Below are 50,267 nucleotides of genomic sequence, written 5' to 3' on the forward strand. Positions count from 1 at the left end.
ATCGCCCTATTCAGACTCGCTTTCGCTGCGGCTCCACCTTCTCGGCTTAACCTTGCTTGCAAACGTAACTCGCCGGTTCATTCTACAAAAGGCACGCCATCACCCATAAAGAGGGCTCTGACTTCTTGTAAGCACACGGTTTCAGGTTCTTTTTCACTCCCCTTCCGGGGTGCTTTTCACCTTTCCCTCACGGTACTGCTTCACTATCGGTCACTAGGGAGTATTTAGCCTTACCAGATGGTCCTGGCAGATTCATACGGGGTTTCACGTGCCCCGCACTACTCGGGATCCGTCTCGGAGGGATTAGACTTTCGGTTACAGGGCTTTTACCTCTTCTAGCGGGCCTTTCCAGACCTCTTCGCCTAACCTAATCCTTTGTAACTCCATGTGAGACGTCCCACAACCCCGAAGAGCAAGCTCTTCGGTTTAGGCTAATCCGCGTTCGCTCGCCGCTACTAACGGAATCACTTTTGTTTTCTCTTCCTCAGGGTACTTAGATGTTTCAGTTCCCCTGGTCTGCCTCTTCATTGCCTATGAATTCAGCAATGAGTGACTAGGTATTACCCTAGCCGGGTTTCCCCATTCGGACACCCCCGGATCGATGCTTGCTTACAGCTCCCCGAGGCAGTTTCGTTGTTCGCCACGTCCTTCTTCGGCTCCTAGCGCCTAGGCATCCTCCGTGTGCTCTTAGTAGCTTAACCAACTACTAGTTTCACTTGTTTTGACACAAGTTCAGCTAAAAGGATTGTTCTAAAACGCAAATTTCGTTTCGTTTATCCAGTTTTCAAGGATCAANAGAACTCCGATACGATCAGGGTGGTATCCCAACGGCGCCTCCACCGAAGCTGGCGCTCCGGCTTCCTAGGCTCCCACCTATCCTGTACAAATCGTATCAAAGTCCAATATCAAGCTGCAGTAAAGCTCCATGGGGTCTTTCCGTCTTGTCGCGGGTAACCTGCATCTTCACAGGTATTAAAATTTCACCGGATCTCTCGTTGAGACAGCGCCCAAGTCGTTACGCCATTCGTGCGGGTCAGAATTTACCTGACAAGGAATTTCGCTACCTTAGGACCGTTATAGTTACGGCCGCCGTTTACTGGGGCTTCGGTTCATAGCTTCGGGGTAAACCCCTAACCACTCCCCTTAACCTTCCAGCACCGGGCAGGCGTCAGCCCGTATACTTCGCCTTGCGGCTTCGCACAGACCTGTGTTTTTGCTAAACAGTCGCTTGGGCCTTTTCACTGCGGCCCCCTCGAGCTATTCACTCTACCGGGGCACCCCTTCTCCCGAAGTTACGGGGTCATTTTGCCGAGTTCCTTAACGAGAGTTCTTCCGCGCGCCTTAGAATTCTCTTCTCGCCTACCTGTGTCGGTTTGCGGTACGGGCACCTTCTCCTGACTAGAGGCTTTTCTTGGCAGTGTGAGATCATGACCTTCGGTACTGTAAATTTTCCCTCCCCATCACAGCCTAGCCTTACGATGTGCGGATTTGCCTACACACCAGCCTCACTGCTTGGACGAGCATCCATCAGCTCGCGTCACTACCCTACTGCGTCACCCCATCGCTCATAACGGATTACGGTGGTACAGGAATTTAAACCTGTNTCCACCAACTAGCTAATGCGCCGCAGGCCCATCCGTAAGTGACAGATTGCTCCGCCTTTCCCAAATCCCCCATGCGAGGAATTTGCGTATCCGGTATTAGCTACCGTTTCCGGTAGTTATCCCAGTCTTACGGGCAGGTTGCCTACGTGTTACTCACCCGTCCGCCGCTAACCAACAGGTTCCGAAGAACCTATTAGTCCGCTCGACTTGCATGTATTAGGCACGCCGCCAGCGTTCGTCCTGAGCCAGGATCAAACTCTCCAATAAAGTTGTTACTTATTGAATAAGCTGATAGCTCATTTTGAATCTGACGAGATCGGATCGAATTTCAAGGCCGGAGTGAACCGGTTTGAAATTCATCCTTAAATCTCAGTTTATTACTCACTCGTTGTTCAGTTTTCAAAGATCAACTTCGTTCTTTCGTTCGTCGCTGCGTTTCAGCGGCGACTTTTATAATATATCACAGCCGGCTAGGTTTTTGCAAGAGGTGATTTAAACTTTTTTCTTGCCAATGTCATCCATCCTGCCGTTCTGCGGCTTGTCCTCAAAACAAGGACGAAAGCTAATTTACCACAAGGATAGCCCCGCCGTCAACTCCCCGTTCAGTCTATTCTCTGGCTTGCGGGAAGCGTGCACGACGGGCATATTTCGATAATTCCTTGGAAGGGGCAAATCGGGCGTACATACGGAAGATCGTTTTGTACCGATTGGAGATCGCATGACGGATATCCTGATCCAACCGCGTGTCGCTCATGTCCAGCAGCATTTCATCCAACTCTTTTCGCAGCACGTAGTCAAGTTCCTTGCATTCCTTATCGCTAAACAGCATTCCCAGCATGCGCAACACTCCTTATCAGCAAATGGTATAAGGTATCGGTCTCCTCTTCAAAGACGCTTTAATGTTATGCTCACTTTTTGGGAAATTTATGAATGCCTGTGAAAATAGTTGAGCGTATTAATTCCATTGCGAGGCTGAACCTTAGGCCCCTCCAACCAAATAAAAGGTAAGCGTGCTCTCAATAACTGCAGCCAGCAACAGCATTCCAACGACCCAGATCGCTCCGCGGCCGACGGAAACCAGGAAGCCCTTCCAGTCGACGGTGCGCTCGGAAGCCTCCCGGGATCCGGCCTCTCCCAAGCTTTTTAATATCAAGTATCCGAATTGCATCCCGAATCCCGCCGCGATCAGGATCGCCGGGATTTCGACGATGCCGTGGGGAAGCAAGCCGCGAACAATCAGGTCCGCCACATTTGCGCCCCCGCTGCTCGCTGACGTCACTACAAAGCCCAATGCCAACCCATTCATTAGCAAGAAGAACGCAGGCAGAATCCCGAAAATAGCCCCCAGTAAAATCGCCCCAATACTTTTTACCGCATTATTGAAGAAAATAAACAGAAAAAAATTCAACTCCGGATGATCCGACTGCGCCAAATTCCGGCTAACCTCGCCGAGTCGTTTAATATCCGGCATCACCAAACGAGTTAACGTATCGGCGTTAACCGCCCCAAGGACCAGTCCTACCGCAAAGATCAGGACCGAGAGCAGCATCGCCTTTCTATATTTGCGCAAATCCCCTAAAAATCTCCGAAACGAGAACATAACCAGGTCTCCTTATGAATTGTGATCGACGCAAAGCGTCATAAAGCTATGGAACAAGCATACATTGGTACAAGCGGATCAGTTCAAGATCATTTCAATCTGATGACGAGAGGGGCTTACAAGTTCATGAACAACTTCTTCTATGTCCTTAACGGGAAGAAAATCAAACGCTTTTTCTTTGTATTTGCCGCGGCCCTTTTTGCTGCCGGCGTCATTTACGTGGAACAGGGGCAGGTCACGGTGTTTTCCGAGGAAAGCGCTCCGTCGGCCATTTATAGCGTGTCCACGAACAAGAAAGTCATAGCCCTCACCTTCGATATCAGTTGGGGCGATACGCGGGCCGAGCCGATTCTCAAGGTATTGAAGGAGAAGAATGTGCAAAAGGCCACCTTCTTCCTGTCTTCCCCCTGGAGCAAGACCCATCCGGACATCGTCAAGGCGATTCAGCAGCAAGGTTATGAAATCGGAAGCCATGGCCATAAGCACACGAATTACAGCGGCCTGAGCGACGAGGAGATCTCCCGGCAAATCTCTACCGCACACACGATCCTGACCGAAGTAACGGGCCAAGCCCCCAAACTGCTGCGGCTTCCCAACGGCGACTTTGATAAGCGCGTCCTTAAAATTGCCGCAAATCAAGGCTACAAGGTCATTCAGTGGGATACCGATTCCCAGGATTGGATGAATAAAGGCGTACAGACCATCGTCGACCGCGTCGTAAAGAAAGCCCACCCGGGCGACATTGTTCTTCTGCATGCCAGCGATTCGGTAAAACAAACGCACGAAGCGCTGCCGATTATCATCGATGAGCTGCGCAAACAAGGGTACGAATTCGTAACCGTAACGGACCTGCTGCAGGAAGCCAGCGTCCAAGGCAACGAAGTCCGCGATCAAGCCTGGCTGCAAGAGCAGTTGGAATTCGCCACCGGCTTGTGATCGTAGCAAAAAAGCCCAGTTTAGGCTGGGCTTTTTTGAGTTTCTGAATTCCCCGAATTCAGGACTCGCTGCAGGATTAAAATCTGGTAGGCATTGCAAGCGATCAGCGGAGCAACAATCCAGGCGGTTGCGGAATTCACGCCAATCTTCAACACGCCGACAGTTTCCACAATCGTTACGGCAATCATAAAGAACAGCGTCGGGATCCAGGCGGTTGCATTTGTCAGCTTTGCCTTATAAAAGGCCGTACCGACGGCCACAATAAGCACAATGAAACCTAAGACGAGGTCGGAAACCCCGTTCTTCTCCCCGCCCACAAAAATTCGGAAGAACATCAGCTCCAGCAGCGCCAAAGCAGTTAAAACCAACTGCACGTATTGCCAGGTTCTTTTGGAGAAAACACCGTTCCCCATATAATTGATCATCAAATATGCAAAAAAGCCCATTTGGGAATACACGCTGACCATGATGCCGACCCCCAGCAATATTCCGACATTCACCAAAATATCCGTCACGCCTTTATATTGCAGCGTATCGGTCCATTGCAGGAGTAAACCAACGATCAGCGAACCCGCCGCCCCCACGGCCAAGGTTGTCCCAAATAAGTAAAGCCATTTTTTTAAATTCAAGCCCCTTCCACCTCCACTAACGAAATATTTTACCAACGATCCCGGTAAAAAACCATTGTTTTTAAGCTTTTCATTGGGATATTTCCGTTTTTAAGCTGCATACTAACTTCAGCAATGATGATAAGGAGGAAGGGAACCATGAAATGGCGGGGCACCCGTTGGATTCTATGCTTCTTATGTACATTTACTCTTCCGATAGCGGCTTGCGGCTCGGAACAAAGCTCCTCCTCTTCTTCCCAGGGTGGGGGATATAAGGAAACGAAATCCATGGTCATCGATATTCTGAAGACCGACGATGGCAAGAAGGCCATCTACGAAGCGTTAAGCACTCCCCCAAGCAGCAGCAGCGAAAGCGGCGGCGGCAGCGAAGGCGGCTCCGAATCGGGCTCGGATTCCGGTTCCGGATCGGGCGGTTCCGGCGGAAGCGGGGGCAGCAGCGGCGGTGGTGGAACGTTCGGGGTGAAAATGATTCTTCCATCCCAGACGTCCAACGAAGTACGCATGGCGGTCAAAGAAACGATTACCTCACCGGAATATAAGAAGGAAATCGAGAAGATCATGACGGATCCGCAGTTTGCCGGAGATTTTGCCAAAGCGGTAAACTCGCAAAGCAGGGAGCTCCATATGCAGCTGATCAAGGACCCCACGTATCAAAAGTCGATCAGCGATATCTTGAAGTCTCCGGAAGTCATGAAAATGTTCCTCGATTTAACCAAAACACCGGACTACCGCAAGCAGTCCATGACGGTGATGCAGGAAGCGATGCAAAGTCCATTGTTCAAGATGGAAGTGCTTGAGCTGCTGAAAACCGTTGTTCAAGAACAACTGCAGCCGAGGGTGGAAAAGGAACCGAAGCAAGGCGGTGACGGCGGTAGTGAAGAAGGCGGCGATGAAGGCGGTCAAAGCAAAGAAAGCGGTGGCGGAGGAGGCAGCGGTGGCGGCTCCTAACCGTTAACTGCGTGAGGTCAAAAAAAAAGACTGGCCCCGAAAGGGTCAGTCTTTTTCACATTTGAGCACGATCCGTTGGGCCAATTCCCCATACAGTTGGCCTACGGCTGTATCGGCTTTATACACGGATGGGGAAAAATCCGGTTCGGACGGATGGTTATCCGGCGCTCCCAGCGGGATTTGCGCCAGCAGATCGGTGTGCAAGGACTCCGCCAACCGCGCCCCTCCACCTCGGCCGAAGATATAATCCTTCTCACCGCATTTGGAGCATTCATAGTAGGCCATATTTTCGACCACGCCCAGCACTTCATGCTCGGTACGCAGCGCCATGGTGCCGGCCCGTGCGGCAACGAAAGCCGCAGTCGCATGCGGTGTAGTGACGATAATTTCCTGGCTCTGCGGAATCATCTGGTGCACATCCAGCGCGATATCCCCCGTGCCGGGTGGAAAATCGAGCAGCAGATAATCCAGCTCCCCCCACCGAACATCGCTGAAAAACTGCCGAAGCATCTTCCCCAACATCGGCCCACGCCAGATGACCGGGTTGTTGTCCTGGATAAAGAAGCCCATCGACATCACTTTGACGCCAAATCGTTCAACGGGCAATATCTCGCCATTCTCGACGATGGGCGCTTCTTCAATCCCCATCATGTCGGGAACGCTAAAGCCGTAGATGTCGGCATCAATCAAGCCGACTTTCTTGCCCTGACGCGCCAAGGCCACCGCCAGGTTGACCGTAACGGTCGATTTGCCGACCCCGCCTTTGCCGCTGGCCACGGCGATAAAATGAACGCCCGCTCCCGGATCAAGGATCGGCAGTTGTTCCAGTCCGGCTCCATGCCCCTTCAGCTCTTCCCTTGGACTGGTGGATGGATTTGCACCTTGGCGCACCGAACTAAATGCCGCCTCCCTTTCCTGCTCCGAGGCTTCCCGGAAGCGAAGGTGGACATCCTCCACGCCGGCCTCGGATAAACGGAAGCGGATTTCCCGCTCAGCTTCGGCCTGCGCCTCGCTGCCTTTCTCAAAGCCGACCACCGTTAACGATACGCGTTCTTCCTTGATCATGATGTCGCGAATCCACTGCAATTCCACCAGGCTAAGCCCCGTGGTGGGTTCCGCGACGGGGCGTAAAGCCGCCTGAAGCTGCTCTTTCGTAATCACTGACAGCACCTCGACTTCATCAGATAGTTGAATCTATTATATCATTACCTGACATCGTCTGCCGGGGTTTGTACCTTCTCGCCGGAATAATATCGCAGAATCCCTTGGTAGATCGAGGCGGCTACTTTCCGCTGGTACGATTCGCTGCCGAGCAATTCCGCTTCCCCTGGATTGGATAGAAAACCCACCTCCACCAGGACGGAAGGAATATTCACCGCTTCAAGCAAATACACTTTCTTGTCCGAACGGTTAGCGACCCGGTCGGTGTTCTCCAAATTCCGCCGAAGCTCTTCCTGAACGAGAGCAGCCAGATTCGCGCTATCCTCGTGATTGGGGTAATAGAAGGTTTGCGCCCCCCGCCAGCGCGGCGAAGGAATGCTGTTCATGTGGATGCTCACAAGCAAATCAGCCTGCTGTTCCTGGATAAAGCGAACGCGGGTTTTCAGATCCTCCGTCTTCCGCTTGCTGTAGCTCTTGGTACCCGCCTCCGCCAGGTCCCGGTCCTCTTCGCGTGTCATGACAACAACCGCACCTGCCTGTTGCAGATAGTCGCGCAGGTACAAGGAGACGGCCAGATTAATGTCCTTCTCGATCAGCCCCTGCTTGCTGCTCGCTCCGCCATCCGGCCCCCCGTGCCCGGCATCCAGTGCGATGATCTGCCCTGCCAGCGGAAGGCTCCAGTAGTTCCATGCTCTCTTTGTCGGCACCTCATAGAAGGCCATCCCGAGGATCAGGGCGGCAAGGCCGACGCCGATCAGCGCTATTTTAATGTGGGTCAGAGAAATCCATAACGTCACCTTGTCTCGATCGCGCATAAAAAAGCCACCTTTCTCCCTTCATGACATTACTCATGATATGGGACAAGGTGGACGAATATGACTCCAGAAGTGCAGTCAGTTATGGACTTGCTGCTTCATCCCTTCAATCAGGACCTCAGCCACTTCCGGCCGGGTGAATTCCGGCGGCGGACACACCCCGTCGCGCAGCAATCCGCGAACTTTCGTGCCGGACAAGGTTAAATGATCTTCCTTCGGATGCGGACAGGTCTTGCTCGAAGCCATATTCCCGCATTTGGTGCAGAAGAAGCTGTGTTCAAAGAACAGCGGCGAGATCCCCAGCTCCTCGGCAGTGAAATTCGAGAAAATTTCCTGTGCCTCGTACGTGCCGTAGTAATCGCCAACGCCCGCGTGGTCGCGCCCGACGATGAAATGGGTACATCCGTAATTTTTGCGTACCATCGCATGAAAAATCGCCTCACGCGGACCGGCATATCGCATAGCTGCGGGGAATACCCCCAGAAACGTGCGGTCTTCAGGATAATAGTTGGCCAGCAGAGTCAAATAACTCTTCATCCGAACATCCGCCGGAACGTCGTCCGATTTGGTCTCGCCTACCAGGGGATTCAGGAACAAAGCATCTACGATTTCCATGGCACTCTTCTGGATATATTCATGCGCCCGGTGAACCGGATTACGGGTCTGAAAACCAACCACCGTCTTCCAGCCCTTCTCGGCAAAAATGCGCCGCGTCTCCGACGGATCGAAGTAAAACTCCCTAAAGCGCGCAGGCTCGGGGCGATTCAGCACCTGGACCGCACCTCCCACATAATAAGGCGAACGCTCCAGCAGCTTCTTAACTCCAGGGTGTTCCGGATCATCGGTTTTAAACACCTTCCGGGCTTCCTCTGCCTGATCGACGGCATAAACGCTGCCAATCTCCAACAGGCCGTATACGACGCCATCCTGTTCGCCTACTAGCGCGACCTGCTCTCCAACCTCCAGGCTTTCCGCCTGCTCGCGGGCAACGGAGAGGGTAATCGGAATGCTCCAGACGGTCCCGTCCGCCAGTCGCATCCGCTCGAGGACCGATCGATAATCGTCTTCGTTCATAAAGCCGGTTAACGGCGAAAATGCTCCCACTCCAATCAAATCAAGGTCCGAAATCGTCCAGCTGTTGATCGAAATGGCCGGCAGTCCCTTTGCCGTTTCCAGGAGATGTTCCCGCTGTTCCCCCGTAACCAGACGGTTAATAAGACTTCCGCCATGCGGTAATATTGTCGTCACCCGTATCTCCCCCAATTCTGAAATCTTCTTCTTAGCCGCGATTTATTTATGCAGGCCGCACTCCGTCTTATCCGTACCGGACCAGCGCCCTGCACGAGGGTCCTCACCGGGCATAACCGGACGGGTACAATGTTCGCAGCCGATGCTTGGATAATTGCGGTCATGCAAAGGATTATAAATGAGCTCATGTTCGCGGATGTAGTTCCACACGTCTTCCGAAGTCCAATTGGCAATCGGATTGAACTTGACCAGGCCAAATTTAGCATCGTATTCGATTTTCTTCGCATTGGCCCGGGTTGGCGCCTGATCGCGGCGAATCCCGGTGATCCAGGCGTCGTAGCGGCCCAGAACCCGCGTCAGCGGCTCAACCTTACGAATGTTGCAGCAGGCGTTCGGATCCGATTTCCACAGCTCCTCGCCATGTTGCTCAGCCTGCTCTTCCGGAGTCAGCTTAGGGGACACCCGGACAAATTCCAGCCCATATTTGGCAGCAATGGCATCCCGGGTCTCATAGGTTTCTTGAAAATGAAAATCCGTGTCCAAGTAAAAAATATCGGTGGATGGGCTGACCTGCTGCAGCATATCGACCAGGACGACATCCTCAGCCCCAAAGCTGCAGGCAAAGGTGATATTCGGAAACGTCTCTACCGCCCAGGCGATAATCTCCTGGGGAGTGGACGCCTCAAATTCCTCGGCCTTAGCTGCAATCAACTGCTCTTTTTCCATTAAGTTCACTTTCCTCGGACCTCCCGCATTAGGATAAACAGGGTAAATCAATTATTATTCCAACTAATCTGATTTGAATTATATTTTTAAGTATATGTTATTCCCCTTAGAAGTCAATACAAAAAAAACCAAAATGAAAAAAAGACCTGGCCCCTCCAAAGAGAAGCCAGGTCACTCGTTATCTTATGGGTCGTCCAACCCGATTATTCTTTGATTTTGATCGCCTTAGCCTCGGTGTCGCCCACCTCAGCCATGTCGTCCAATGCGTATTCGACAAGCGCCTTAAAGTTGTTGGAAGAAGTCGTCGCTCCGGAGATGACGTCTACGTCGCCGATCAATTGCTTGTCAACGAGCTGCTTCTCCAGTTCCTCGGTATATTTCGCCGGATACGTCCCCGATTTTGGTTCCATGGCAGCTTTGTATCCTTCGTCTTCCGTTTTCAGCTTGCCTTCCTCGTTCACATAGTCAAAATTGGCGGCAGCGATCTTGTGATCCTTGATAGTCAGCTCCAACTGCGGTTTCCAGCCATGATCATCAAACGCTTCGGCTTCGACCTTATAAGTGCCGTCCTCGTACAGGTTAACGATCGCGTCGCTGGTATCGCCGGTTTTCGCATGCTCCAACGCGGCTGCAGCCAACTCGTTAAAATTTCTGGAGGAGTGGGTTGCGCCCGCAACGGCATCCACCTTTGCCGCATCCTGTACTTCGACGAGTTTGCTGCCGAGTTGGTCGAAGGCCTCGCGAGGCGTCATTTGGTTGAACTCTTTGAACGCGTTGGTGTAATTCTCGTCATTGGTGCGCAAATCCCCGTTTTCGTTCGTATAATCGTAATAGGCCTTTTCGATTTTACCGTCTTTCACCGTCACTTCTACGTAAGCGATCCAGTTCCTGACGTCCTTGCGATCATAAATGCCTTTGTACGTGCCGTCCTTAAACGTCCCCTCCGTTGCCGAATTGTCGGTCGTTGCCGCCGCGTCGTTCAAGCTCCCATCGACGGCTCCCGTAGTGTTGGCGGCTTCCTTGTCATTGCCGCCGCATGCGGTCAGGGCCAGCGCCAGAATAAGGGCAGCCCCCACGATCTTCAAGTTCTTCAAAATCACACCCCCACTTTTCATTGTTGTAGCTTCGGAAAAATCGTATCATGCGGCGGCTCAAATGTATGTGAAATATTGCACTTAGTGTGCGACATAGTTTACATTACCAAAAAAAGCCCTCCTCCGCAAAGCGGAAAAGGGCTTTCGTTGAACGTACAGATTAACGTTTCGAGAACTGAGGAGCACGGCGAGCTGCTTTAAGGCCGTATTTCTTCCGTTCTTTCATCCGTGGGTCACGAGTCAAGAATCCTGCTTTCTTCAATGCAGGACGGAATTCCGGATCTGCCTTGAGCAAAGCGCGGGAGATCCCGTGACGGATTGCACCGGCTTGACCGGAGATACCGCCGCCATGAGCAATGACGATCACGTCGTAATTCCCGAGCGTTTCTGTCAAAGTCAGCGGTTGTTTTACGATCAGCTTCAGCGTTTCCAAACCAAAATATTCGTTGATGTCGCGTTTATTGATGACAATGCGTCCTTCACCCGGTACAAGGCGAACACGAGCTACCGAATGTTTACGACGACCTGTCCCATAGTATTGTACTTGTGCCATGAAACTGTCCTCCCTTTTAATTATCCGCGAAGTTCGTAAACTTCAGGTTTTTGTGCCGCATGTGGATGCTCTGTGCCAGCGTAAGCTTTCAGTCTCAGCTTCATTTTCTCGCCTTGGCGAGTTTTAGGCAGCATGCCGTGAACGGCGGACTCGATTACACGTTCAGGTTTCGTTCTCAGCAAATCCTTGGCAACCGTCACTTTCAAACCGCCTGGATGCAGGGAATGACGATAGTATTTTTTGTTATCCATTTTTTTGCCGGTCAGGGCAATTTTCTCCGCATTGATGACGATGACGAAATCACCGCTGTCAACGTGTGGAGTAAATTGGGGTTTGTGTTTACCGCGGATAAGAGCAGCAGCTTCGCTAGCCAAACGGCCCAGCGTTTTGCCTTCGGCATCGATGATGTGCCATTTGCGCTCTACTTCGCCTGGCTTCGCCATATAAGTGGTACGCATGTAAAGATCCTCCTTCAAGTTCGTCCGAAATGGTTCATCCTGCTGAAAACGATCTTGCTCTTCGGGTCGCTAGACCTCTCCAGCAGATTTATCTTCGATCGTTTCATTCTTGTCTAAGCAAGCTTAAAGTCTTGTTTGAGCGGTCTTCTCGATTGGGGGCTGTGGGATAGCCATCAAGAAAACACAACTTTTATTTTACAGGAACCACATTTAATACGCAAGCTTTTTTTCAGAAAGATAATCTAAGATCATCCCGAAAGATCCGGGAATATCGTTAATCAAACAGATCCCCAAAAATGTCCAACGCCGACTTCTTTTTCTTCGGTTTGTAATGTCCCTGCTGCGGGTATCTGGGGTCATAACCCGGCTTCGGAGGGTATCCGGATGGTGTCTTGGCTTGCTTGTATGGATCCCCGTTCCGCCGATCCTCATATCGATCCTCACGGCGTTCGTACCATTCGTTAAACGCCGGCCGAATTTCCCGGATTTCGCTCATCAGTTTCTCCAACTCGCCCCGGTCGAGCCAGACCCCTTTGCAATCCGGACAAACATCGATCAGCACGCCGTCTTTCTCTACCTCACGCATACGCACATCGTTACATACTGGACATTTCAAGGCAAAGTCCTCCTTTATTAGCTCCATATATCTTACTTTTTAAATAAGTTACGGATTGCCGTCCCCAAGGTTTCAGTTTTGCCTTTTATTCCAGCCTCTCATCGTACTCCACACTCCAAAGCATGAGCCCCTTACTCTCAGCCGTTGGGCCTGCCGCCTTCCGGTCCTTCGCCTCCAGAATCGCCTTCATCGCAGCCGGCGCTCGCTTGCCTTCGCCAATCTCCAGAAGTGTTCCAACGATGATTCTGACCATGTGCTGCAAGAATCCATTGCCGGTGATGTAGAAATGGAGAATCCCTTGGCCCGAGGTACCCGGAAGTTTCGCTGATGAATCCACAACGATCCGGGCATCATAAATAGTACGAACGTGGCTCGCCTTCGTGGAGTGACGTGAAGCAAATGAAGTGTAATCATGAGTCCCAAGCAAATGCGGCAGACTCTCCTGCATCGCTTCAACGTTTAACTTCCCTGGATGATGGAACTGATAATTCCGTTGAAACACATCGGGGATGCGGTTGGCATTGATCGTATAGCGATAAGTTTTCCGTTTGGCCGAACGTCGGGAATGGAAATCGAGCGGGACCTCCTGGGCGGTTAACACGCGGATATCGGAAGGGAGCCGTCCGTTCAGCGCCATACACCAGCGTTCTACAGGAATTTGCGAAGCGGTGTGGAAATGGAACGGCTGCTGCCGGGCATGCACCCCGGCATCGGTTCGCCCGGAGCCATGAATCTTGATGATTTCACCAGTCAACTGGCGAATGGCTTCCTCGATATGATCCTGAACCGTGTTCCCACCCGGCTGGGTTTGAAAGCCGAAATAGTTCGTTCCGTCGTAACTGACGGTCATCAGCAAGTTGCGCATCGGTCCCTTCCTTTCTCGTCGCCGGATTCCAATAAAAAAACTCTCCGAAAGCTTAGCCATAAGGCGAGCCGACAGAGAGTTTTACACGCTAGACAGGGAGAATCTCCCGAATTATGCGCGGTCTACCAGTTCCAGATAAACCATAGGAGCAGCGTCGCCGCGGCGAGGTCCCAGCTTCAGGATACGAGTGTATCCGCCTGGACGGCTGGAATAACGTGTTGCCAATTCGTTGAACAGCTTTTGGATTGCATCCTGCTCGCCGTCGATCGATTCGCGGCGAACGTAAGCTGCCACTTGACGACGGGCGTGCAGGTCACCGCGTTTTGCCTTGGTGATCAGCTTCTCGGCGATCGAGCGAACTTCTTTCGCCTTCGCTTCCGTCGTTTGGATGCGTTCGTATAAGAACAGGTCGGTTACCAGGTCGCGGAACAAAGCTTTACGCGCGCTGGAATCGCGGCCCAACTTTTGATATGCCATGAGTTTTCCCTCCTTCGCTAGAACGATTCAAGTGAACTTATTCTTCAGTGCGCAATCCCAAACCCAGCTCCTCGAGCTTCTCTTGAACTTCCTCCAAAGATTTACGACCCAGGTTCCGCACCTTCATCATATCTTCTTCGGTTTTCGTCGTCAGCTCTTGTACCGTATTGATTCCGGCACGCTTGAGGCAGTTATAGGAACGAACGGAGAGATCAAGCTCTTCAATCGTCATTTCAAGCACTTTTTCTTTCTTGTCTTCTTCCTTCTCGACCATGATTTCCGCGTCTTTCGCTTCGTCCGTAAGTCCTACGAACAAGAAGAGATGCTCGGTCAAAATCTTGGCGCCGAGGCTCACCGCTTCTTCAGGTCTGATACTGCCATCGGTCCACACTTCAAGCGTAAGCTTGTCGTAGTTGGTCACTTGGCCAACCCGGGTATTCTCTACCACGTAGTTGACCCGAGTAATCGGGGTATAGATCGAATCGACGGGAATGACACCGATCGGTTGATCATCTCGTTTATTTCGATCTGCCTGAACGTAACCACGACCGCGGCCTGCGTAGATGCGCATATGGAGTCTCGAACCCGGTTCAAGCGTAGCAATATGCAAGTCCGGATTCAAAATTTCCACGTCGCTGTCCGCACGGATATCTCCTGCCGTAATCACTCCCTCGCCTTCCGCATCGATTTCGAGGATTTTCTCCTCATCCGAATGAATTTTCAGCGAGAGAGCTTTCAGGTTCAGGATAATCTCCGTAACGTCTTCCATAACGCCCGGTACGGTCGCGAATTCATGCAGAACTCCATCGATTTGGACCGAGGTTACCGCAGCACCCGGCAGAGAAGAGAGCAAAATCCGGCGAAGCGAGTTGCCCAGTGTGGTGCCATACCCACGTTCAAGTGGTTCTACTACAAATTTCCCATAGGTGCCTTCATCGTTAACTTCTACGGTCTCGATTTTTGGCTTTTCGATTTCTATCACGAAAGTACCCCTCCTTCAAAACGTCGTTCCTTTGAAACTGCCTGATGTGCTGAAGTGTGTAACGTAGTATGCCTAAACAACCATTGTTCCCAATTGACGCTGTTGTTATACCACGGCTTCAGCGCGGCTTCATTAAACGCGGCGGCGTTTTGGAGGACGGCAGCCGTTATGAGGAATTGGAGTCACGTCTTTGATCATGTTGACTTCAAGGCCTGCCGCTTGCAAGGAGCGGATAGCGGCCTCACGGCCAGCACCAGGGCCTTTAACCATAACCTCAACGCTCTTCATGCCATGTTCCATCGCAGCTTTAGCAGCAGATTCTGCAGCCATTTGCGCGGCAAACGGAGTCGACTTACGGGATCCTTTGAATCCAAGACCGCCGGAGCTGGCCCAAGAGATCGCATTACCGTGCGGATCCGTAATGGTTACAATCGTATTATTGAAGGTGGAGCGGATATGAGCCACGCCAGATTCAATATTTTTCCGGTCACGACGTTTCGTACGTACGACTTTTTTTGGTTTAGCCATTGTCTGTTATCCCCCCTTCTTATTTCTTCTTGTTCGCTACTGTACGACGAGGACCCTTACGAGTACGGGCATTCGTTTTCGTACGTTGTCCGCGAACCGGCAAGCCGCGACGATGACGCACTCCGCGGTAGCAGCCAATCTCGATCAAACGTTTAATATTTAAGGAAATTTCACGACGCAGGTCGCCTTCCACCTTGACCGTCTTGTCGATCGTTTCGCGTAGTTTGCTAACCTCATCTTCCGTCAAATCACGAACACGAGTGTCCGGATTGATGCCTGTTGTGCTCAGGATTTTCTGGGAAGTCGTTTTACCGATTCCGAAAATGTAAGTTAAGGCGATCTCAACGCGTTTATCACGTGGCAAATCCACACCAGCAATACGTGCCATTTTACGCTACACCCCCTTCAATTAACCTTGTTTTTGTTTGTGTTTCGGATTTTCGCAAATCACCATGACATTGCCTTTGCGACGAATGACTTTGCATTTTTCGCAAATCGGCTTTACAGAAGGTCTTACCTTCATGCTGATTACCTCCTAAAAGTTTTACAGAAGTAAAACTGGGATCGAAAGCATACGTAAAGTTTTGCGAAGCAAAACTCGAACCGCAGGCATTCTAATCATAAACTACTCTCTGAAACAACTCAACCTGAATATTGTACCACAACTTTACCTTAATGGGTATAGTCTATTTGCGGTAGGTAATCCGGCCTTTCGTCAAATCATACGGCGAAAGCTGAACAACCACTTTGTCCCCTGTCAAAATGCGGATAAAGTGCATCCGCAGCTTACCGGAAACGTGAGCGAGAATTTGATGCCCATTCTCCAGCTCCACTTTGAATGTAGCATTCGGCAATGGTTCAATAACCACGCCTTCGACTTCAATGACATCTTCTTTAGCCACAGTCAGTCTCCTTTCTCTTCAGCCATAGAATCGGCGGAGTTCTGATAAACAAGAACCGCATGCCGCAGTTTCCCGTTCGTCACCCGTCCGCTTTCCTGCAAACTATGAACAACCTCGCTGCTGACTATGGGCAGTAGCTCAAGATGCTGGGCATTTTTACGTTTGGGTGCATCAAACTTTCGTTTGTTTCCATCCGCGATCCAGACGAATCTGTCGTCCGGAATCCCGACAATCACATAAATCGCCCCGGCATCTCTGCCTTTGAGAACTTTCACCAACTGACCGACTTGCGGCTCCGAGCGTTCTTTCACGTTCATCACCTACGCATTCAGCTTCGTGAAAATTTCCATTCCGTCCGGCGTTACAGCTACCGTATGCTCGAAATGAGCGCACAGTGAACCATCTACCGTGACCACTGTCCAGTTGTCTTCCAGCGTCTTAACATATCGCTTCCCCATGTTCACCATCGGTTCGATCGCCAGGACCATCCCGGGCTTCAGCCGGGGTCCCCGGTCTGGCAAACCATAATTCGGAATTTGCGGTTCTTCGTGCAAGCTCGCGCCAATGCCGTGACCGACATATTCCCGAACGACGGAAAAACCGGCAGCTTCGATAAATTGCTGAATTGCATGCGAGATCGTGAACAATCGAACATCCGGTTTAACGAGCTCAAGGCCCGCGTACAGAGATCCTTCGGTGACTTCCAAGAGCTTCTTGGCTTCGTCCGAAATCTTGCCCACCGGATAAGTCCACGCCGAGTCCCCATGGAAACCACGATACTCCGCGCCGATATCCAAAGTGATGATATCGCCTTCGTTCAATTTGCGTTTGCCGGGAAATCCGTGTACCAATTCTTCGTTGACCGAAGCGCAAATACTATAAGGAAAACCGTTGTAACCTTTAAAGGACGGCACGGCGCCCTGACTGCGAATGTATTTATCGGCGAGTTGATCGAGTTCCCCCGTCGTAATTCCAGGCTCAATCGATTGCGCCATGAGCCTGTGCGTTTCCGCTACGATCCGCCCAGCTTCTCGCATAAAGCCTAGTTCCGTTTCGGATTTACAAATGATCATTACACCTAACCTCGCAGTAGTGACACGATTTCTTTCGAAACCGCATCGATTTCCTGTTCACCATCTACCTGACGCAACAGGCCTTTATCTTCGTAGAACTTCAGAAGCGGTGCGGTTTTGTTGATATATTCGTCCAAACGAGTGCCCACGCTCTCCTCGTTATCATCCGAGCGTTGGTACAGCTCGCCGCCGCATTTATCACAAACACCTTCCTGAGCCGGAGGATTAAAGATCACATGATAAGTGGCGCCGCAGGATTTGCAAATCCGGCGTCCGGTCAGCCGCGCCAGCAGCTTGTTCCGGTCCACTTTCAGGTTGATGACGTGGTCCAGCTTGCGACCCAGACCTTCAAGCAGCTCTTCCAGCGATTCCGCTTGCGAAAGGGTTCTTGGAAAACCGTCCAATAAAAAACCTTTTTCGCAATCGGGCTGCTGCAAGCGTTCGCGAACGATCCCCACTGTCACATCATCAGGCACGAGCAGTCCCTGATCCATATATTCCTTCGCTTTCATCCCCACAGGTGTTCCCTGTTTGATTGCCAGGCGAAATGCGTCGCCAGTAGAGATATGAGGAATACCGAATTCGTTAACGATTGTCTCGGCTTGTGTTCCTTTTCCTGCTCCGGGAGGCCCCATGAATAGTAGGTTCATGTCTCTCACTCCCTCCAAGACTTCTCTACAACAAGAAATAGCGCAGTTAGGTGCCAGGCAAGGGCGCTTGCACGACCCTGTTCCTGGTACCTACCGACTATTTATTAATGAAACCTTTATAGTGACGTTTGATCAATTGGCCTTCGATGGTCTTCATCGTATCCAGCGCAACGCCGATCACGATCAGAATCGAAGTACCGCCGATCAGAACCGAACTTGGCAGTCCCGCCAAAGCTCCCAAGCCCATAGGGAGAATGGAAATGGCAGCCAAGAAAATAGCACCGGTCATCGTCAGACGGGTCAACACCCGAGTGAGATAGGTTTCCGTCGTTTTACCCGGACGGATCCCAGGAATATACCCACCGTTTTTCTTCATGTTCTCCGCCATCTGTTGCGGGTTCATCTGTACGAACGTATAGAAGAACGTGAAGCCGATGATCATGATTACATAAAGCACCATCCCGAGCGGACGGTTGGTGGACAAGTTGCTGCTGATCCATTGCGCCCAAGTGTGCGTCGACCAGAAGCTGGCGATGACCACCGGGAACTGCAGCAAGGAAACGGCGAAAATGACCGGGATGACGCCGGCAGCGTTGATTTTGAGCGGAATATGGGTATTCTGCCCGCCATACATTTTATTGCCGACGACGCGTTTCGCGTATTGTACCGGAATTTTCCGAATCGCTTGTTGGACGTAAATGACGCCGATCACGATCAATACGCATACGAGGACAATCGCAATGGACTTCACCACGTTGATAAACGCTGCACCTTCAACAATAAACTCGGATTGAGCTATCGTTGTGATATGCGATGGAATGGTAGCGATGATCCCCGCAAAGATAATCAGCGAGATCCCGTTGCCGATCCCTCTTTCGGTAATCTGCTCACCTAACCACATCAGGAACGATGTACCGGCCGTTAACACGATCGCAATGACCAGATAGTCACCAAACGTTGCGTTTGGTACCATCTCCGTACCATACAACCGGTTAAAACCAATCGATGTGGCAAAAGCCTGAATCACGGCCAAAATGACGGTTCCGTAACGGGTCACCTGTGCCATTTTCTTCTTGCCGTGTTCCCCTTGCTTGGCCCATTCCGCGAATTTCGGAATGACGTCCATGGACAAGAGTTGTACGATGATGGAAGCCGTGATATAAGGCATGATCCCGAGGGCGAAGATGGAGAAGTTCTTCAGGGCGCCGCCCGAGAAGGTGTTCAAGAACCCTAACAAGTCGCTTCCAGCCGTGTTCGTCGCCTCGAAGACGTCTTTATTAACGCCCGGAACCGGAACGAAGGAACCGATCCGGTAAATGAGGAAGATGAACAACGTGAACAAAATGCGGTTGCGAAGGTCTTGAACATGCCATATGTTCTTAATGGTTTTAAACATTAGATCACCTCGGTTTTACCGCCGGCAGCCTCGATTTTCTCTACCGCAGATTGGGAGAACTTATTCGCTTTAACTGTCAGCTTGACAGTAATTTCACCGTTGCCGAGAATCTTGATGCCGCTCTTCGCGTCTTTCACGATTCCTTGTTCAAACAACAGCTCAGGAGTTACTTCCGTATCCGCCGCAAAGTTGTTCAAATCTTCGATGTTCACAATCGCATACTCTTTCCGCGTCGGATTGATGAACCCGCGTTTCGGCAAGCGACGATACAGCGGGTTTTGACCGCCTTCGAAGCCCGGACGCACACCACCGCCGGAACGAGCGTTTTGACCTTTATGACCGCGAGTAGACGTTTTACCCATACCGCTACCTGTACCGCGGCCAACGCGCTTGCGTTCTTGGCGGGAGCCAGGAGCTGGAGAAAGCTCATGTAACTTCATCGTTCGTTGCACCTCCTTATTTATTGTTGGCACTTATATTTATTGAAATCCATTAGCCTTCGATTTCTTGAACCGATACCAAGTGGCTCACTTGATTAACCATGCCGCGAATGGCCGGGTTGTCGTTGTGAACAACGGATTGGTTGATTTTGCGAAGACCCAATGTTTTCACGGTAGTACGTTGGTTCTCCGGACGACCGATCAAACTACGCACGAGGGTAATTTGCAGTTTAGCCATGAGATTCCCTCCTTAACCGAGAAGTTCTTCGACGGTTTTACCGCGCAATTTCGCAACATCTTCAGCGCGTTTCAGACGGGACAAGCCCTCCAAAGTCGCGTTGACCATGTTGATGGAATTCGAAGAACCCAAAGATTTAGTCAAAATGTCGCCTACGCCTGCCAGTTCGAGAACCGCACGAACCGGACCGCCAGCGATAACCCCGGTACCTTCAGATGCCGGTTTCAGCAGAACGCGGCCAGCTCCGAAGTGCCCGATTACTTGGTGAGGGATCGTAGTGCCTACAAGCGGAACATGCACAAGGTTTTTCTTCGCATCTTCGATGCCTTTGCGGATGGCATCAGGCACTTCGCCTGCTTTACCGATCCCGGCGCCAACCCAGCCTTTGCCGTCGCCGACAACTACAAGCGCGCTGAAGCTAAAACGACGTCCGCCTTTAACTACTTTAGCTACGCGGTTAATGTTTACAACTCTTTCTGTCAGTTCTAAAGTGTTCGGATCTACACGCAAGTCGTTAACCTCCTTTTAGTAATTATTTTTTAGAATTCCAGGCCTGCTTCGCGAGCTGCGTCAGCCAGCGCCTGAATCCGTCCATGGTACAAGTATCCTCCGCGGTCAAATACAACGTTCTTGACCCCTTTTTCTTGACCGCGTTTTGCGATCAATTCGCCGACTTTGCGAGCGGATTCCACGTTGCCGCCATTGCCGATCGAACCGCTCAGTTCTTTATCGACGGTCGATGCGCTGGCCAGCGTTACCCCTGCCACGTCGTCGATCAGTTGAGCGTAGATATGTTTGGAAGAACGGTATACGTTCAGTCTTGGACGAGCTGCCGTTCCTTGGACTTTTTTACGTACACGCAGATGTCTTTTCAGACGTGCTTTGTTCTTATCACCTTTTGTAATCATGACTTCCCTTTCACTCCCTTCGGTTTACCACTATCGGACATTTCACTTCAAGACGCCAGAAGGCGAGGCACGTTAAGAAGAAGCTTATTTCTTCTTACCGGCTTTACCTTCCTTACGAATGATGCGTTCGCCTTCATACTTGATCCCTTTGCCTTTGTACGGCTCAGGTTCGCGGACGGAACGAATTTTAGCGGCGTATTCGCCTACGCGCTCTTTATTGATCCCTTTAACGATGATCTTCGTATTCGTAGGCACTTCAAATTCGATGCCCGCTTCCGGAGTGATTTCCACCGGGTGGGAGTAACCCACGTTCAGAACCAGTTTGTTGCCGGTCAAGCTTGCGCGGTAACCGACACCAACCAGCTCGAGCGATTTGGAGAAGCCTTCCGTTACCCCGCTGACCATGTTGCTCACAACGGAGCGGGTCGTGCCATGCAGGGAACGATGTAATTTATTGTCAGAAGGACGTTCAACGGAGATCACGTTGCCTTCAACCGATACTTTGATGTCCTTGTGAAGCTCGCGAGTCAAAGTGCCTTTCGGCCCTTTTACCGTAATGACGCTATTATCAAGTGTGACATCCACACCACTTGGTACTGTAATTGGTTTGCGACCAATACGAGACATTTATTGCACCTCCTTGTTATAAGACGTAAATTACCAAACGTAGCAGACAACTTCGCCGCCGGCTTTGGACTGGCGCGCTTCTTTGTCCGTCATGACACCTTTGGAAGTGGAGATAATCGCGATACCCAAGCCGCCGAGGACACGAGGAACTTCATTGCTTTTCGTGTACACGCGAAGGCCTGGTTTACTGATTCTCTTAAGTCCAGAGATGACGCGTTCGTTGTTCGGGCCGTATTTCAGGAAAATACGGATGATCCCTTGTTTGTTATCCTCGATATATTCAGCGTCACGGATGAAACCTTCACGCTTCAGGATCTCAGCGATTTGTTTCTTGATCGTGGACGCAGGCAGTTCAACCGTCTCGTGACGCACCGTATTGGCGTTACGAATACGAGTAAGCATATCTGCAATTGGATCAGACATAGTCATTAGTGTAAACCTCCTTCCCGTTGTTGATGGATTACCAGCTTGCTTTTTTCACGCCAGGAATCTGGCCTTTATAAGCTAATTCACGGAAGCAAATTCTGCAAATTTTGTACTTTTGCAATACCGAATGTGGGCGACCACAACGTTCACAACGGGTATAAGCCCGCACTTTGAATTTAGGTGTACGTTGTTGTTTAACTTTCATTGAAGTTTTAGCCACTTAGCCTGACACCTCCTAAATAGTTTCGGAGAAAATGGACCTGTTACTTAGCAAACGGCATGCCGAGTTGCGTCAAGAGCTCGCGGGATTCTTCGTCAGTTTTCGCCGTTGTGACGATGACGATATCCATACCGCGCACTTTATCCACTTGATCGTATTCGATCTCAGGGAAAATCAGCTGCTCTTTCAGGCCCAGCGTATAGTTGCCGCGACCGTCGAATGCTTTCGTCGATACGCCGTGGAAGTCACGGACACGCGGAAGCGTTACATTAAACAGTTTGTCGAGAAAATGATACATGCGGTCACCGCGAAGCGTTACTTTCACGCCGATCGGCATGTTCTCACGCAGTTTAAATCCGGCGATGGATTTCTTCGCACGGGTGATTACCGGCTTTTGGCCTGCGATCAGCTGCATGTCGTTCACTGCGGAATCAAGCACTTTGGAGTTCGCTACGGCGTCACCAACACCCATGTTGATAACAACCTTCTCGATTTTCGGCACTTGCATTACCGTTGTATAGTTGAATTTTTGAACCAAAGCAGGTGTTACTTCGTTCAAAAAGCGTTCTTTCAATCTTGCTGCCATGAATCATGGACCTCCTTTCTTAACGTTACTGGATTAGTCGATTACTTCTCCGGATCTCTTCGCTACGCGAACTTTCTTGCCGTTGTCCAATACTTTGTAACCGATACGGGTTACTTTTCCGCTCTTCGGATCAACGTGCATGACGTTCGAAACGTGAATCGGAGCTTCTTTCTCGATGATGCCGCCTTGTGGGTTCAGCTGATTTGGTTTTTGATGTTTCTTCACCATGTTCACGCCTTCCACAAGCACGCGGTTTTCGCGAGGATAAGCGGCGATGACGCGGCCTTTTTTGCCTTTGTCTTTACCGGAAATCACGATCACCGTGTCGTCCTTCTTGACGTGCAGCTTATTGTTATGAGATTCAAGAATCTTCTTCAGTCTAGGCACTTGGTTTACACCTCCTGTTAAATCGGGCTCCCCATTGGCTTACGGGGTGTTCTTAGATAACTTCCGGAGCCAAGGAAACGATCTTCATAAAGTCTTTGTCGCGAAGTTCACGAGCAACTGGTCCGAAGATACGCGTTCCGCGCGGGCTCTTATCTTCTTTAACAACAACCGCTGCGTTCTCGTCAAATGCAATGTAGGAACCGTCTTTCCGACGAACCGAACGTTTCGTACGAACGACAACCGCTCTGACTACATCCCCTTTTTTGACAACGCCGCCTGGTGTTGCTTGTTTGACGGAGCAAACGATCAAATCTCCGATTTGTGCCGTACGACGACCCGTACCGCCCAAAACACGGATACACATCAGTTCCTTCGCGCCGGAGTTGTCAGCAACCTGCAAACGTGTAAATGGTTGAATCATGGATATTTCCTCCTTTCGGTCTAAGCTACCGTGCTATTAAATGATAACCGCTTCTTCAACGACTTCAACGAGTCTCCAGCGTTTGTCTTTGGACAGCGGGCGAGTTTCAGCGATTTTGACGATATCTCCGATTTTCGCGGTGTTGTTCTCGTCATGCGCTTTGAATTTCTTCGTGTATTTAATGCGTTTGTGGTACAAATCATGCTTCTTGTAGGTTTCTACAGCAACAACGATCGTTTTGTCCATCTTGTCGCTGACGACTTTACCAATTTGCACTTTACGGCTGTTACGTTCGCTCATGGTTAGCCTCCTTTCTGGACTTAGGCGCTTCGCTTAATGCGCTTGGCGCTTCTTAACTGATAATCCCAAGTTCTCTTTCACGGATAACGGTTTTAGCACGAGCTATTTCCTTACGCACATCGCGGATCCGAGTCGGGTTATCGAGTTGGCCGGTAGCCAACTGAAAACGGAGGTTAAAGAGTTCCTCTTTAAAACCTGCGATTTTTTGTTCGATTTCTGCAGTGGTTAAGTTGCGAAGTTCATTAGCTTTCATTTGCTTCACCACCCAATTCTTCACGTTTCACAAACTTCGTTTTGATCGGCAGTTTGTGGGCGGCAAGACGCATAGCTTCGCGTGCAATTTCCTCCGATACGCCAGCAAGCTCAAACATGATTTTGCCCGGCTTCACAACTGCGACCCATTTCTCTACGTTACCTTTACCGCTACCCATCCGGACTTCAAGAGGCTTTTGAGTAATCGGCTTGTCAGGGAAAATCTTAATCCATACTTTACCGCCACGTTTGATGTAACGAGTCATCGCGATACGCGCTGCTTCGATTTGACGGTTCGTGATCCAAGTCGGCTCCAGAGCCTGCAGGCCGTATTCACCGAAGTTGAGTTCAGTGCCGCCTTTCGCTTGGCCTCTCATATTCCCGCGTTGTTGCTTGCGGTGTTTTACGCGTTTTGGTACCAACATGATTAGTTGCCTCCTTCCTGAGCAGCTTGTTGTTTCTTAGCCGTAGGAAGAACCTCTCCACGATAGATCCATACTTTTACGCCGATGCGGCCGTAAGTCGTATGCGCTTCTGCCGTACCGTAATCGATGTCGGCGCGGAGCGTATGAAGTGGAACAGTTCCTTCACTGTAGCCTTCCGTACGAGCAATTTCAGCACCGCCGAGACGACCGCTGACTGCCGTTTTAATCCCTTTCGCTCCCGAACGCATCGTTCTTTGAATCGCTTGTTTCAGCGCACGACGGAAAGAAACGCGACGTTCCAATTGTTGTGCGATGCTTTCAGCAACGAGAATTGCGTCAAGATCAGGGTGTTTGATTTCCGAAATGTTGATGTGAACTTTTTTGCCGCCTGCGATTTTCGTAATTTCACCGCGCAGGTTTTCCACTTCCGAACCGCCTTTACCGATAACCATACCCGGCTTGGCTGTGTGGATCGTCACGTTCACACGATTTGCCGCTCTTTCAATCTCAATCCGAGATACCGCGGAGTCTTTCAGTTTATTTTTCAGGTGTTCACGAATTTTTACGTCTTCCAGCAAGAGATCACCAAAATCTTTGCCTGCGTACCATTTGGATTCCCAATCACGGATAATCCCTACTCGTAATCCGACCGGATTTACCTTTTGGCCCACACGTTTTCCCTCCTTATTTTTCGGATACCACCAAAGTAATGTGGCTGGTGCGTTTGTTGATCCGGCTAGCACGTCCCATTGCCCGCGGACGGAAACGTTTCATCGTCGGGCCTTGGTTTACGTAGGCTTGCGTAATCACCAATTTATTTACATCCATAGAATAGTTATGTTCAGCATTGGCAATCGCCGAGTTCAAGAGCTTCTCCACGATCGGGGAAGCCGCCTTTGGCGTATGGCGGAGAATCGCGATCGCGTCGCCAACTTGCTTACCGCGGATCAGGTCGATAACGAGCTGAGCTTTGCGGGGAGCAATACGAATCGATCTTGCATGTGCTTTAGCTTCCATGTAGTATTACCTCCTCTCAAACGAAGAACTTATCGTTATTAACGTCTCGTTTTCTTATCGTCATCCGTATGACCTTTGTAGGTCCGGGTTGGAGCAAATTCGCCCAGTTTATGTCCGACCATATCCTCGGTTACGTACACCGGTACATGCTTGCGGCCGTCATAAACACCAAACGTATGACCAATGAATTGCGGATAGATCGTGGAGCGACGGGACCAAGTTTTGATCACGACTTTCTTGTTCGAAGCGCTCGCTTCTTCCACTTTCTTAAGCAGGTACCCATCGATAAAAGGGCCCTTTTTCAGACTGCGACTCATTCATTTATCCTCCCTTCGCAATGCGCTGCAAGTTACGGTTCGTTCATGCCGCGAAGTGATCCGCGAAATGCGGATTACTTCGTACGACGGCGAACGATATATTTATCAGAAGCTTTGCCTTTTTTACGCGTTTTGTAACCCAGGGTCGGTTTGCCCCAAGGAGACAACGGAGATTTACGGCCGATCGGAGCGCGACCTTCACCACCACCGTGAGGGTGATCGTTCGGGTTCATGACGACACCGCGCACTTCCGGACGTTGTCCGAGCCAGCGGCTGCGTCCCGCTTTACCGATTTTCACAAGCTCGTGGTCACCGTTACCTACGGAACCGATCGTTGCGCGGCAAACTTTCAGGACTTTACGAACTTCGCCGGAAGACAGGCGGATCGTTACGTATTTATCCTCTTTACCGAGCAATTGAGCTTCCGTACCGGCAGCACGCACGAGTTGTCCGCCTTTGCCAGGTTTCAGCTCGATGTTGTGGATTACAGTACCCACCGGGATGTTCTCCAGCGGCATAGCGTTACCGATTTTGATATCGGAACCTGCGCCGGATTCGATCACGTCGCCCACTTTCAAGCCTTTCGGAGCGATGATGTAGCGTTTCTCACCATCGGCATAATGGATCAAAGCGATGTTCGAAGTCCGGTTCGGATCGTATTCGATCGTAGCAACGCGGCCTGGAATTCCATCTTTGTTCCGTTTGAAGTCGATGATGCGGTATTTACGTTTATGTCCGCCGCCGTGGTGACGAACAGTGATTTTACCTTGGTTGTTGCGGCCAGCCGTTTTGCTCAGCGGCGCAAGCAAAGATTTCTCCGGCTGATCCGTCGTAATTTCTTCGAAGGTCGATACGCTCATAGCGCGTCTTGCCGGGGATGTCGGTTTGTACTTTTTAATTGGCACGAGATTTCCCTCCTTACTTTAAACGATTTTATACCGATTCAAAGAATTGAAGCGGCTTGCTGTCCGCCGTCAATGTAACAAAAGCTTTCTTCCATTCGGGAGTGTATCCGGAGTAGCGTCCGTAACGTTTCAGCTTCCCAGGAACACGCAGGGTGTTTACGTTCTTCACCTTCACGCCGAAAATCGATTCAACAGCTTGCTTGATTTCGGTTTTGTTGGCACGAAGATCTACTTCGAAAACATACTTCAGATCGTTCATGTATTCCGTAGACCGTTCCGTAATCACCGGGCGTTTGATAATATCGCGAGGATCTTTCATTACGCGAGCACCTCCTCTACCTTCTGAACTGCTTCTTTCGTAATGATCAGTTTGTCGTGCGTCAGCACGTCAAGAACATTAATGCCGTCTGCCGCTACGAATTTAACGCCTGGAATGTTGCGTGCGGAGAGCGCCAAGTTGTCGTCATAGCTAGGAGCCACGACCAACGCTTTGCGTTCCACTTTCAGGTTGTTCAAAATCGCTGCGAATTCCTTCGTTTTAGGGGCGTTCATCGCAAGAGCGTCCAATACGATGATGTCCTGATCGATCACTTTCGACGAAAGCGCCGATTTGATCGCCAAACGACGAACTTTCTTAGGCAGTTTGTAGGAATAGCTGCGCGGAGTTGGTCCGAATACCGTGCCGCCGCCTTTCCATTGAGGAGCGCGGATCGAACCTTGACGCGCACGGCCCGTACCTTTTTGTTTCCAAGGCTTACGGCCGCCGCCACGAACTTCGGAGCGTCCTTTGACTTTATGCGTACCGAAACGCAGGGAAGCGCGCTGCATCACTACAGCTTCATGAAGAACATGCGTGTTCGGCTCAATTCCGAATACGGCATCGTTCAATTCCACTTCGCCTACTTGGCTACCGCTAATATTGAAAAGTGCTACTTTTGGCATTTGTTGTTCCTCCTTTCTTGAGGGCTACTTATTTCTTAATGGTTTGTTTGATTTTTACGAAGCTGTTTTTAGGACCTGGAATCGAGCCTTTAACAAGCAGTACGTTGCGTTCTGCATCCACGCGCACGATTTCGAGGTTTTGGATCGTTACGGTTTCGCTACCCATATGTCCTGGAAGGTGTTTGCCTTTCGGAACACGGTTCGCCTGAATGGAACCCATCGAACCCGGTCTGCGATGGTAACGGGAACCGTGAGCCATCGGGCCGCGGCTTTGTCCCCAGCGTTTGATAACGCCTTGGAACCCTTTACCCTTCGAAATACCTGTTACGTCAACAAATTCGCCTTCAGCAAAAATATCGACTTTGACCTCTTGGCCAACCTCGTATCCTGCCAAATCAACACCGCGAATTTCGCGAACGTAGCGCTTAGGCGTTGCGCCTGCTTTCTTCGCATGCCCAACTTCCGGTTTGTTTGCTCTTGCTTCCTTCTTATCGGCATAACCGATTTGGATCGCTTCATAGCCGTCATTCTCCAGATCTTTCTTCTGCAGAACCACGTTAGAGCTTGCCTCAATAACCGTTACGGGAATGACATTCCCCTCCGGAGTAAACACTTGAGTCATTCCAAGTTTTTTCCCTAAGATACCTTTCATGTTGACACCTCTTTTCCTTTCCTGGTTACCTTACATATAGTAGGTATTACAATTTGATTTCGATATCTACACCGGACGGCAGGTCCAAGCGCATCAAGGCATCCACAGTTTGTGGAGTCGGGTTCACAATGTCGATCAGACGTTTGTGCGTCCGTTGTTCGAATTGCTCCCGGGAATCCTTGTACTTGTGCACCGCACGGAGAATAGTAATCACTTGTTTCTCAGTTGGCAGCGGAATCGGCCCGGATACGCCAGCACCCGAACGTTTTGCTGTTTCAACGATTTTCTCTGCGGATTGATCAAGAATTCTGTGGTCGTAAGCTTTCAAACGAATACGAATTTTTTGCTTTGCCATTTTAGTCCCTCCTTCTATCGCCCAATTTAGTATCGGACATACTCCGTGAAAATTTTCTGACCGCCCTCCCATGGCAAAGGGGCCGGGTGTGTCAGTAACCTCTCACATCATCGCAACGTCACAGAACAACATTCACTATTATATAGAAAAGATAGGCGGAATGCAAGCATAAAATCTAAAGGTTCCGCTTGCCATCCCGCCTGCCGCGGACGGCACAAAAAAAGCGCGCATCCAAGGCCCAGCGCTTCATGATGGTTTATAATTCCGTGGTCCCCCGCTCTCGCCGCTTTAATGGAAGCATTCAGCGACAGCAGCTTGATCTGACCGGCAATTTCGTTCACCGCAGTTACGCGGGCTTCAACATATTTCGCATCCGGACTTTCAATGGCTAGAAGATGCGTGCTTAGCTGGGCACGCAGCGAAACAAAAAGCCGCTTCCCGTAAAGCGGGAAACAGCTCTTTGCTTTAGGCTGTGTTATCTTTGTCACCAAACTTAAAGCCCGTCCATTTATGGTTGACATTTCGAAGAAATCCTACACCTAAAATTAAAACCGAAATAATTAGCTCGATGATTGTTACGGAGTATAATAATCCGCTTAGATCCACAACGTCACTACGGCTAATAGCTCTACGAAACGCATCCGCTTCAGAAAACAAAAGAAACTGAAAAAGAGTAAAAAACAACAATTGAATACCAAATTTGATCATTCTTCTACCCACTCGTATACTCCATCAGGAACGTTTTTCTTCAACAAATTATTGTAAATTGATTTTGGGGAATAGGTATCAACCCAAACTTCTTCCATTTTAGTATCAGGAGCAGAATATCTACCTTTCATCCATTTTTGAGAATAACCCCATGAGTTCTTCATAATTGGATAATAAGTCATATACATGGTTTTTCCAGCTGGAACATTCATGGTCACCGAATCAGATGCACTGTACTTATTTGTCCATGAACCTCCCAATGCGACTGTCACTGCTTCTTTAAATTTACCACTCACATCTAAGTTGATCGACCATTCACTTGAACTACTATATGAGAAAGTATGGGATTGAGTGATTGAGCTGCTATTTTTCCATTGTTGCGTTATCCTTTGTTTTAAACTTGGTCGATGGGCGTTTTCATTATATCCCCTTTGTTCATAAGTATAATAATAAGTAACCGTGTTGGGACTTTTCTCACTTTTATTTTGATTTTGCGATTTTTGTAAGGGGGATCTTTGCATGGCAAGTTCTCTTTTGAGACTCATCATTTTTTGCTCTTCTATAACCTTCTGATTTACATAATCTTGAGCAGCCTCCCCTTCAAGTATTGTTGATTTCCCATCAATAACAATTTCAACTTTTATTGTCTTAGGAGCTTTACTTTCTTCTGCATTAACTGTAGCTGTCATACATTGAGCTAATACAACCAAAAAGAGAGCCAAGGACAATATTTTTCTCATCTAGCTAACCACCTTTCCTTTTATTTCCTTTATTATAGCTTTAATTCCTTTTTTATGTAATTATTTTCACATTATATACATATATTTATTTTTCTACCTTTAATTCAATTTCTTAGCTTCGGACCTTGCGCGAGTACCGAATAACTGTACATCATCTGCAATGATTAAGTGGGGTTCGCTCTGATGTGTCCCTTACGCTCCCTTTGCACGATTATCCCTTTCATTCAGGGGAGGAGACGAGTTCTCCTCCAATTCCCGGCGATCTGATTCAAGGGGATAATCCTGCAAAAGCATCCGGCCAATGTGTTGATCTTCGCTTAAAGAGAAAAGAGCTGCTCTCCGAAACCGGAGAGCAGCTCTTTTCTTCAAGCTGCAAAGCCTTCTTATTTCGTAATTTTAACAACAGCGCCGGATCCAACTGTACGGCCGCCTTCGCGGATGGAGAAGCGAGTTCCTTCTTCGATCGCGATCGGGGAGATCAGTTGAACGGTAACTTCGATGTTGTCACCAGGCATAACCATTTCTGTACCTTCTGGCAGGTTGATGATCCCTGTTACGTCAGTTGTACGGAAATAGAATTGTGGACGGTAACCTGTGAAGAAAGGTTTATGACGTCCGCCTTCTTCTTTCGTCAATACGTATACTTGAGCGGTGAACTCAGTATGCGGGTTAACGGAAGCTGGTTTAGCCAATACTTGACCGCGTTCGATTTCTTTACGGTCAACACCGCGGAGCAATGCGCCGATGTTGTCGCCCGCTTGAGCGGAATCGAGCAATTTACGGAACATTTCAACGCCGGTAACGACGGATTTTTTCGTTTCTTCAACGATACCCACGATTTCAATTTCGTCGCCGACTTTAACCGTACCGCGTTCTACACGGCCAGTTGCTACCGTACCACGACCTGTGATCGAGAATACGTCCTCGACAGGCATCAGGAATGGTTTGTCGACTGGGCGTTCTGGGAGCGGAATGTACTCGTCGATCACTTCGAACATTTCAACGATTTTCTTAGCCCATTCGCCGTCTGGGTTTTGCAGAGCTTCACGAGCGGAACCGCGGATGATTGGAGTGTCGTCGCCTGGGAAATCATATTCGTTCAGCAGGTCGCGAACTTCCATTTCAACCAGTTCAAGCAACTCTTCGTCTTCAACCATGTCGCATTTGTTCAGGAATACGACGATGTAAGGAACGCCTACGTTTTTGGACAACAGGATGTGCTCGCGAGTTTGCGGCATTGGGCCGTCAGCTGCGGATACAACCAGGATTGCGCCGTCCATTTGTGCTGCGCCGGTGATCATGTTTTTAACATAGTCGGCGTGCCCTGGGCAGTCAACGTGTGCGTAGTGGCGGTTGTTAGTTTCATACTCAACGTGAGCCGTCGAGATTGTGATCCCGCGTTCGCGTTCTTCTGGAGCTTTGTCGATTTGGTCGAATGCTACGGCAGCACCGCCATATGTTTTGGACAATACAGTCGTGATGGCTGCAGTCAGAGTTGTTTTACCATGGTCGACGTGACCAATCGTACCGATATTAACGTGCGGTTTTGTACGTTCGTATTTAGCCTTTGCCATTTTAAACAGTTCCTCCTTAAAATATGGATTGTTATGTGTGACCGTTCGGAAGAACAAGTCCCCCGACCGGTAAATACACTAAATTATTCTCCGCCTTTGTTCTTGGATACGATTTCTTCAGCAATGGTCTTAGGAACTTCTTCATAATGAGAGAGTTCCATCGAGAACACACCGCGTCCTTGCGTACCGGAACGAAGCGTTGTCGAGTAACCGAACATTTCGGAGAGAGGCACTTTCGCACGGATAATTTGCGCACCACCACGGGAATCCATACCTTCGATACGGCCGCGGCGAGAGTTCAGCATACCCATAACGTCACCCATGTACTCCTCAGGTACCGTTACTTCAACTTTCATGATCGGCTCAAGCAGAACCGGTTGACACTTCTCTTTAGCCGCTTTTAGGGCCATCGAGCCGGCGATTTTAAACGCCATTTCACTGGAGTCGACGTCATGGTAAGAACCATCGACGATCGTCGCCTTCACGTCAACGACCGGGAAGCCGGCAAGAACACCGTTCTGCATTGCTTCTTCGATCCCTTGTTGTGCAGGTGCGATATATTCTCTCGGTACGGCGCCGCCGACGATTTTGCTGTCGAACTGGTTGCCTGTACCTGGCTCCAGAGGTTCAAATTCAACCCAGACGTGACCGTATTGACCACGACCACCGGACTGACGAACAAACTTACCTTCAACGCGAGCAGGAGCTTTGAACGTTTCACGGTAAGCAACTTGCGGTTTACCTACGTTCGTCTCAACCTTGAATTCACGGCGCATCCGATCGATGATGATATCCAGGTGAAGCTCACCCATACCCGCAAGGATCGTTTGTCCCGTTTCTTCGTCCGTATGAGCGCGAAGCGTTGGGTCTTCCTCTGTCAATTTACCGAGAGCAACGCCCATTTTATCCTGGTCGGCTTTCGTCTTAGGTTCAACGGCGATTTCGATAACCGGATCAGGGAAGTTCATCGATTCCAGAATAACTGGAGACTTCTCATCACACAGTGTATCACCTGTCCCCGTATCTTTCAAACCAACGGCTGCTGCGATATCACCGGAGTAAACTTCGGAGATTTCTTGACGGCTGTTGGCGTGCATTTGCAGGATACGTCCGATCCGTTCGCGTTTGCCTTTCGTTGCGTTCAGCACATAAGAACCGGATTGCAAAATACCGGAGTATACGCGGAAGAACGTCAGCTTACCCACGTAAGGGTCGGTCATGATTTTAAATGCAAGCGCCGAGAACGGCTCTTCATCGGAAGAGTGACGTTCCACTTCCGTACCGTCTTCCAAGTGACCTTGGATGCTTGGTACGTCAATCGGAGCCGGCAAGTAATCGATAACGGCATCCAGCATCAGCTGAATCCCTTTGTTCCGGTAGGAAGAACCGCAGACAACCGGGAAGATCTTAACTTCGACTACCCCTTTGCGAAGAGCAGCCTTCAACTCTTCAATGGTGATTTCTTCACCTTCAAGGTATTTCATCGTTAAATCTTCATCAAGCTCTGCAACCTTCTCAACCAGCTCTGCACGAAGCTCTTCGACTTTCGCCAGATACTCGGCAGGGATTTCGGTTTCTTCGATGTTTTGACCCAAGTCGTCTTTGTAGATGTACGCCTTTTGCGTGATGATGTCAATGATGCCGACAAAATCACTTTCCGCACCGATCGGCAGTTGAATCGCAACTGCGTTCGCTTGCAGACGTTCGCGCATATCATTCACGACGTTCAGATAGTCCGCACCGATGATATCCATTTTGTTGACATAAGCGATCCGAGGAACGCTGTACTTGTCAGCCTGTCTCCAAACGGTTTCAGACTGCGGTTCAACGCCTTCCTTAGCACTGAACACGCCTACAGCCCCGTCCAATACACGCAGGGAACGTTCGACTTCAACCGTGAAGTCGACGTGTCCCGGGGTATCGATGATATTTACGCGGTGACCTTTCCATTGAGCGGTCGTCGCAGCGGACGTAATCGTGATTCCGCGCTCTTGCTCTTGTTCCATCCAGTCCATTGTCGCAGCACCCTCGTGAACTTCCCCGATTTTGTGCGTACGGCCTGTATAGAACAAGATCCGTTCCGTCGTGGTTGTCTTACCGGCGTCAATATGCGCCATGATCCCGATATTACGTGTATTTTTCAAGGAGAACTCTCTTGCCATGAATCTGTCTCCCTTCAAAATATAAATTTTGAAATACGGGCGTTATCCTACCAACGGTAGTGCGCGAACGCTTTGTTCGCTTCCGCCATTTTGTGCGTATCTTCGCGTTTCTTTACGGAAGCGCCTGTGTTGTTGGATGCGTCGATGATCTCGGCAGCCAAACGCTCTTCCATCGTTTTCTCGCCGCGGTTGCGGGAGTAGTTCACGAGCCAACGTAATCCCAAGGATGTACGTCTCTCTGGTTTAACCTCGATCGGAACCTGGTAGTTTGCACCGCCGACACGGCGAGCTTTAACTTCCAGTACAGGCATGATATTTTTGATCGCTGCTTCAAACACTTCCATCGGGTCATTCCCCGTACGTTCTTGAATGATGTTGAACGCATTGTACAGAATGCTTTGAGCAACGCCGCGTTTACCGTCAAGCATGATGCGGTTGATCAAGCGAGTAACGAGTTTGCTGTTATACACCGGATCTGGCAACACGTCTCTTTTCGTAACTGGACCTTTGCGTGGCATAGTTTGTTATCCCCCTTTCAGCAATAATTAACCTAAGCTGTAGTTCAAAAAGCCGTCTTTCGATCACGAGCAGGAACAGAGAAGTTGATTCGGCATCGAATCTTGAATTCAGCCGGACCTTCCGTTGCTCACGTACCCATTACGTACGCTCCGCTACTCAGTCCCTAGCTTCATCCAACCTTCTCGGTGCTCCAAACCCGACTTTCTGAACCTTCATTGAACGGTAGTTCAAAAAGTCGTCTTTCGATCACGAATGATCTTAGGATTTCTTCGCTTTCGGACGTTTCGCGCCGTATTTGGAACGAGCTTGCATCCGGTTGTTCACCCCAGCGGTGTCCAAAGCTCCGCGTACGATATGATAACGTACACCTGGAAGGTCTTTGACCCGGCCGCCGCGAATCAGCACAACGCTGTGCTCTTGCAGGTTATGACCGATCCCTGGAATGTAAGCCGTCACCTCTACACGGTTCGTCAAGCGAACACGGGCATATTTACGAAGTGCGGAGTTTGGTTTCTTCGGAGTCATCGTACCTACACGAGTGCAGACGCCGCGTTTTTGCGGAGAGCTCAGATCCGTAGCCTCGCGTTTCAGAGCGTTAAACCCTCTTTGCAGCGCTGGCGATTTGGATTTGTACACCTTATCTTGGCGTCCTTTACGTACTAATTGGTTAATTGTTGGCATGTTGTTGCCACCCCCTTCCTCAGAATTCAAATCTTCTTTACAAACCTCTTGATTAAGCCCACAGACCCAGGCGGTTCATAAAAGAACAAAGGAAATGTTTTTGCCAAGGAGTTTCCTCATTAGCAAAAACATTTTCGATCAACTATGACTTTACGATCGCAGCCATCGCCGCTCCCACTTCAATCCCGCAAGCCTTGCCGAGATTGGCCATCGTGTCCACATAGGTGACTTTAACAGCATGTTGGTTGCATAAAGCGACGATCTTTGATGTAAGACGCGGATCTGCATTCTCAGCAACATAAACTTCCTCGGCCCGTCCAAGTTCAACCATTCGCATGGTTTGCTTGGTGCCGATCTTCACCGGTGCGTCCCGTAGTCCTTTATCATTAGACATCATGACGTCCTCCAAAGCACAGGGTATTCCGTACTCACGCACTATGATATAGTATCACTCCGCTATAGCCGGTGTCAAGCAAATTATTCAGCGGATTTCGTTGGCGAAGACAGGTCCGGCGCGGCCCGGATCACACTCGCTTCAGGGCCGCGCCGGCTTATCTTCGTTCCGTCTTTACTCTACGGAAACAGGCTCTAGACTTTCCTCTGCAGCCTCGTCTTGCTCCGGTTCTTCAAATTGAATGCTGCGGTAGCGATTCATGCCGGTACCGGCCGGAATCAGCTTCCCGATGATGACATTCTCCTTCAAGCCGAGCAGCTTATCGACTTTCCCTTTGATCGCGGCGTCGGTAAGTACCCGCGTCGTTTCCTGGAAGGAAGCGGCGGACAGGAAGGAGTCGGTTTCGAGCGACGCTTTCGTAATCCCGAGCAGCACCGGTTTGGCAACCGCCGGCTCTTTGCCGGACAAGATCGCGTCTTTATTCGCAACTTCGTATTCATGCAAGTCAACGAAAGAGCCCGGCAGAAGCGGCGTATCGCCGGCATCCACGATCCGGATCTTGCGCAGCATCTGGCGAATCATAACCTCAACGTGCTTGTCGTTGATTTCTACGCCTTGGTTCCGGTATACGCGTTGTACTTCCTGCAAAATGTAGTTCTGTACGCCGCGAATCCCTTTGATGCGCAAAATTTCTTTCGGGTCGATCGAACCATCGGTCAGCTCGTCGCCGGCTTCGATCTCGTCGCCTTCGCTGACGCGCAGGCGAGAACCGTAAGTGACGGAGTACACCTTCGTTTCCGCTTCGCCCTGAACCTCGATTTCGCGGCGGTCCTTGGCTTCACGAATCTCTTTGATCACGCCGTCGATCTCACTGATCGTCGCTTGGCCCTTCGGATTCCGGGCTTCGAACAGCTCTTGAATCCGCGGAAGACCTTGGGTAATATCATCACCCGCAACGCCCCCGGTATGGAACGTACGCATGGTGAGCTGGGTTCCCGGTTCGCCGATCGATTGGGCCGCGATGATGCCGACGGCTTCCCCGATCTCCACGTGTTTCCCGGTAGCCAGGTTGCGTCCGTAGCACTTCTTGCACACGCCATGACGGGCGCGGCAGCTGAGCACGGAGCGGATTTGCAGCTTGGTGATGCCGGCGTCCACGATCTCATGCGCTTTATCGGAATCGATCAATTCATTGCGATGAATGATGATCTCACCCGTTTGCGGATGCTTGATCGTCTCGAACGAGTAGCGGCCTTCAATCCGGTCGTACAGATCCTCGATGACCTCTTTACCGTCTTGAATGACGCCAACGGTAAAGCCTTTATCGGTTCCGCAATCTTCTTCCCGCACGATCACGTCCTGAGCCACGTCTACGAGACGGCGAGTCAGATAACCCGAGTCGGCGGTCCGCAGCGCGGTATCGGCCAGACCTTTCCGCGCACCGTGCGTCGACAGGAAGTACTCGAGGACGGTCAGGCCTTCGCGGAAGTTCGATTTAATCGGGAGCTCGATAATCCGGCCCGCCGGGTTGGCCATCAGGCCCCGCATCCCGCCCAGCTGGGTGATCTGCGATTTGTTACCGCGTGCCTTGGAGTCAACCATGAGCATGATGGAGTTATAGCGGTCCATCGATTTCATGAGCACGTCGGTAATTTGGTCCTTACATTTGGACCAGATATCGATAACGCGGTCATAACGTTCTTCGTTCGTAATCAAACCGCGACGGTATTGATTCGTAACCACGCGTACCTTCTCATCGGAATCACGCAGGATTTCCTGCTTCTCCTTCGGTACGATAACGTCGGCTACCGCGATACTTACGCCCGCACGGGTCGAGTAAGTAAAGCCGGTTTGCTTGATTCTGTCCAGAATGACGGAGGTTTCCGTCGTATGGTAGATTTCGAAGCAGCGGCCGATGATTTCGCCGAGGTATTCCTTGCCGACACCGCTTGCTTGCGGCGCAGCCATAATCCGTTCCAAAACATTAGCGCCCTTCTCATAGATGAAGTAATGATCCGGGGTTCCTTGGAACAAGTTGACGCGCGTAGCTTCGTTAATGTAAGGGAAGCTGGCCGGGAAAATCTCATTGAAAATGATTTTACCAACCGTCGTGATCAACAAAGCGTTTTGTTGTGCTTCCGTAAAGCTGGTCTTGCCCAACGCTTTCGCCGGAATGGCTACCCGCGCATGCAGTGAAGCCGTGCCGCGTTGATAAGCCGATACCGCTTCGTTGACCGAAGACAAGATCATGCCGGCGCCTTTGGCTTCCTTGTTATCCATCGTCAGATAATAGGAGCCGAGGACCATATCCTGCGAAGGCGTAACGACCGGCTTGCCGTCTTTCGGGTTCAGGATGTTGCCGGACGCCAGCATCAAGATGCGGGCTTCCGCCTGAGCTTCTGCGGACAACGGTACGTGAACAGCCATTTGGTCGCCGTCGAAGTCGGCGTTATACGCCGTACATACGAGCGGGTGCAGACGAATGGCGCGGCCTTCAACCAGGATCGGTTCGAACGCCTGGATCCCGAGACGGTGAAGCGTAGGGGCACGGTTCAAGAGAACCGGATGCTCCTTAATCACTTCCTCGAGCACATCCCAAACTTCCGGACTGACGCGTTCGACTTTACGTTTTGCACTCTTGATGTTATGGGCCAGGCCTTTATTAACCAGCTCTTTCATGACAAAAGGCTTAAACAGCTCCAGCGCCATTTCCTTCGGCAAACCGCATTGATACATTTTCAGGTACGGACCTACGACGATAACGGAACGACCGGAGTAGTCAACCCGTTTCCCCAGCAGGTTTTGCCGGAACCGGCCTTGTTTCCCTTTGAGCATATGGCTCAGGGATTTCAATGGACGGTTGCCCGGACCCGTAACCGGACGGCCGCGGCGGCCGTTGTCGATCAGGGCGTCAACGGCTTCCTGCAGCATGCGTTTCTCGTTTTGGACGATAATGTCTGGCGCGCCAAGGTCCAGCAGACGTTTCAACCGGTTGTTCCGGTTGATGACGCGGCGGTACAGATCGTTCAGGTCGGACGTCGCAAAGCGGCCGCCATCGAGCTGAACCATCGGACGGAGTTCCGGCGGAATGACCGGAAGCACGTCGAGGATCATCCACTCCGGCTCGTTGCCGGAGCTTTTGAACGCTTCGATGACTTCCAAACGTTTGATCGCACGGTTGCGGCGTTGACCTTGGGCCGTGCGCAATTCTTCTTTCAGGAATTCAAGCTCTTTGTCGATATCGAGATCCTGGAGCAGCTTCTTCACGGCTTCCGCCCCCATACCGGCTTGGAATCCGTAACCGTATTTCTCGCGGTAGCTGCGATATTCCTTCTCGGACAAAAGCTGCTTTTTCTCCAGCGGCGTTTCGCCTGGATCGGTCACAACATAAGATGCAAAATAAATGATCTCTTCCAGGGAACGCGGAGACATGTCGAGCGCAAGGCCCATCCGGCTCGGAATCCCTTTGAAGTACCAAATGTGGGACACCGGCGCTGCCAACTCGATATGCCCCATCCGTTCGCGGCGCACTTTAGCGCGAGTAACTTCAACGCCGCAGCGGTCGCAGACGACGCCTTTGTAGCGAACGCGTTTATATTTACCGCAATGACATTCCCAGTCTTTGGTCGGGCCAAAAATCTTTTCGCAGAACAGCCCTTCCTTCTCCGGCTTCAGCGTGCGGTAGTTAATCGTTTCCGGTTTCTTTACTTCTCCGCGGGACCAAGAACGAATTTTATCTGGGGAAGCAAGCCCAATTTTCATAAACTCGAAGTTGTTGACGTCCAACAAGGAGCATCCCTCCTTAACCAAGTCCTGATTTGACTGTATAACGCTCTATTCTACGCCGACTTCCGCACCTTCCAGATTGAGACTCAGCTTGTCGCCCGACGCATCATCCTCGTCGTCGATCTCCTTCATCTCGATCTCTTCTTCGTTTTCGGTCAGAATCTTGACGTCCATACCCAAGCTTTGCAGCTCTTTGATCAAGACCTTAAACGACTCAGGCACGCCCGGTTCAGGCACGTTTTCTCCCTTGACGATGGATTCGTAGGTTTTCACCCGACCGACCACGTCGTCCGATTTGACGGTAAGAATCTCTTGCAGCGTATAAGCGGCACCGTAAGCTTCCAGCGCCCACACTTCCATCTCCCCGAAGCGCTGACCGCCGAACTGAGCTTTACCGCCCAGCGGCTGCTGCGTAACGAGCGAGTAAGGACCTGTCGAACGAGCATGGATCTTATCGTCAACCATGTGTGCGAGTTTGATCATGTGCATGACGCCCACGGTAACTTCCCGTTCAAACGGTTCGCCCGTGCGTCCGTCGTACAGAATCGTTTTACCGTTGCGTTGCATGCCGGCCTCTTCCATCGTGTCGAACACATCTTCCTCGTTGGCACCATCAAATACCGGGGTAGCTACGTGAATGCCCATTTGCAAGGCGGCCATCCCCAGATGGATTTCCAGGACCTGCCCGATATTCATCCGCGAAGGTACGCCCAGCGGATTCAGGACAACCTGTACCGGGGTTCCGTCCGGCATAAACGGCATATCCTCTTCCGGCAAAATCCGAGCCACAACCCCTTTGTTACCATGGCGTCCGGCCATCTTATCGCCTTCGGAGATCTTCCGCTTCTGCGCGATGTACACGCGAACGAGCTGATTTACGCCCGGCGGCAATTCGTCGCCGTTATCCCGGGTAAATACCTTCACGTCTACCACGATCCCGTCCGTACCGTGCGGTACGCGCAGGGAGGTATCGCGAACTTCGCGGGCTTTCTCCCCGAAGATCGCGTGCAGCAGGCGCTCTTCGGCCGTCAATTCGGTTACGCCCTTCGGCGTTACCTTACCGACCAGGATATCGCCGGCGGCGATTTCCGCCCCAACGCGGATAATGCCGCGTTCATCCAGATTGCGCAGCGCTTCTTCGCCGACGTTCGGGATGTCACGAGTGATTTCCTCCGGCCCCAGTTTCGTATCGCGGGCTTCGGATTCGTATTCCTCGATGTGGATCGAAGTATATACGTCCTCCTTCACCAGCTTCTCACTGAGCAGGATCGCATCCTCGTAGTTGTAACCTTCCCAAGTCATGAAGGCAACGACTACGTTGCGGCCCAGCGCCAATTCGCCCATTTCCGTCGAAGGACCGTCTGCCAGGATATCGCCCTTCTTAATGACGTCTCCCCGCTTCACGATCGGACGTTGGTTAATGCAGGTTCCTTGGTTAGAACGCATAAACTTGTGTAATTTATATTTAACAAGGTCGCCTTTGACTTCCTTGCCGTCAATGGTTTCCACCCGGCGCAGCCAAATTTCGTTCGCAGCCGACCGTTCGATAATCCCGTCATACTTCGACACAATGCAGACACCGGAGTCCTTAGCTGCCTTATGCTCCATGCCGGTTCCGACGAGCGGAGCCTTTGGAATCAGCAGAGGAACGGCCTGACGCTGCATGTTCGAACCCATCAGCGCGCGGTTCGAGTCGTCATTCTCCAGGAACGGAATCAACGCGGTAGCAACGGATACGACCTGTTTTGGCGAAATATCCATGTAGTCTACCCGGTTGCTCGGCATGGTCAGAATGTTATCCGACTGTTTGTTGTAACGAACGATCACCGATTCTTCTTCGAACTTGTTATCTTCCGTCAACTTCGCGTTGGCCTGTGCGATGATGTAGTTATCTTCCTCATCCGCCGTCAGGTAAGCGACCTGGTCCGTCACCGTACCCGTCTTCGGATCAACCCAGCGATACGGCGCTTCAATGAAGCCGTACTCGTTGATCCGCGCGAAGGTGGACAAGGAGTTGATCAAGCCGATGTTCGGACCTTCCGGCGTTTCGATTGGACACATCCGGCCGTAGTGGGAAGGGTGAACGTCACGCACTTCCATGCCGGCGCGTTCCCGGGTCAAACCGCCCGGCCCCAGCGCGGAAAGACGGCGTTTATGCGTCAATTCGGCAAGCGGGTTCGTTTGGTCCATGAACTGGGACAGCTGCGAACTGCCGAAGAACTCTTTGATCGACGCAATAACCGGACGGATATTGATCAAAGCCTGCGGCGTGATCACATTCGCGTCCTGAATCGACATTCTTTCGCGTACAACACGCTCCATCCGTGACAAGCCGATGCGGAATTGGTTCTGCAGGAGCTCGCCTACCGAACGCAGACGCCGGTTGCCGAGATGATCGATATCGTCCGTGCTGCCGATGCCGTGCAGCAGATTGATAAAATAGCTGATCGAAGAAATAATATCAGCAGGGGTAATATGCTTCACCGATTTATCGATGTTGCGGTTCGCGATCACCTTGACCACTTTACCGTCTTCGATCGGCGAGAATACGTCGATCGTTTGCAGCGGTACATCGTCCGCGTCAAGCACGCCGCCGGCAACATGGTAGTTCTTGAACCCAACGTTGCTCTCGAGGTGCGGCAAAATCTCGTCCAACAGACGGCGGTCTACCATTTGGCCGGCTTCGGCGATAATTTCACCCGTGTTGGTGTCAATCAGCGTCTCCGCGAGACGTTGGTTGAACAAGCGGTTCTTAATGTGAAGCTTCTTATTGATTTTGTAACGGCCGACGTTAGCCAGATCGTAACGCTTAGGATCGAAGAAGCGAGCTACGAGCAAGCTCTTCGCATTCTCCAGGGTCGGCGGTTCACCCGGACGCAGACGTTCGTAGATTTCGATCAAGGCTTTCTCTGTCGAATCCGTATTGTCCTTATCGAGCGTATTGCGAATATACTCGTCATTACCGAGCAAATCCAAAATTTCCGCGTCCGTTCCGAAGCCGAGCGCACGAAGCAACACGGTTACCGGAATTTTACGAGTGCGGTCGATCCGCACGTAAATAATATCCTTCGCATCCGTCTCCAACTCGAGCCAAGCGCCGCGGTTCGGAATCACGGTTGCGGTATACATTTTCTTACCGTTCTTATCTACTTTCGTACTGAAATAGACGCTAGGAGAGCGAACCAACTGGCTGACAATAACCCGTTCCGCACCGTTAATAATGAACGTACCGGTTTCGGTCATCAGCGGGAAATCTCCCATAAACACTTCCTGCTCTTTGACTTCGCCGGTTTCCTTATTAATAAGCCGGACTTTAACCCGAAGCGGCGCCGCATAGGTAACGTCGCGTTCCTTCGCGTCATCCACCGTATACTTCGGTTCGCCCAGGCTGTAATCGATAAACTCCAACACCAGATTTCCGGTGAAATCCTGAATCGGCGAGATATCTTGGAACATTTCCCGAAGGCCTTCTTCCAAGAACCACTCATAGGATTTCTGTTGGATTTCGATCAGGTTCGGTACTTCGAGTATCTCGTTAATTCGCGCATAACTACGCCGAGTGCGTCGACCATATTGAACAAGATGTCCTGCCAACTTAAACTCACCCCTCATGTCTACTCACTTTAAAAATACATTGCGAACCCGTGTTTGTGCCCTTATAATAGACCCATACGGATTCATCCACAAATAAAGAAAAGCCCTTATCGAATGCTTTCGAAAAAAGAGCATCATTTATCCGTGTCTGTTTCTGCTCTGATGTCCCCGTAGTTATTAGTTTATCCAAAATGCGCATATTATACGTAAAACAACACATTTTTATGCATTGTTTTCGCAAAACTATTGACATTTCACTAAACTAAAGCCACAGAGGGCATCCTAATGCTGACATTTTATAATAATAACATATCGAAATTGTCAAGTCAACCTCAAGCTTTTACCGCTTTATAAATGCGGTACCCCTTCTCTTTGGTTACTTCCTCCACACGGGCAAATAGCGACTCCAGCTTCTCCTTTGCCGACGGCGCCCCTTGTTTCTTCTGAATAACCACCCACAATGAACCGCCAGAACGCAATCGTTCATGAGCCCCTTCAAAGATGGCATGTACAACAGCCTTGCCGGCGCGAATCGGCGGATTCGTCAACACCACATCAAAGGCGCGATCCTCTACTGCCGAGAACAAATCGCTTTCCAGAATCGTTACATTGCTCACACCGTTTGCAGCCGCATTCTCTTTGGCCAATTCCACGGCACGGGAATTCACATCAACCATCGTTACATGCCCCCGGCCTGCCAACTTAGCCGCCGCAAGCCCGATCGGTCCGTATCCGCATCCGACATCCAGCACTTCAGCCTCCTCCGGAATGTCCATGGCTTCGATTAAAGTCCGGCTTCCGAAATCGACGCCCCCTTTGGCAAAGACGCCCGCATCGCTGACAAAACGGAAATGGTGTCCCCGCAGCTCAGCTTCCCAGATCTTACGATCATGCGCCGCTGTCGGCTTGCTGGAGTAGTAGTGATCTGACATGGTTTACGTGTTCCCTCCATCACTTCGATTGATCTATGAACTGCTCGTCCCCTATGATATCCATTTCTCCCCTACGAACGCAAGGGGGAGATAGGCAACAAACCCCTTGAATCAAGTTCAAGGGGTTTGTTATGGGAGAAGTAACGATTACTTCACTTCTACAGTTGCGCCTGCTTCTTCCAATTTTGCTTTTACGCTGTCCGCTTCTTCTTTGCCCACTTTTTCTTTCAGTGGTTTTGGTGCATTGTCAACCAGGTCTTTGGCTTCTTTCAAGCCGAGGCCCGTGATTTCGCGAACCACTTTGATAACGTTGATTTTGGAAGCACCAGCGTTAGTCAGGATTACGTCGAATTCGGATTGTTCTTCAGCTGCTGCAGCACCGCCGCCGCCGCCAGCTACAACAACCGGAGCTGCTGCAGTTACGCCGAATTCTTCTTCGATTGCTTTAACAAGATCGTTCAGTTCAAGAACGGTCATACCTTTGATTGCTTCCAAGATTGCTTCTTTACTCATGGTAGAACCTCCATTATATAATAGTTTATTTTGGGTGCGAGTCAGATCACTTGCTTCAGCAGAGCTAACTTACGCGCTTGCTTCTTCTTTCTCGGCAACGGCTTTGACAGCCAGTGCGAAGTTGCGCACCGGTGCTTGAAGCACGCTGAGGAGCATCGAAAGGAGACCTTCGCGGGACGGAAGATCCGCCAGCGCTTTGATTTGGTCGACGCCAACTACACGGCCTTCAACCACGCCACCTTTCACTTTCAGGGCATCGTTCTTCTTGGCGAAATCGCTCAAGATTTTGGCTGGAGCCACTGCATCTTCCGCACTGAACGCGATGGCCGTAGGACCGGTCAACACTTCGTCCAGCTCAGTCAATTCCGCAGCAGCCGTAGCGCGGCGAACGAGCGTATTCTTCAGCACTTGGAATTCCACGCCAGCTTCACGAAGCTGTTTGCGGAGTTCGGTAACTTGAGCAACATTAAGTCCGCGGTAGTCCGCTACAACAGTCGTTGCGCTTTCGCGCAATTTAGTTGTTACAGCTTCAACGGCTTCTTGTTTTGCTTGAATGACTTTTGCGTTTGCCAAACTGCACACCTCCTATTAGATTCATGAGCCTCTTGCTGCTTCCGCAAGGCATTGAAAAAAGCCTCCGCAGAATCACGAAGGCTTGACGGATCATCTGCACACAGCCAAGCCGCATGCATTGACGTTCTATCACAACACCTCGGTAGGAAATTAAGCCTTGCGGCACCTACTGTCTACGGTAAGCATATTCTTATTTAAGTCTCACATCAAAACAACTGTTCCAGTATACCAAGGGCAATCCTTGGTGTCAATCCCTGCTCCGCAAAAGGCGGAAGGTATTATCTGTAAACAGCCGTATTCACGCGAGCGCTTGGGCCCATGGTCGAAGAAATCGCGATATTCTTCAAGTAAACGCCTTTGGCAGCGGCCGGTTTAGCCCGGTTCAATGCGTCGATGAGAGCTTTGAGGTTCTCATTCAATTGTTCGGAAGTAAACGATACTTTACCGATCGGCGCATGGATTTGACCCGCTTTGTCCAGACGGTACTCGATTTTACCGGCTTTGATTTCTTGAACGGCTTTAGCTACGTCAAACGTAACTGTGCCCGCTTTCGGGTTAGGCATCAAGCCTTTACCGCCGAGCAGACGGCCGAGTTTACCAACTTCGCTCATCATGTCCGGTGTAGCTACGCAGACATCGAATTCGAACCAGCCTTGTTGGATTTTGTTGATCATGTCTTGATCGCCGACGAAATCCGCTCCGGCCGCTTCCGCTTCCTTCGCTTTCTCGCCTTTGGCGAATACCAATACGCGTTGGGTTTTGCCTGTGCCATGCGGCAGGACAACAACACCACGAACGGCTTGGTCTTGCTTACGAGGGTCTACGCCCAAACGAACAGCAGCTTCAACGGTTTCGTCGAATTTTGCAGTCGCCGCCTTCTTTACCAGTTCAACGGCTTCAGAAGGCTCATATGTCGCTTCGCTGTCAATCAGCTTAGCGGCTTCCAGGTATTTCTTCCCGTGTTTAGCCATGAATTCGTCCTCCTATGTGGTATTAGCGGAAATTCCTCCCACTTACGCTCCAAGATTAGTCTTGGATCGTGATGCCCATGCTGCGAGCAGTACCTTCAACCATGCGCATAGCCGCTTCAACGGATGCTGCGTTCAGGTCAGGCATTTTTTGCTCCGCGATTTGACGAACGGTGTCGCGCTTCACGGTAGCCACTTTCTTCTTGTTCGGTTCGCCGGAACCTTTCTCGATCTTCGCTGCAACGCGAAGCAGAACGGCTGCCGGAGGAGTTTTGGTGATGAATGTAAAAGAACGGTCTTCAAACACCGAAATTTCAACCGGAATGATCAAACCTGCTTGATCGGCGGTACGTGCGTTAAATTCCTTACAGAATGCCATGATGTTGACACCCGCTTGACCCAGCGCCGGACCTACCGGAGGTGCAGGGTTCGCTTTACCCGCAGGAATTTGCAGTTTTACCACTTTAATCACTTTTTTCGCCATGTAAAACACCTCCTTGCCCTAATAGTGGTAGACGGAACCTTCGGCTCCTCCCACTTTGAAACCCTAAGAAACCTTAATAGAGGAAATTCAAAAAGTCAACTTTTTGAATAACCAATTATATCTTCTCCACCTGAGTGTAATCCAGCTCAAGCGGGGTTTCTCGTCCAAACATGTTGACGTGAACCTTCACCTTGCTCTTGTCGGTCAAAATCTCCTCAATCGATCCGACAAAATTGGCAAACGGACCAACCTTGATGCGCACGGATTCCTTAAGCTCGAATTCGATGACCGGCTTCGGCTCCTCCATGCCCATATGCGCCAAAATCTGATCCACTTCTTCAGGGAGCAGCGGCGTAGGCTTGGAACCGGAACCCGTAGAGCCGACAAACCCGGTGACTCCCGGCGTGTTGCGGACAACATACCAAGAATCGTCGGTTTGGATCATTTCCACCAAGACGTAACCGGGGTAAACTTTACGCATGACAGTCTTCTTCTTACCGTCTTTGTTCACCACTTCTTCTTCCATCGGAACAAGAACGCGGAATATCTTGTCTTCCATGCCCATGGACTCGACGCGTTTTTCCAAATTGGCTTTGACTTTGTTCTCATACCCGGAGTAGGTATGAACGACGTACCATCTTTTTTCCATATCAAGCCACCTAGGGACCCTTCTTAAATTATCGCTTCGATCACAGCAGAGATGCCGATGTCCAGAACCCAAAAATAAATCGCGACAACGGTAATTGTACCGAGCACAATCAGCGTATAATTAGTCAGCTCTTTACGATTAGGCCAGCGAACCTTTTTAAGCTCAGCCCAGCTCTCAGAGAAAAAAGAAAACAACGACTTGAAACTACGTTTCATGCGCGACTACACCTCCAAAAACTATCTGGTTTCGCGATGAGGAACTTGCTCGTTACAAAACTTGCAAAATTTCTTCATCTCCATGCGGTCGGGGTGGTTACGCTTGTTTTTCGTTGTCGTGTAGTTTCTTTGTTTGCAATTCGTACAAGCCAACGTAATTATTACCCGCATGATGTGCACCTCCCGAAGACATTCTAGAATGAGCTGTCTCTAAATTGACCTAAATTCGAATGTTGCCGCCTAAAAAAGGGAAACACAAAATTAGGCCTACCTAAAACACTTTATCACATGGCACTACCTGTGTCAACGAGACATCCCGCGGAGCTCTTCGATTAATTATAGTATAGCTCACGAATTTGGAAGATAAACCCTTAGGCTGAGAATTCCACCGAGGAGCGGATTCGGAGAGGAGAGAGAAAAGGCGGATAACGCCAAGCGGAATTTTGTGAATCCGGCCTTGACGGGCCAGATAACGACGGTTGGAACGTGGTAAAAAAAGGGCTTCCTGCAGCCAGGCAACCCTTGGATTTACTTCATTATGTAACCGATATAAGTTCAGATACTGCCGTCTCGGACTTCCAGATAACGTTCCAGCTTGCGCTTCACCCGCTGCAGGGCGTTGTCGATCGATTTAACGTGGCGGTCCAGATCCACTGCAATCTCCTGATAGGATCTGCCGTCCAGGTAGAGCATCAATACCTTGCGTTCCAGATCGCTGAGGATCTCGGACATCTTGTCCTCCAGGCCGGTAAACTCCTCCTGGTTGATGATAAGCTCCTCCGGATCGCTCACCTGAGAGCCGCAAATGACGTCAAGCAGCGTCCGATCCGATTCCTCATCGTAGATGGGCTTGTCCAAGGAAACGTACGAGTTCAGCGGAATATGCTTCTGCCTGGTTGCCGTCTTGATGGCGGTGATAATCTGGCGTGTGATGCATAACTCCGCGAACGCTTTGAACGAAGCCAGCTTATCCCCCCGAAAGTCCCGGATCGATTTGTAGAGCCCGATCATGCCTTCCTGGATAATATCTTCGCGGTCGGCGCCGATGAGAAAATAAGACCTGGCCTTGGCGCGCACGAAGCTGCGGTACTTGTTGATCAAGTACTCGAGCGCTTCACTGTCGCCATCCCGAACCGCTTCGACGATGTCTTCGTCACTTTGGATCTCATAGTCAAACCTTACCCATGTTTCGAGTTTGACACTCACCACAAATCCCTCCGGCCGCAACGCACGGTTCCCCGTCACTCATTCAAGTAATACGAACAGTATATATGAAGGTGCATATTAGCGTCAACCGCAAAAGTACCAAAAGATGTAAAGTCGAACTTTGTCAAGGGCATTTGGTAGTAGAACTGGAGAATGCCCTTTCATTCCCTGCGCCATCGTTCGAACAGCTGTCGCAGCTCCGGACTCAGCTTGGCATCCAGCGTATTCCGGCTGGAATTGGCGCTGCGCTCCGCAATTTTGGCCTGAATCTCCTTCTCGCTTTGCTCCACCTGGATCAAAAGTTCACGGGCCGACACCCGCAAGGCTCCTTGCGCAAAAATCACGTGCTGCTCCACCATATCGCTGGTCGCAACATAGATTTGCCGGCGCCGGTGGCTGAGCTCAACGACCAGCCGTTCGATACATTCATCCGCCGTCTCCTTCTCTTTGGTGAACACCATCTCCACCTTATTCTGAGAGTAGGCCTTCCCCAGCCCCGGAACCCGGTAAGCGTCGAAGACCACGATGACCTTTCTCCCGGAAAAAGCTTGATAATCGGCGAGCCGCTCTAGCAACCTGTCCCGCGCGGCCTGAAGATCCTGCTTGGACAATGCGGCCAGCTCGGGCCACCCGCCGATCATGTTGTACCCGTCAACCAATAGCACATCGCGCCAATCGCGCATGGCCTCTATCCTTCAGCGCGTCGTTTGCGCAGCACTTCGTACATGATGACCCCGGCGGCAACCGAAGCGTTCAGGGAATTCAGCCGTCCGTTCATCGGGAGCTTGACCAAGACATCGCAGGTTTCCCGAACCAGACGTCCCATGCCTTTGTTCTCATTGCCGATGACGATCGCCACCGGCCCGCTCAGCACGTTGCCGCTGCGGTACATCTCTTCGGTTGCGCCAACGTCTGTACCGACAATCCATACGCCCGCTTCCTTCAGCTGCTCCATCGTCTGCACCAGATTGGTTACGCGGGCAACGGGAACATATTCCACGGCCCCGGCCGAGGTCTTCGACACCGTTGCCGTCACGGAAGCGGAGCGGCGCTTGGGGATGATCACCCCATGGACCCCGGTGCATTCGGCCGTCCGGAGAATCGAGCCGAGGTTATGCGGATCCTCAATCTCATCCAGAATGAGCAAAAACGGGGCTTCCCCTCGTTCCTGAGCCGCAGCCAGCAAATCCTCCACCTCAGCGTACGCGTACGGAGCAACCTGAGCGACCACGCCTTGGTGCTGCAGGCCGGGCGCCATTTGGTCCAGCTTCCGCTTGTCCACGAACTGGACGACGATGCCGTGTTTTTTGGCTTCAGCCACGATCGGCTGAGTCAGGTGCTTCTGGGCGCCTTCGGCCACCCAAATTTTATTGATCGTGCGGCCGGCATGCAGCGCTTCGAGCAGCGAATGCTTGCCGCCGATCCATTCTTGTTCCTCCATCGGAATCCTCCTATGCAATGTGTGACGCGCAATTAACCGCGGTCCCGGCGATCCTCCAAGTGGGCGAATCCCTGAGCGATCAACCAACGGAGGCGGTCATGCGCTCCGGTATAATAAAGGTATCCCACCAAGCTCTCAAAAGCGGTGGCAAGGCGGTAATCCTGCACATTGGCGTTCTTCGGCACCGTGCCGGATTTCGCGTTGCGCCCTTGGCGGACAACGTCCTTCTCTTCTTCGGTGAGCAGCGGCTCGATCAACTCCAGCAGCTGCGCCTGCGCTTTGGCCGAGACGTATTTCGTCGATTGGCCGTGCAAGTGGTGGGGCCGCAAATTCGGGCGGGCCATCACATGCTGGCGGACGGCGACCTCGTAGACGGCGTCGCCGATGTAGGCGAGGGCGAGCGGCGGCAGCAGCCGGGCGGGCTTGGCAGGCGGGTCCGGGAACCAGAG

66 protein-coding genes, 1 rRNA gene and 3 other annotated features are annotated in these 50,267 nt (G+C 50.9%); of the genes, 2 read left to right on the forward strand and 65 right to left on the reverse strand.

What is annotated here, in order from left to right; all coding sequences use genetic code 11:
• From BN3795_RS05150 to BN3795_RS05160, 3 genes are all read right to left on the reverse strand, one after another.
• Positions 1-701: ribosomal RNA gene (locus tag BN3795_RS05150) — 23S ribosomal RNA — on the reverse strand; the annotation flags it as partial.
• 96 nt (positions 702-797) lie between these two features.
• Positions 798-901: a sequence feature (23S ribosomal RNA rRNA prediction is too short), on the reverse strand.
• A gap of 76 nt (positions 902-977) precedes the next feature.
• Positions 978-1,863: a sequence feature (most likely nonfunctional fraction of RNA operon), on the reverse strand.
• A gap of 348 nt (positions 1,864-2,211) precedes the next feature.
• The gene (locus BN3795_RS05155; RefSeq protein ID WP_068783663.1) at positions 2,212-2,442 is read right to left on the reverse strand and encodes a hypothetical protein; all 231 of its coding nucleotides are present in this window, start codon (positions 2,440-2,442) and stop codon (positions 2,212-2,214) included.
• Between the two features lie 141 nt (positions 2,443-2,583).
• Positions 2,584-3,204 (reverse strand): stage II sporulation protein M, encoded by a 621-nt coding sequence (locus BN3795_RS05160; protein WP_068783664.1) that lies wholly within the window; start codon positions 3,202-3,204, stop codon positions 2,584-2,586.
• A 126-nt stretch (positions 3,205-3,330) separates the two neighbouring features.
• Here BN3795_RS05160 and pdaB point away from each other — a divergent pair, with 126 nt between their 5' ends.
• A complete protein-coding gene (gene pdaB / locus BN3795_RS05165; protein WP_068783665.1) occupies positions 3,331-4,140 on the forward strand; it encodes a polysaccharide deacetylase family sporulation protein PdaB in 810 nt (269 codons plus the stop codon).
• A 20-nt stretch (positions 4,141-4,160) separates the two neighbouring features.
• Here pdaB and BN3795_RS05170 read toward each other — a convergent pair whose 3' ends face one another.
• Complete coding sequence (locus BN3795_RS05170; RefSeq protein WP_068783666.1) at positions 4,161-4,769, reverse strand: KinB-signaling pathway activation protein; 609 nt, start codon at positions 4,767-4,769, stop codon at positions 4,161-4,163.
• A 138-nt stretch (positions 4,770-4,907) separates the two neighbouring features.
• On the opposite strand from BN3795_RS05170, the gene gerD reads away from it, so the two are divergent.
• Entirely contained in the window at positions 4,908-5,717 is an 810-nt protein-coding gene (gerD, locus tag BN3795_RS05175; protein ID WP_068783667.1) for a spore germination lipoprotein GerD, read from the forward strand.
• 45 nt (positions 5,718-5,762) lie between these two features.
• On the opposite strand, the gene BN3795_RS05180 is transcribed toward gerD, so the two are convergent.
• The 61 genes from BN3795_RS05180 to BN3795_RS05470 all read right to left on the reverse strand — a co-directional run.
• Positions 5,763-6,878 carry an Mrp/NBP35 family ATP-binding protein gene (locus BN3795_RS05180; RefSeq protein WP_068783668.1) on the reverse strand — a complete coding sequence of 372 codons (1,116 nt, stop codon included), beginning with the start codon at positions 6,876-6,878 and terminating at the stop codon, positions 5,763-5,765.
• Between the two features lie 44 nt (positions 6,879-6,922).
• Entirely contained in the window at positions 6,923-7,693 is a 771-nt protein-coding gene (cwlD, locus tag BN3795_RS05185; RefSeq protein WP_068783669.1) for an N-acetylmuramoyl-L-alanine amidase CwlD, read from the reverse strand.
• A 78-nt stretch (positions 7,694-7,771) separates the two neighbouring features.
• The gene (gene sat / locus BN3795_RS05190; RefSeq protein ID WP_068783670.1) at positions 7,772-8,941 is read right to left on the reverse strand and encodes a sulfate adenylyltransferase; all 1,170 of its coding nucleotides are present in this window, start codon (positions 8,939-8,941) and stop codon (positions 7,772-7,774) included.
• A gap of 42 nt (positions 8,942-8,983) precedes the next feature.
• Complete coding sequence (locus BN3795_RS05195) at positions 8,984-9,676, reverse strand: phosphoadenylyl-sulfate reductase (RefSeq protein ID WP_068783671.1); 693 nt, start codon at positions 9,674-9,676, stop codon at positions 8,984-8,986.
• A gap of 194 nt (positions 9,677-9,870) precedes the next feature.
• Positions 9,871-10,761 carry an FMN-binding protein gene (locus BN3795_RS05200; protein ID WP_068783672.1) on the reverse strand — a complete coding sequence of 297 codons (891 nt, stop codon included), beginning with the start codon at positions 10,759-10,761 and terminating at the stop codon, positions 9,871-9,873.
• 160 nt (positions 10,762-10,921) lie between these two features.
• On the reverse strand, positions 10,922-11,314 hold the full coding sequence (gene rpsI, locus BN3795_RS05205) for a 30S ribosomal protein S9 (RefSeq protein WP_068783673.1): 393 nt from the start codon (positions 11,312-11,314) through the stop codon (positions 10,922-10,924).
• A 20-nt stretch (positions 11,315-11,334) separates the two neighbouring features.
• Entirely contained in the window at positions 11,335-11,772 is a 438-nt protein-coding gene (rplM, locus tag BN3795_RS05210; protein ID WP_068783674.1) for a 50S ribosomal protein L13, read from the reverse strand.
• Positions 11,773-12,046: 274 nt separating this feature from the next.
• Positions 12,047-12,388: a TFIIB-type zinc ribbon-containing protein gene (locus BN3795_RS05215; RefSeq protein ID WP_068783675.1), complete on the reverse strand. Its 342-nt coding sequence runs from the start codon at positions 12,386-12,388 to the stop codon at positions 12,047-12,049.
• An 85-nt stretch (positions 12,389-12,473) separates the two neighbouring features.
• Positions 12,474-13,253 (reverse strand): tRNA pseudouridine(38-40) synthase TruA, encoded by a 780-nt coding sequence (gene truA / locus BN3795_RS05220; protein ID WP_068783676.1) that lies wholly within the window; start codon positions 13,251-13,253, stop codon positions 12,474-12,476.
• 111 nt (positions 13,254-13,364) lie between these two features.
• On the reverse strand, positions 13,365-13,730 hold the full coding sequence (rplQ, locus tag BN3795_RS05225; protein ID WP_059040338.1) for a 50S ribosomal protein L17: 366 nt from the start codon (positions 13,728-13,730) through the stop codon (positions 13,365-13,367).
• A 37-nt stretch (positions 13,731-13,767) separates the two neighbouring features.
• Positions 13,768-14,712 carry a DNA-directed RNA polymerase subunit alpha gene (locus BN3795_RS05230; RefSeq protein ID WP_068783677.1) on the reverse strand — a complete coding sequence of 315 codons (945 nt, stop codon included), beginning with the start codon at positions 14,710-14,712 and terminating at the stop codon, positions 13,768-13,770.
• Between the two features lie 132 nt (positions 14,713-14,844).
• Positions 14,845-15,240 (reverse strand): 30S ribosomal protein S11, encoded by a 396-nt coding sequence (gene rpsK / locus BN3795_RS05235; protein ID WP_018753969.1) that lies wholly within the window; start codon positions 15,238-15,240, stop codon positions 14,845-14,847.
• 19 nt (positions 15,241-15,259) lie between these two features.
• Positions 15,260-15,628 carry a 30S ribosomal protein S13 gene (gene rpsM, locus BN3795_RS05240; RefSeq protein WP_036712625.1) on the reverse strand — a complete coding sequence of 123 codons (369 nt, stop codon included), beginning with the start codon at positions 15,626-15,628 and terminating at the stop codon, positions 15,260-15,262.
• Positions 15,629-15,649: 21 nt separating this feature from the next.
• Positions 15,650-15,763 carry a 50S ribosomal protein L36 gene (gene rpmJ, locus BN3795_RS05245; protein ID WP_003333770.1) on the reverse strand — a complete coding sequence of 38 codons (114 nt, stop codon included), beginning with the start codon at positions 15,761-15,763 and terminating at the stop codon, positions 15,650-15,652.
• A 163-nt stretch (positions 15,764-15,926) separates the two neighbouring features.
• Positions 15,927-16,142, reverse strand: a complete 216-nt coding sequence (infA, locus tag BN3795_RS05250; RefSeq protein WP_059040336.1) for a translation initiation factor IF-1 — start codon at positions 16,140-16,142, stop codon at positions 15,927-15,929.
• A 2-nt stretch (positions 16,143-16,144) separates the two neighbouring features.
• Complete coding sequence (locus BN3795_RS05255; protein ID WP_068783678.1) at positions 16,145-16,459, reverse strand: KOW domain-containing RNA-binding protein; 315 nt, start codon at positions 16,457-16,459, stop codon at positions 16,145-16,147.
• A 3-nt stretch (positions 16,460-16,462) separates the two neighbouring features.
• Entirely contained in the window at positions 16,463-17,215 is a 753-nt protein-coding gene (gene map / locus BN3795_RS05260) for a type I methionyl aminopeptidase (protein WP_068783679.1), read from the reverse strand.
• Between the two features lie 5 nt (positions 17,216-17,220).
• Positions 17,221-17,865, reverse strand: coding sequence for an adenylate kinase (locus BN3795_RS05265; RefSeq protein ID WP_068783680.1), 645 nt, complete (start codon positions 17,863-17,865; stop codon positions 17,221-17,223).
• A gap of 97 nt (positions 17,866-17,962) precedes the next feature.
• Positions 17,963-19,261: a preprotein translocase subunit SecY gene (secY, locus tag BN3795_RS05270; protein WP_068783681.1), complete on the reverse strand. Its 1,299-nt coding sequence runs from the start codon at positions 19,259-19,261 to the stop codon at positions 17,963-17,965.
• On the reverse strand, positions 19,261-19,701 hold the full coding sequence (gene rplO / locus BN3795_RS05275; RefSeq protein WP_068783682.1) for a 50S ribosomal protein L15: 441 nt from the start codon (positions 19,699-19,701) through the stop codon (positions 19,261-19,263). Before rplO ends, secY begins: the two co-directional genes overlap by 1 nt.
• Positions 19,702-19,753: 52 nt before the next feature.
• On the reverse strand, positions 19,754-19,939 hold the full coding sequence (gene rpmD, locus BN3795_RS05280) for a 50S ribosomal protein L30 (protein ID WP_018753977.1): 186 nt from the start codon (positions 19,937-19,939) through the stop codon (positions 19,754-19,756).
• A 12-nt stretch (positions 19,940-19,951) separates the two neighbouring features.
• Positions 19,952-20,449, reverse strand: coding sequence for a 30S ribosomal protein S5 (rpsE, locus tag BN3795_RS05285; RefSeq protein ID WP_009226655.1), 498 nt, complete (start codon positions 20,447-20,449; stop codon positions 19,952-19,954).
• Positions 20,450-20,478: 29 nt separating this feature from the next.
• Entirely contained in the window at positions 20,479-20,847 is a 369-nt protein-coding gene (rplR, locus tag BN3795_RS05290; protein ID WP_068783683.1) for a 50S ribosomal protein L18, read from the reverse strand.
• Between the two features lie 84 nt (positions 20,848-20,931).
• Positions 20,932-21,474, reverse strand: coding sequence for a 50S ribosomal protein L6 (gene rplF / locus BN3795_RS05295; RefSeq protein WP_068783684.1), 543 nt, complete (start codon positions 21,472-21,474; stop codon positions 20,932-20,934).
• Positions 21,475-21,504: 30 nt separating this feature from the next.
• Positions 21,505-21,903 (reverse strand): 30S ribosomal protein S8, encoded by a 399-nt coding sequence (rpsH, locus tag BN3795_RS05300; protein ID WP_068783685.1) that lies wholly within the window; start codon positions 21,901-21,903, stop codon positions 21,505-21,507.
• 31 nt (positions 21,904-21,934) lie between these two features.
• Complete coding sequence (locus BN3795_RS24960) at positions 21,935-22,120, reverse strand: type Z 30S ribosomal protein S14 (protein ID WP_009226651.1); 186 nt, start codon at positions 22,118-22,120, stop codon at positions 21,935-21,937.
• 43 nt (positions 22,121-22,163) lie between these two features.
• Positions 22,164-22,706 carry a 50S ribosomal protein L5 gene (rplE, locus tag BN3795_RS05305; RefSeq protein WP_068783686.1) on the reverse strand — a complete coding sequence of 181 codons (543 nt, stop codon included), beginning with the start codon at positions 22,704-22,706 and terminating at the stop codon, positions 22,164-22,166.
• Between the two features lie 33 nt (positions 22,707-22,739).
• Complete coding sequence (gene rplX, locus BN3795_RS05310; RefSeq protein WP_009226649.1) at positions 22,740-23,093, reverse strand: 50S ribosomal protein L24; 354 nt, start codon at positions 23,091-23,093, stop codon at positions 22,740-22,742.
• Positions 23,094-23,145: 52 nt separating this feature from the next.
• Positions 23,146-23,514 carry a 50S ribosomal protein L14 gene (rplN, locus tag BN3795_RS05315; RefSeq protein ID WP_009226648.1) on the reverse strand — a complete coding sequence of 123 codons (369 nt, stop codon included), beginning with the start codon at positions 23,512-23,514 and terminating at the stop codon, positions 23,146-23,148.
• 36 nt (positions 23,515-23,550) lie between these two features.
• Positions 23,551-23,814, reverse strand: coding sequence for a 30S ribosomal protein S17 (gene rpsQ / locus BN3795_RS05320; RefSeq protein WP_009226647.1), 264 nt, complete (start codon positions 23,812-23,814; stop codon positions 23,551-23,553).
• Positions 23,815-23,866: 52 nt separating this feature from the next.
• Positions 23,867-24,067 (reverse strand): 50S ribosomal protein L29, encoded by a 201-nt coding sequence (gene rpmC / locus BN3795_RS05325; RefSeq protein ID WP_018753986.1) that lies wholly within the window; start codon positions 24,065-24,067, stop codon positions 23,867-23,869.
• Positions 24,057-24,491 carry a 50S ribosomal protein L16 gene (rplP, locus tag BN3795_RS05330; RefSeq protein WP_059040326.1) on the reverse strand — a complete coding sequence of 145 codons (435 nt, stop codon included), beginning with the start codon at positions 24,489-24,491 and terminating at the stop codon, positions 24,057-24,059. The genes rpmC and rplP overlap by 11 nt, the downstream gene beginning before the upstream one ends.
• Before the next feature lie 2 nt (positions 24,492-24,493).
• Positions 24,494-25,162 carry a 30S ribosomal protein S3 gene (rpsC, locus tag BN3795_RS05335; RefSeq protein ID WP_009226644.1) on the reverse strand — a complete coding sequence of 223 codons (669 nt, stop codon included), beginning with the start codon at positions 25,160-25,162 and terminating at the stop codon, positions 24,494-24,496.
• 13 nt (positions 25,163-25,175) lie between these two features.
• Positions 25,176-25,508, reverse strand: coding sequence for a 50S ribosomal protein L22 (gene rplV, locus BN3795_RS05340; protein WP_059040325.1), 333 nt, complete (start codon positions 25,506-25,508; stop codon positions 25,176-25,178).
• A 38-nt stretch (positions 25,509-25,546) separates the two neighbouring features.
• On the reverse strand, positions 25,547-25,825 hold the full coding sequence (rpsS, locus tag BN3795_RS05345; protein WP_059040324.1) for a 30S ribosomal protein S19: 279 nt from the start codon (positions 25,823-25,825) through the stop codon (positions 25,547-25,549).
• Positions 25,826-25,899: 74 nt separating this feature from the next.
• Positions 25,900-26,730, reverse strand: coding sequence for a 50S ribosomal protein L2 (rplB, locus tag BN3795_RS05350; protein ID WP_068783687.1), 831 nt, complete (start codon positions 26,728-26,730; stop codon positions 25,900-25,902).
• A 28-nt stretch (positions 26,731-26,758) separates the two neighbouring features.
• Positions 26,759-27,049: a 50S ribosomal protein L23 gene (gene rplW, locus BN3795_RS05355; protein ID WP_068783688.1), complete on the reverse strand. Its 291-nt coding sequence runs from the start codon at positions 27,047-27,049 to the stop codon at positions 26,759-26,761.
• Entirely contained in the window at positions 27,049-27,672 is a 624-nt protein-coding gene (rplD, locus tag BN3795_RS05360; protein ID WP_068783689.1) for a 50S ribosomal protein L4, read from the reverse strand. The genes rplW and rplD overlap by 1 nt, the downstream gene beginning before the upstream one ends.
• A gap of 28 nt (positions 27,673-27,700) precedes the next feature.
• Positions 27,701-28,324: a 50S ribosomal protein L3 gene (gene rplC, locus BN3795_RS05365; protein WP_068783690.1), complete on the reverse strand. Its 624-nt coding sequence runs from the start codon at positions 28,322-28,324 to the stop codon at positions 27,701-27,703.
• Positions 28,325-28,370: 46 nt separating this feature from the next.
• Entirely contained in the window at positions 28,371-28,679 is a 309-nt protein-coding gene (gene rpsJ, locus BN3795_RS05370; RefSeq protein WP_009226637.1) for a 30S ribosomal protein S10, read from the reverse strand.
• A gap of 107 nt (positions 28,680-28,786) precedes the next feature.
• Complete coding sequence (locus tag BN3795_RS25470; RefSeq protein ID WP_198524655.1) at positions 28,787-29,200, reverse strand: hypothetical protein; 414 nt, start codon at positions 29,198-29,200, stop codon at positions 28,787-28,789.
• Between the two features lie 183 nt (positions 29,201-29,383).
• Positions 29,384-30,127: a hypothetical protein gene (locus BN3795_RS05380; RefSeq protein ID WP_068783692.1), complete on the reverse strand. Its 744-nt coding sequence runs from the start codon at positions 30,125-30,127 to the stop codon at positions 29,384-29,386.
• Between the two features lie 383 nt (positions 30,128-30,510).
• Positions 30,511-31,701: an elongation factor Tu gene (tuf, locus tag BN3795_RS05385; RefSeq protein WP_068783693.1), complete on the reverse strand. Its 1,191-nt coding sequence runs from the start codon at positions 31,699-31,701 to the stop codon at positions 30,511-30,513.
• An 83-nt stretch (positions 31,702-31,784) separates the two neighbouring features.
• Positions 31,785-33,863: an elongation factor G gene (fusA, locus tag BN3795_RS05390; protein ID WP_068783694.1), complete on the reverse strand. Its 2,079-nt coding sequence runs from the start codon at positions 33,861-33,863 to the stop codon at positions 31,785-31,787.
• A gap of 47 nt (positions 33,864-33,910) precedes the next feature.
• Positions 33,911-34,381 (reverse strand): 30S ribosomal protein S7, encoded by a 471-nt coding sequence (gene rpsG, locus BN3795_RS05395; protein WP_046680956.1) that lies wholly within the window; start codon positions 34,379-34,381, stop codon positions 33,911-33,913.
• Positions 34,382-34,640: 259 nt separating this feature from the next.
• Positions 34,641-35,063 (reverse strand): 30S ribosomal protein S12, encoded by a 423-nt coding sequence (gene rpsL / locus BN3795_RS05400; protein ID WP_018753998.1) that lies wholly within the window; start codon positions 35,061-35,063, stop codon positions 34,641-34,643.
• A 142-nt stretch (positions 35,064-35,205) separates the two neighbouring features.
• Positions 35,206-35,457 carry a ribosomal L7Ae/L30e/S12e/Gadd45 family protein gene (locus BN3795_RS05405; RefSeq protein ID WP_068783695.1) on the reverse strand — a complete coding sequence of 84 codons (252 nt, stop codon included), beginning with the start codon at positions 35,455-35,457 and terminating at the stop codon, positions 35,206-35,208.
• A 174-nt stretch (positions 35,458-35,631) separates the two neighbouring features.
• Positions 35,632-39,246 (reverse strand): DNA-directed RNA polymerase subunit beta', encoded by a 3,615-nt coding sequence (rpoC, locus tag BN3795_RS05410; protein ID WP_068783696.1) that lies wholly within the window; start codon positions 39,244-39,246, stop codon positions 35,632-35,634.
• Positions 39,247-39,291: 45 nt separating this feature from the next.
• Positions 39,292-42,837 (reverse strand): DNA-directed RNA polymerase subunit beta, encoded by a 3,546-nt coding sequence (rpoB, locus tag BN3795_RS05415; protein WP_068783697.1) that lies wholly within the window; start codon positions 42,835-42,837, stop codon positions 39,292-39,294.
• A 332-nt stretch (positions 42,838-43,169) separates the two neighbouring features.
• Entirely contained in the window at positions 43,170-43,769 is a 600-nt protein-coding gene (locus tag BN3795_RS05420) for a class I SAM-dependent methyltransferase (protein ID WP_068783698.1), read from the reverse strand.
• A 147-nt stretch (positions 43,770-43,916) separates the two neighbouring features.
• Positions 43,917-44,282 (reverse strand): 50S ribosomal protein L7/L12, encoded by a 366-nt coding sequence (gene rplL, locus BN3795_RS05425; RefSeq protein WP_068783699.1) that lies wholly within the window; start codon positions 44,280-44,282, stop codon positions 43,917-43,919.
• A gap of 69 nt (positions 44,283-44,351) precedes the next feature.
• Positions 44,352-44,855 carry a 50S ribosomal protein L10 gene (rplJ, locus tag BN3795_RS05430; RefSeq protein ID WP_068783700.1) on the reverse strand — a complete coding sequence of 168 codons (504 nt, stop codon included), beginning with the start codon at positions 44,853-44,855 and terminating at the stop codon, positions 44,352-44,354.
• 44 nt (positions 44,856-44,899) lie between these two features.
• Positions 44,900-45,052, reverse strand: a sequence feature (ribosomal protein L10 leader region).
• Positions 45,053-45,133: 81 nt separating this feature from the next.
• Positions 45,134-45,826, reverse strand: a complete 693-nt coding sequence (rplA, locus tag BN3795_RS05435; RefSeq protein WP_068783701.1) for a 50S ribosomal protein L1 — start codon at positions 45,824-45,826, stop codon at positions 45,134-45,136.
• A gap of 55 nt (positions 45,827-45,881) precedes the next feature.
• Positions 45,882-46,307: a 50S ribosomal protein L11 gene (gene rplK / locus BN3795_RS05440; protein ID WP_016310704.1), complete on the reverse strand. Its 426-nt coding sequence runs from the start codon at positions 46,305-46,307 to the stop codon at positions 45,882-45,884.
• 115 nt (positions 46,308-46,422) lie between these two features.
• Entirely contained in the window at positions 46,423-46,956 is a 534-nt protein-coding gene (nusG, locus tag BN3795_RS05445) for a transcription termination/antitermination protein NusG (protein WP_068783702.1), read from the reverse strand.
• A 23-nt stretch (positions 46,957-46,979) separates the two neighbouring features.
• Positions 46,980-47,171, reverse strand: a complete 192-nt coding sequence (gene secE / locus BN3795_RS05450; protein WP_009226623.1) for a preprotein translocase subunit SecE — start codon at positions 47,169-47,171, stop codon at positions 46,980-46,982.
• A gap of 21 nt (positions 47,172-47,192) precedes the next feature.
• Complete coding sequence (rpmG, locus tag BN3795_RS24965; protein ID WP_071784256.1) at positions 47,193-47,342, reverse strand: 50S ribosomal protein L33; 150 nt, start codon at positions 47,340-47,342, stop codon at positions 47,193-47,195.
• Positions 47,343-47,726: 384 nt separating this feature from the next.
• Complete coding sequence (gene sigH, locus BN3795_RS05455) at positions 47,727-48,380, reverse strand: RNA polymerase sporulation sigma factor SigH (protein WP_408635006.1); 654 nt, start codon at positions 48,378-48,380, stop codon at positions 47,727-47,729.
• A gap of 158 nt (positions 48,381-48,538) precedes the next feature.
• Positions 48,539-49,060, reverse strand: coding sequence for an NYN domain-containing protein (locus BN3795_RS05460; protein WP_068783704.1), 522 nt, complete (start codon positions 49,058-49,060; stop codon positions 48,539-48,541).
• Between the two features lie 5 nt (positions 49,061-49,065).
• Positions 49,066-49,818, reverse strand: a complete 753-nt coding sequence (gene rlmB / locus BN3795_RS05465) for a 23S rRNA (guanosine(2251)-2'-O)-methyltransferase RlmB (protein WP_068783705.1) — start codon at positions 49,816-49,818, stop codon at positions 49,066-49,068.
• A gap of 32 nt (positions 49,819-49,850) precedes the next feature.
• Positions 49,851-50,267, reverse strand: a 417-nt coding sequence (locus tag BN3795_RS05470; RefSeq protein ID WP_068783706.1) for a Mini-ribonuclease 3, incomplete at its 5' end; no start/stop codon positions are given.

Origin of the sequence: Paenibacillus phocaeensis (assembly GCF_900021165.1) — a bacterium.
In the GTDB taxonomy this organism is placed as follows: Bacteria; Bacillota; Bacilli; order Paenibacillales; family Paenibacillaceae; genus Fontibacillus; species Fontibacillus phocaensis.

Bases quoted from the DNA above. Each gene is read 5' to 3' on its own strand.
- BN3795_RS05155 (WP_068783663.1), bottom strand. From the start codon at position 2,442: ATGCTGGGAATGCTGTTTAGCGATAAGGAATGCAAGGAACTTGACTAC.
- BN3795_RS05160 (WP_068783664.1), bottom strand. From the start codon at position 3,204: ATGTTCTCGTTTCGGAGATTTTTAGGGGATTTGCGCAAATATAGAAAG.
- pdaB (WP_068783665.1), top strand. From the start codon at position 3,331: ATGAACAACTTCTTCTATGTCCTTAACGGGAAGAAAATCAAACGCTTT.
- gerD (WP_068783667.1), top strand. From the start codon at position 4,908: ATGAAATGGCGGGGCACCCGTTGGATTCTATGCTTCTTATGTACATTT.
- cwlD (WP_068783669.1), bottom strand. From the start codon at position 7,693: ATGCGCGATCGAGACAAGGTGACGTTATGGATTTCTCTGACCCACATT.
- rpsI (WP_068783673.1), bottom strand. From the start codon at position 11,314: ATGGCACAAGTACAATACTATGGGACAGGTCGTCGTAAACATTCGGTA.
- rplM (WP_068783674.1), bottom strand. From the start codon at position 11,772: ATGCGTACCACTTATATGGCGAAGCCAGGCGAAGTAGAGCGCAAATGG.
- truA (WP_068783676.1), bottom strand. From the start codon at position 13,253: ATGCGCAACTTGCTGATGACCGTCAGTTACGACGGAACGAACTATTTC.
- rplQ (WP_059040338.1), bottom strand. From the start codon at position 13,730: ATGGCATATCAAAAGTTGGGCCGCGATTCCAGCGCGCGTAAAGCTTTG.
- rpsK (WP_018753969.1), bottom strand. From the start codon at position 15,240: ATGGCTAAACCAAAAAAAGTCGTACGTACGAAACGTCGTGACCGGAAA.
- rpsM (WP_036712625.1), bottom strand. From the start codon at position 15,628: ATGGCACGTATTGCTGGTGTGGATTTGCCACGTGATAAACGCGTTGAG.
- rpmJ (WP_003333770.1), bottom strand. From the start codon at position 15,763: ATGAAGGTAAGACCTTCTGTAAAGCCGATTTGCGAAAAATGCAAAGTC.
- BN3795_RS05255 (WP_068783678.1), bottom strand. From the start codon at position 16,459: ATGAACGTGAAAGAACGCTCGGAGCCGCAAGTCGGTCAGTTGGTGAAA.
- map (WP_068783679.1), bottom strand. From the start codon at position 17,215: ATGATCATTTGTAAATCCGAAACGGAACTAGGCTTTATGCGAGAAGCT.
- BN3795_RS05265 (WP_068783680.1), bottom strand. From the start codon at position 17,865: ATGAACCTACTATTCATGGGGCCTCCCGGAGCAGGAAAAGGAACACAA.
- secY (WP_068783681.1), bottom strand. From the start codon at position 19,261: ATGTTTAAAACCATTAAGAACATATGGCATGTTCAAGACCTTCGCAAC.
- rplO (WP_068783682.1), bottom strand. From the start codon at position 19,701: ATGAAGTTACATGAGCTTTCTCCAGCTCCTGGCTCCCGCCAAGAACGC.
- rpmD (WP_018753977.1), bottom strand. From the start codon at position 19,939: ATGGCTAAACTGCAAATTACCCTCGTGCGTAGTTTGATCGGTCGTCCG.
- rplR (WP_068783683.1), bottom strand. From the start codon at position 20,847: ATGATTACAAAAGGTGATAAGAACAAAGCACGTCTGAAAAGACATCTG.
- rplF (WP_068783684.1), bottom strand. From the start codon at position 21,474: ATGTCTCGTATTGGTCGCAAACCAATTACAGTACCAAGTGGTGTGGAT.
- rpsH (WP_068783685.1), bottom strand. From the start codon at position 21,903: ATGACTATGTCTGATCCAATTGCAGATATGCTTACTCGTATTCGTAAC.
- rplE (WP_068783686.1), bottom strand. From the start codon at position 22,706: ATGGCAGCAAGATTGAAAGAACGCTTTTTGAACGAAGTAACACCTGCT.
- rplN (WP_009226648.1), bottom strand. From the start codon at position 23,514: ATGATTCAACCATTTACACGTTTGCAGGTTGCTGACAACTCCGGCGCG.
- rpsQ (WP_009226647.1), bottom strand. From the start codon at position 23,814: ATGAGCGAACGTAACAGCCGTAAAGTGCAAATTGGTAAAGTCGTCAGC.
- rpmC (WP_018753986.1), bottom strand. From the start codon at position 24,067: ATGAAAGCTAATGAACTTCGCAACTTAACCACTGCAGAAATCGAACAA.
- rplP (WP_059040326.1), bottom strand. From the start codon at position 24,491: ATGTTGGTACCAAAACGCGTAAAACACCGCAAGCAACAACGCGGGAAT.
- rplV (WP_059040325.1), bottom strand. From the start codon at position 25,508: ATGGAAGCTAAAGCACATGCAAGATCGATTCGTATTGCTCCCCGCAAA.
- rpsS (WP_059040324.1), bottom strand. From the start codon at position 25,825: ATGAGTCGCAGTCTGAAAAAGGGCCCTTTTATCGATGGGTACCTGCTT.
- rplW (WP_068783688.1), bottom strand. From the start codon at position 27,049: ATGAAAGATCCTCGCGATATTATCAAACGCCCGGTGATTACGGAACGG.
- rplD (WP_068783689.1), bottom strand. From the start codon at position 27,672: ATGCCAAAAGTAGCACTTTTCAATATTAGCGGTAGCCAAGTAGGCGAA.
- rplC (WP_068783690.1), bottom strand. From the start codon at position 28,324: ATGAAAGGTATCTTAGGGAAAAAACTTGGAATGACTCAAGTGTTTACT.
- rpsJ (WP_009226637.1), bottom strand. From the start codon at position 28,679: ATGGCAAAGCAAAAAATTCGTATTCGTTTGAAAGCTTACGACCACAGA.
- BN3795_RS25470 (WP_198524655.1), bottom strand. From the start codon at position 29,200: ATGTCAACCATAAATGGACGGGCTTTAAGTTTGGTGACAAAGATAACA.
- BN3795_RS05380 (WP_068783692.1), bottom strand. From the start codon at position 30,127: ATGAGAAAAATATTGTCCTTGGCTCTCTTTTTGGTTGTATTAGCTCAA.
- tuf (WP_068783693.1), bottom strand. From the start codon at position 31,701: ATGGCAAAGGCTAAATACGAACGTACAAAACCGCACGTTAATATCGGT.
- fusA (WP_068783694.1), bottom strand. From the start codon at position 33,863: ATGGCAAGAGAGTTCTCCTTGAAAAATACACGTAATATCGGGATCATG.
- rpsG (WP_046680956.1), bottom strand. From the start codon at position 34,381: ATGCCACGCAAAGGTCCAGTTACGAAAAGAGACGTGTTGCCAGATCCG.
- rpsL (WP_018753998.1), bottom strand. From the start codon at position 35,063: ATGCCAACAATTAACCAATTAGTACGTAAAGGACGCCAAGATAAGGTG.
- BN3795_RS05405 (WP_068783695.1), bottom strand. From the start codon at position 35,457: ATGTCTAATGATAAAGGACTACGGGACGCACCGGTGAAGATCGGCACC.
- BN3795_RS05420 (WP_068783698.1), bottom strand. From the start codon at position 43,769: ATGTCAGATCACTACTACTCCAGCAAGCCGACAGCGGCGCATGATCGT.
- rplL (WP_068783699.1), bottom strand. From the start codon at position 44,282: ATGAGTAAAGAAGCAATCTTGGAAGCAATCAAAGGTATGACCGTTCTT.
- rplA (WP_068783701.1), bottom strand. From the start codon at position 45,826: ATGGCTAAACACGGGAAGAAATACCTGGAAGCCGCTAAGCTGATTGAC.
- rplK (WP_016310704.1), bottom strand. From the start codon at position 46,307: ATGGCGAAAAAAGTGATTAAAGTGGTAAAACTGCAAATTCCTGCGGGT.
- nusG (WP_068783702.1), bottom strand. From the start codon at position 46,956: ATGGAAAAAAGATGGTACGTCGTTCATACCTACTCCGGGTATGAGAAC.
- secE (WP_009226623.1), bottom strand. From the start codon at position 47,171: ATGAAACGTAGTTTCAAGTCGTTGTTTTCTTTTTTCTCTGAGAGCTGG.
- rpmG (WP_071784256.1), bottom strand. From the start codon at position 47,342: ATGCGGGTAATAATTACGTTGGCTTGTACGAATTGCAAACAAAGAAAC.
- BN3795_RS05460 (WP_068783704.1), bottom strand. From the start codon at position 49,060: ATGCGCGATTGGCGCGATGTGCTATTGGTTGACGGGTACAACATGATC.
- rlmB (WP_068783705.1), bottom strand. From the start codon at position 49,818: ATGGAGGAACAAGAATGGATCGGCGGCAAGCATTCGCTGCTCGAAGCG.